A 49902-nucleotide genomic window follows, 5' to 3' on the forward strand; every position below is an offset into this window, starting at 1 on the left:
CCCAATCCCCAATCCCCAATCCCTACCTTTCCCAAAACTTAAAATTAATACTTCCAGGAGTGCGACGATAACGACGGGTAGGTTTTCTTTGCTGTTTCGTAGTTCTCTGGTTAATTGGTTTAATTTCGCCATCTTCTGATTCTTCAATTTGCAGCTGAGTTCTAGTTTCTTCCTTACTTCCCCACCAAGCAGTAATCCAGCCGCTACCTAAAGCACCTAAAGCACCTAGAAAAATACTCATGGGTGCAGGATAGCCCAAAAATACAAAGCCCAGCATGAAGAATAACCAGTATTTTAGTCCGGTATCGACACCATCAGAGGAGGCTATGGATGGCGGCTGACGGCTATTTTTGCTGGCATTGGTGATCCAGCCTAAGGTGAAACCCCCCATAATACCTAGAAAGATGCTCAGGGCTGGTGAAGACCTTGTCATCAACAATATAAATGTTAAAAATGCCCCAAATAACAGTTGAGAAAAGAAGTCTGGAGAAATATTGAGAAAGTCGTTCTTTTTATCTGCCATAAGTAAAAAGATTATTGGGGAATAACTTCTTTTAATTGTGCCTGTTGTGGTTGAGTTGTATCCAAAATCTTCACGTATGGTTGTTCTTGTTCAGTAAAAGGTTCAGCTTGCTTGAGTTGTGAGGCTAATAAATCGGCGGTAGCATCAGCGATATCACCAGTGCGGTTGTTGAGGCGCTCTTGCAAAACTTCTAGGGGTGCTGTGCAGTTGATAATCTGAAGAGGAAGTTGGTACTTATTGGCTTGCGCGATCGCCTCTTGTCGCAACTGCTGACGGTCATACTTAGCATCCAAAATTACTGCGAAGCCTTGATTAGCCAGCATAATTCCCAGTTCCAACAGCCGCCCATAAGTTTTCTGGGTCATCTCAGGTGTATACAAATCATCGCCACCTCTTTCCCATAAGGGAATTCCCCCCAAATGTTTCCGTACTGCATCCGAACGCAAGTGAATCGCTCCCAGTTGACGGGCTAAATATCGTGCTGTGGTACTTTTACCAGAACCTGATAACCCCGACATTAAAATCAGTTGTCCTTTTTGGGGTTTAGTATACTCCCAAGCTTGTTTGTAATAGTCAGCTGCGGTTTTTGTTGCCTCTTCTTTTACCGTCACAGGTATACTGCGATCGTCCAGCAAAAACGAAGTTACCTTTGCTCGCACATAAGCTTGACGGCTTAAATACAAAGGCAGCACCTGCAAGCCTTCCCAGTCTCCAGTTTGCTCGATATAGGAATTTAAAAACGCATTACCCAAGTCTTGCCGCTGTCGCGCTTCCAAATCCATCACCGTGAACGCCACATCGTACATCACATCGACAAAGCGAAACGGCTCATTAAACTCAATGCAATCAAACAGGGTAATTTTATCGTGCCACAGAGCAATATTTCTCAGGTGTAAATCCCCGTGACATTCACGGATGTAGTTATTTTGAATTCTGCTGACAAATAATTCTGGACGTTCCGCAAAAAAGTTATCTGTATACTGCTTTGTTTGTGTAAACTGTGCCTGGATCTGGGGGCCACCAATATACTTCTCAGTTTGTTGATAATTTTCATCAATTCCAGCCCGGACTTGTGGCACTTCACCAAAACTGCGAATGTAATCATTCGTCTGCGCTTGGACGTGGTATTGAGCCACCACCTGTCCCAACTCTTCTAAGTGTGTTTCGTTTAACTTACCTTGTTCAAAAAGTGTACTAAACAGTGACTCTTGAGGAAACTGGCGCATCTTCAGCACATATTCTACGGGTTTCTCTGTTCCCCCTAAATGGTATTGCTCTGCTTCTATAGTTACAGGTAAAACTTCCAAATACAGTTCGGCTGCACCCCGCTGATTCAAGCGCAATTCTTCATGACAAAAATGCTGCCGCTTCTGTAAAGTGGAAAAGTCCAAAAAGCCAAAATTCACAGGCTTCTTCAGCTTATAGGCGTAATCACCAGTTAGCAGCACATAAGAAATATGAGTTTGAATTAGTTGAATGGGTTCAGTTACCGTATGAGGATAAAATCCAGGCTGCAACATTTGCTGAATTAAAGCTGGAAGGGCTGATTCTGTCATCGCTATCCTCTGCGGTTCAAATATAATAAAAAACCAGGAGTTTCCCCCTGGTATCACAAAAATCATTACATACTTTACGTAGCTTAAGAAACTACTGTTTCAGTTACTGTATCATCGTTGATTTGTGGCGGCAAAACGCTGGCAACAAGTCGCTCTGGATCAACTAAAGCTGTCACACCCTCAGGAAAGACTATCTGATGGATATGTAAACTGTCTCCAATTTGCATGTTAGAGACATCAATTTCAATGACATCTGGGATATTCTCAGGCGCACAACTCACCTGCAATTCGGTGATTACGGTGTCTAACACACCACCGTCTTGTTTAACACCAACAGCATTTCCTACAAAACGTAGCCGTACTTCTACGGTGGTATCACCGTGACCGGCAACCGCAAAAAAGCTGAGGTGGTAGGGTGTACCTTTTGCCGGATGTATTTGAAGTTCCCGCAGCAAGGTTTTGCCACGCCAGGGTATGTCAGTAATGTTTAAATCAATCAAGGTGTTGTTGACTGAAGCCTTTTTGAGCAAGCGCTCAACAGTTTTGGCATTAATAGTCAAGGAAATTGACTCTGTACCTTTATGACCGTATAAATTTGCGGGGATTTCTCCAGAACGGCGCAAAGCTCTGGGCTTGCTACCTTCTGGCCGCTTTTGACATTCGACTGTAATAGCCATAGAAGTTGTTAGTTGTTAGTTGTTAATTGTTATTAGTCATTAGTCATTAGTCATTAGTCAAGGGTCAAGGGTCAATACTTTATAACTAGGACTTACGCAACTGGCACACAAGGCTTCTGGCATAAGAGTCAAGGGTCAAGAATCAACGCGAGCCACTGCGCCCTTGCGGCTCTGCCGACTTAAAGCAAGTGGCGTTCAAGAATCAAGGTTTTTTGGACTTTTGACCTTTGACTCTGGACAACCTCTGGCGTTAAAATATGACACTTGCGTAAGTCCTGATAACTTTTGACTCTGGACTTTGTAACTAATAACTCAGAACTCAGCACTGATTACGCACTTAGCAAGTTAGCAGGTGTACCGTCAGCCTGCAATAAAGCGCGTTTGGGCCCGTGGATCGGGTCTTCTACAATTATGGTTTGATCGCGGCTTGCTCCTAGGGAGACGATCGCAATCGGGACTTCCATCAATTCTGCCAGAAATTTTAGATAGTCCAGTGCTTGCTGTGGCAACTCTTCTAGGGTACGGCAGTGACTTGTTGACACTTGCCATCCTGGTAAGGTTTTGTAAATGGGGCGACATCGGGCAAACCGACGGGCACTTGTGGGGAAGTGATCGCAGCGTTCGCCATCTATTTCATAAGCGATACAAACTTGAATTTCCTCTAGTTCATCAAGGACATCCAATTTAGTGAGGGCGATACAATCCATGCCATTAATGCGAACGGCATAGCGACCAATTACAGCATCAAACCAGCCACAACGCCGTTTACGTCCGGTGGTTGTGCCAAATTCGGCTCCGCGATCGCACAACAATTCTCCCAGTTTCCCATCCAGTTCGGTAGGAAATGGCCCCTCTCCCACTCTTGTCGTGTACGCTTTCGATACGCCAATTACCCGGTCAATCATTGTCGGCCCTAACCCTGTACCAACGCAAGCCCCTCCGGCAACCGGGTTAGAGGAGGTAACATAGGGATAAGTTCCGTGATCTAGATCGAGAAGTGTGCCTTGTGCGCCTTCAAACAAAATATTGCGCCGTCGCAAAATCGCATCGTATATTTTCAACGATGTATCAACGACGTAAGGACGCAAACGTTCTGCATACCCCAGATACTGCTCAATTACTTCTTTTGCATCTAGGGGCGGCAAGTTGTAAAGTTTTTCTAAAATGACGTTTTTATAATTAATCGTCCACTCTAACTGCTCACGTAGCCCATCAGGATCCATCAAGTCTAAAATCCTGATGCCTGTACGTTCAGATTTATCAGCATAAGTCGGACCAATACCCCGACCGGTTGTGCCTATCTTATGGCTTCCCCGTCGTTCTTCCGATGCCTGGTCAATCAACCGATGATAAGGCATTGTTACGTGGGCTGTCTCAGATATCAGCAGGTGGTCAGTGGAAATATTTAGTTCTTTTAATTGGTCGATCTCTGCTATCAAAATCTGTGGATCGATGACTGTTCCGCAACCGATCATGCACTCAGTTTCAGGGTACAAAATACCAGAGGGAATTAAGTGCAGTTTAAAGGTCTGATCCTTCACTACAATAGTGTGTCCAGCATTGACACCCCCTTGGTAACGAACCACAACATCTGCGGAACGGCTGAGTAAGTCAGTTATTTTACCTTTTCCTTCATCGCCCCACTGGGCACCTATGACAATGACGTTAGCCAAGCGTTTATATTATGAGGTAAAGTTTCCACAAACTCTAATTATCAACATGTTTTGTGAATTATGTCAATTAGAATCAACAATATTAAATGCCATAGTAAGCTAGCTTACTATGGCAACTCCTGGCAATGACTTGCTAGAAAGTTTTAAACTGTGGCAGAGAAATCATAATTTGGGTTGTTGTAGCCTGGATTTGACATAGCAGATGTTACAAGGTCAGGACTGCTGAGTAAACTGATGACATCAGTAGCGATCGCTTCGCTGGGCGTAGTGCTACCTAGCGATATCAGTTCGCCCTTAACAGAGAAATTCCAGCCTTCATTACCAACGAGTGTTTTGCCATCACCACTGGCTTCAATCCGGTTTCCAAGAAGATTACTGTTACTTACATTAGCCGTGTTACCACTACCAAAAATGTTATTTTCACTACCAGTCTGTGTATTGGCATTACCAAAGATATCGTTGTTATTGCCTAAGTTCCAGTTACCATTACCGTCGGTTTTGTTATTGCTACCAAAGCCCCAGTTGCCATTACCTTCAGTTTTGCCGCCATCACCGTAGTTCCAGTTACCATTACCGTTGGTTGTGTTGCCACTACCAAAATTCCAGTTACCATTACCATCGGTTTTGTTGTTACTACCATATAACCAGTTACCGTTACCTTGACCACTGTTGCTGGTAGCATTTGCACCATCTAAGTTTTGAATATCAGATATCCAGTTGTCACTTTTATAAGGTACAGGTAGACCATTGCCAGTTTCAGGTAGGTTGCTACCACTCTCCTTTGAAGGGGGAGTACTGCCAAATGGTAAGTTACCAGGCATATTGTTAGCACCAGATGGGCTACCACCGCTAACCACTCCGATCAGTTGATTGAATGGATTATTAGTATCAGTTAAAGCCCGCTTGTCGAGTGGTCGCTCGTAATTGTAGGCGTGCTGTCCATCTTTATTAGTTGTGGATGAGTTACCACCACCGCTGAAGGAAGCGAAGGTATTACTACCATTACCAGCGCCACTATTTAAAGTACTGCCATCGGTAGACTGCCATTTGCCATCAGTGAAAGAAAAATTGCCATTACCAGTTGAACTTTTGCTAGTACCTTGTGACTCACCAATTTGATTGCTATTCTCAGAATTTGCCATCAGAATTAAACTCCTATTGTTCAAACTGAAATTCCCCAAAAAAGAGGAAGATCAACGATATGAATGAAAGATGTTTTTGACTTTCATCTTAAATAAGAAAATATTGTTTTATAACTGCATATCTACTATTTATAGCTATTCAAAAATTGGTTTTAATTTAATTGAGTATAAGTTTAAATATTTGGAAACAGTCAAAAATTTACTAGTCATAATTAAGTAATAAACAGTGAACACCACACTGAACAAAAGTATACAAGATAAAAATTATATTTAAAATGAACAAAACTTAGATTTTATTGTTAATTCTTTTGATTTGTTTAGTTAGAATATTGTGCGGGATAATAATTCATATCTCTATGTAACTTTTTTAGCAGTACTTTCAAGATTTTTCTGCTCTTGAAAGCGTAAAATTCAATAAAAAGTTAAAAAATCCTAATACCATGCAGAACTATTTCATTCTACACAGCAGTATTTATAGCTAACCTGGTGCCTAAATTCCTGAAAATTAGCTTTAAAAATAAGGTTATTTTGAGTAAATTTCCAATTTCCGAGGCTAAAAACAAAACCTATTAGCTCAATATTATGGATAGTGATAATAATTTAGATCTATTTGAATGTTAATCTTGTTTGGAATAAATGCTAACGATATCTTAACCTTTTCGACTACTGTATAATTCATCCAAATATGTTTATGCAGAATTTGTCTACAAGTCCTTAGAACGAGTCAGACAATCTAATTTATTTTTTCTTTATTACTATTGTCCAAAGCTAAAAATGGGGAAATGTCTTACGTAAATGGGAATGTATAAGACAATATTTAGAGCATTTTGATCCAAACTATGCACAGCAAAATATTTATTACAGGCGCTCACTTTTAGGACTTACGCCAAATATCTCTCAAACTCTCATTTCTCTGTGTCGCGCCAGTTGCTACAACGGGGGGAACCCCCGAAGTTTTGAGCGTCGGCTTTCGGTGATAGGGTTGCTGACAGAATTTAGATCGTATTGATTGCTCGATAGCACTCCCAGGAATTGTCCATCAGCACCCCACAACTGAGCGAGGCCATTAACAGCAATGAAGAAATCTACGAATTGACATTGGTTTTGCAATAGATGAGTTCTTCGCTAGTTTCAGCGGGTGAATCAGGGAACTGCCTCAGTGACAATGGCAAATTTCTGTAAAGATGAAGCGATCGCAGCTATCAAAAATAAAAATAAACCGTAATTTTACACAATCCTTCTTTAGACATAAATTTATTCTATCTATATTTTTGTTACAATTATTGATATTTTTCCCTAAAAATAACACTATGGCTTTATACGCTGAATTACATAGACACCTGGGCGGTTCCGTTGTACCCCGTGTTTTATGGCGATATTTTGAGCGACATTCTTCTGAGTTGATTTCCCGCTTTGCTGAGTATTCAGAATTTGAAGATTTTTACACGCGGCCACGCAACACTCTAGATGAGTATTTGGAATTGCACACCCTAGTAGAAAGTGTGCAAACTGTAGAGACTTTGCCTTACTTTATTTACCACTTGGTGCGGGGTGCTTACATCTTTGAAAATTTGGCTTATCTAGAACTACGTTACACTCCCTATTTACGGACACCTGAGCATCTGAGTCAATCTGAAAGAATTGACAAGATGGCAGAAATTGTGGAAGTAGTCGGAAAAGCTAGTCATCCACTAGAATATCCGATTGTCACTAGCCAAATTCTCTGTATGCACTCGCGCCTACCTTATGAGGTGAATAAAGCAATTGTTGATTTAGCAGTGCAAAATAGGCAGTATGTTTGTGCAATAGATGTAGCGGGTGGTGATAGTTATTATGCCGATCGCCTAGAAGAATGGATTAGTCTATATAATTATGCGCGATCGCAAGGCGTTAACACCACCGGACACCTCTATGAAACCACCGCTGGTTGTTACCCACAACTATTGCCTTATCTAATGCGGATTGGTCACGGTATCCAAATTCCCCTACTATATCCAGAGTTACTCAAAGACGTAGCTAGACGCGGACAGTGTTTAGAAGTTTGCCCCACAACTTACATTAAAACTGGCACTTTACAGGATATACGCCAACTCAAATTAGTTTTTGACCGTTGTCTTGATGCTGGGGTAGATATTGCTATTTGTACCGATAATGCTGGATTGCATAATGTACGTCTACCTTTTGAGTATGAAAATCTTTTGACTTACGACATTATTAACTTTGAACAGCTGCAATCTTGTCAAGATGCTGCTTTCCGTCATGCTTTTGCTTGGCCCTACACTCAACGTCCCGCATCCCTATTGAATGGGTTATTGAAACCCGAATCTCCTAAAGTTTTAGTGATGGGAGATATTAATTAACGATTACTATCTGAGTACTTAGTTTAGTCAAAAAGTGTAAGATGACTAATTGTTAATTAATGTTGCATTCATTGATTTTTGTTTGATGTCTAAGAATAAACTGTACTGCACACTGTGCAGTACAAAAAAACAGTAGTAATCCAATAAATAGACTTGGATTAATATATCTGAGTTTAGTTTATGCGCCAACACCTTCTGTAGCACCACCAACTGCCTTCCAGGCGGGAAGACCGCCTTGAATTTCAGCTACTTCAATAAACCCAGATGCTCGCAATACTTGTGCAGCTTGGGCTGCTTGTTCATCATTTTCGCCATAAATATAGATATGGCGTTTTGCATGTAGAGAAGATGTGGCTTTAGATGCCAAGTCATTTAATGGGATGGGAATTGCCCCTGTAATATGACCGTGATTGTAAGTGTGGCGATCGCGCACATCAACAATTGTAAAACCTGGTTGACCCCATTCCAAACGGGTCTTGAGATCATGAACATCAGCTACTAAATTATTACTCATAAGCTTTTCCCGCTTATAACCTCACAAGCAATTTATCAAACATCGCCTTTGAATCGAGTTTTCTTTACAATTAATAAAAATTTCAGATAACATTTTTTATCCTATTCAGTAGTTAAAAAGAATAAAGACACAGAGCACACAGGGAATGAAGAATCCCAAAATTCCCCCACTCCTCCTGCTCCCAGAAGCTATAAACTATTATTTATGGCATCTACTATTCAGGCTTTACCAACAGAAGTCGTATATCTCATAACAGCTGGAGAGGTAATCGACTCTTTCGCTTCTGTGGTGAGGGAATTGGTAGAAAATTCCCTTGATGCAGGTGCAACGCGCATTGTGGTTTCTCTATGGCCACAGCAGTGGCGAATCCACGTCGCAGATAATGGTTGTGCAATGAACATAGATGATTTGCAACAAGCAGCCACAGCCCACAGCACCAGCAAAATTCGCTCTAGTGCAGATTTGTGGAAAATTAACAGTTTGGGGTTTCGGGGTGAGGCGTTGCATAGTTTGACAACGCTAGCAGATTTAGAGATTTTGAGTCGTCCCCCAGGTGAAAACTTAGGATGGCGGGTTATCTATGGCGATAGCGGTAAAGTTATTCAAGTAGAAGCAACTGCGATCGCTCCTGGTACAGTTGTTATAGTTTCTAATCTCTTCGGTAATTGCTCATCTCGTCGTCAGGGATTGCCATCAGCCGCACAGCAAATAAAAGCTGTGCAATGGACAATTCAACAAATTGCTCTGTGTCATCCTCACGTTACTTGGCAAGTTTGTCAAAATGACCGTCAATGGTTCACTATTTGTCCCGCTGCTACAGCAGGAAAGCTATTGCCGCAAATTATACCCCAAGTTCGACCAGGTGATTTAGAGGAAGTGAGAGTAGAATTACCTTACCCTCCTAACTCAGAACTCAGCATTCAAAACTCCTGTACAGATGAGATTAATCGCGTTTCTAGTCCTAATTCAGCACTAAGCTTAGTGGTAGGATTACCAGACCGGTGTCATCGCCATCGTCCAGATTGGGTGCGTGTAGCAATCAACGGACGGATGGTTAAATCGCCGGAACTTGAGCAAACCATCTTATCAGCTTTTTACAAAACATTACCACGCGATCGCTATCCAATTTGTTTTCTACATCTTGCCATTTCTCCCGACCAAATTAACTGGAATCGCAATCCAACAAAAACCGAAATTTACCTCAACGAACTCAGTTATTGGCAAGAGCAAATTACCCAAGGAATTAACCAAGCACTCCGCATTAGTTCTGCCAATTTCAAAGAAGCTGTTCACACAACACGAGTTGGTAAATTACTTAAAGCCGCAGAAGCCAAAGGCGGTTACAATTTTAATCCTCAAAATTCTAATGAAAGCAATGACACTCAGCACTCCCTAAAAGCCATTGCTCAAGTTAGCAACACCTATATTGTGGCGGAACATTCTGGTGGGATGTGGTTAGTAGAACAACACATAGCCCATGAACGAGTTTTGTATGAGCAATTATGCAATAACTGGCAACTTGTTCCTATGGAACCGTCAGTTATTCTTTATCAATTGTCGCCAGCGCAAGTATCCCAACTGCAACGCATCGGTTTAGATATTGAACCCTTTGGCGAACAACTTTGGGCTGTCCGCACCTTACCTAAACTTTTGCAACAGCGAGAAGATTGTGCAGAAGCAATTTTAGAACTTAGTTGGGGAGGCGATTTACAAACAGCCCAAGTAGCTGTCGCCTGTCGCAGTGCTATTCGTAATGGTACACCCTTGAATCTGGAAGAAATGCAGACACTTTTAAATGAATGGCAACGCACTCGCAACCCTCGCACTTGTCCCCACGGACGCCCAATTTACTTGTCATTGGAAGAGTCAGCTTTAGCCCGGTTTTTCCGGCGTAATTGGGTCATTGGTAAAAGTCATGGGATTTGATACTACCTACCCCATAGGCGTATGGGTATTCTTAAGCAATCCAAAAACGGATTCTCAAAGGTGCTATCAACATGGTTTTCATAACCAAGTTTCGTAGGTTAGTTTTCACAGAAGCGATGCTTGCAGATATGGAGCCGATATTTGTGCTGGTGTTGGCTGCTAATCAATGTATTCATAAAGAACAAGCGATCGCTAATTCTGCATGTTGTAGTAATGTATTTTTATCCAAAGCATGGACTATATATTGCGGAGTTTCCGCTAGTAGTTTCTCAATTCTGTTTCTAGCAGCTTCCACTACAGATTCATCTAGGCTACCGTTACTCAAAGAATCAGCAAAATCTTCAGCAATATGATAAGTACGTTCTAGAGATGATGAATTGATATTGCGCGAAACAATAAACAAATCGCAGCCAGCACCAAATGCCCGTGCTATGGTACTCTTTTTCATAAACATATCTGATACAGCTTTCATATCCAGGTCGTCAGATATGACCACTCCTTCAAAGCCAAGTTCCTCCCGAAGTATGCTCTTGAGGATAGTTTGAGAGAGCGTTGCTGGCACATCAGCATCTATCTTAGGGAATAAGATGTGAGCTGTCATAATCAAAGGAACCTGCGCTTCGATGAGTGCTTTGAAGGGTATAAGTTCTCGAATTCGTAGGTCTTCTTTAGTCAAATTGAGTATCGGTAGCTCAATGTGAGAGTCTTTGCTCGTGTCTCCATGTCCGGGAAAGTGCTTAGCGCATCCTAAAATTCCTGACTCCTGAAGTCCGAGGAAGTAGTCACAAGCACCTTGAGCAGCAGTTTCGGGAGTATTACCAAAGGCGCGAGGGCCAATAACAGGGTTGTTGGGATGGGAAAAAATATCTGCTACAGGCGCAAAAGATAAGTTTACCCCTAGTGATTTTAGCTCAACACCTGTTGCTCTTGCTACTTCACGTGAGTGCGATCGCAACAGCAAGGCATAAGGAAATCGTGTAATTGGTAATGGTGTACGCACAACTCGACCTCCTTCATGGTCAAGAGTCATGAATATAGAGTCGCGTTCAGCATATTGTCTTATCTGGTCGTTCAAATTGTTGAAGCTTTCTAACCAAATTTCGTAAGGGGTAGCATCTAAAAAGTTCTTACCAAAAAAAATTACCCCAACTGGTTTCAATTCATTGAGTGCGCGTTTATCCTCATCACTTAACGTAGTACCGGAAATACCAAGAATCAGATGATGTCCAAAGCGCTGGAGCGTTTGCGATACTGCCATAATCTTTCCTTACCTGTAGCGAGTCCGCATTTGCTTTTAGCGTCTCGTAGAGAGCGTCATTACGAATTACGAATTATTTTAATAATGTCTATTTAATTTAGCATACAGCTTTATACAAACAATTATTAACCATGTATCTGCTGCATTGCTTAATAATCTCTGTAAATATCCTTAAATGTCCGCTTTTCAGAGTAACATAGTGAAATAGCACTGCTGATTTTTACTGCTTTACTTAGTAAATAATTGTGACATACATTTGGGAAAGATGAGTAAACTAATTCCAGCCATCAGAGTTAAAAACCTCAACTTTTATTACGACACGCAAAAAATATTTGAAGGCGTGTCAATGGATATTCACCAAAATCAAATTACGACAATTATTGGTTCTAGTGGTTGTGGCAAGTCTACTTTTATTAAAACCTTAAATCGCATGATTGAATTAGAAGGAGAAGTGAAAGTAGAAGGTAGGGTAGAATTTTTTGGACAGAATATTTATGAACGTCGCGTTAACTTAAATAGGTTACGCCGCCAAATTAGTATGGTTTTCCCCAGACCAAATCTTTTTCCCATGAGCGTTTATGATAATGTCGCTTATGGGGTGAAATTAGTGGGATGGCGTCCGAAAGTAGAATTAGATCAGATTGTCGAATCTGCCCTAAAAGCTGGCGATCTTTGGGATGAAATAAAAAATAAACTCCATAAATCTGCTTTAGAGCTTTCTGGAGGTCAACAACAACGACTGTGTATTGCTCGTGCTTTAGCAGTCAAACCGAAAGTTCTCTTGATGGATGAGCCTTGTTCGGGTCTTGATCCGATCGCTAGTATGAAAATTGAGAACTTAATTCATAATTTGCGCTCCGAGTTGACAATTGTGATTGTCACTCATAGTATGCAGCAAGTTACTCGTTTATCTGATTTCACAGCGTTCTTTTATACTAATGAAAATCGCGTTACTCAAATGCTTGAATTTGGCACTACAAATAAAATCTTTACCAGCGCTCTTGATTCTCGCACCCGCGACTATGTTTTAGCGCGTGTCAATTGAGGTTTTTGTTGTGATTATTTAGATTTGTTTTTACAAAATCTATTCTCAAGTGAATGTAATCAATCTTTACTTAGTAAATTTCATCTAAATTGGGTGAAATACAATACATTTCGGTTAAGGGTGAAAGGTTCAACGCAAAGGGTTTGAATTCACCCTTTCACCTTTTTCTAGTCCATAAGAAAGTTGTTAAGTTTGTCTGAAAAGTATTGGGTAGAAGGAGACTTTTTTCTTTATCTCCTTCTACCCTAAAACTACTTAATCAGTTTCTTGAAAAGGGAAAATTAACAAAAATCTGATCTCTAAGCAGACCGCCAGCGCTCTATTTTCCCTGAATACAAGCTTACATAGTAAATATTTCCATCGTCTCCAGTTCTAATATCCACAGGCGACACTAAACCGGAGGCGAACCGTCTAGTTGAGACAAATTCACCTTCACTGTTCAATGTCACAGCATCCACAGTTCCTTTACTCGCATCACCAATAAACAAGGTATTCTGATAAATTGAGGGGAAAGTATTACCTGTGTAAAAATCACCTACAACGATGGCATTCCCAGGAGTCCCAGTATTATAGTGTATGTAAGTGTAAGCAGGTGCTGTGACTGTTGAGCCACTATTATAGAGGGCTGTTGCTGATGGCGCTGTATCTGGGCTAGTGGCATAATTTGGTTGTTTTTGGTTGACTATATTGCCATTAGCATCAATACCACCTTCAAAGTAGGGCCAACCAAAGTTAGCTCCTTTTTTGCCGATGTTGACCTCTTCCCACTTCCTCCAACCTACATCACCGATGACGGGAGTGTTATTTTTTGGATCTACGGTGAAGCGGAAGGGGTTACGCAGCCCTGAGTTATAGACCTTGGAACGATTACTATTTGGATCATCATTGTAGAAGGGATTATCTGCTAAGCCTTCACCAGTAATTGGGTCAATCCGTAGGATTTTACCCGACAGATTATCGATATCTTGGATACGAAGTGCTCGCGGATCTACCTTGTTGTAGGAAGTACCATCGCCGATGCTAACAAATAGTGAACCATCAGTTCCAAAGCGTACACTACCAATTGAGTGAGATTCGCTATCGCTGGCTATATAATCCTGAACGTTAGTGATGTTGTCGAGATTGTTTAAATAATCTTGAGTATTGGCAAATAGCGTGCCAGTAGTTTTGTTGAGAATCCCTGATGGTGCAGGGTTATTTGTATTGTCAGGGCTGACACTTGTGCTATTTGCATCTGGACGACTGAGATATTGCCAAGTGCTGTTTTTGCCCAGCAAGACAACTTCGCTGTTAGCGATCGCAGTAGTATAGTTGGTGTTAGCGTCGGCTGTCACCCGAATTAGGCGTGCGTTACGATTACCAGCCTGGTCAGCATCGTCCAATTTGCTACTGGTAGTATTTGTATAGACTTCTGGAGCATCGTAGGTGAACAATAGGTAAACGTAGGGATTTTTAGAGAAATCCGGATGCACGGCAATGCCTAGCAAACCGCGATCGCGTGTATCATTCACCTGTCGAGAAATATCGATAAATGGCGTCGATAGTAACTTGCCATTGTCAAACACTTTCACTACCCCATTTTTCTGGGCAATGAACATGCGTTGACTGTCGGGTGTCCAATCAAAAGCTGTTGGACTACTCAGGCCGGAAACCACAGTCTCTTTAACAAAGCTACCAGGGTCATCATCAATGATTGAAATCACAGACGTGTCTTCGGTATTTAGTGTTACTCCAATTGCGTTACTGAATTTCAAAGAAAAGCTTTCATTCGTTTCACCAACGGTGTCATTAATTATGGGGATAGTAATAGTTGTACTGGTTTGTCCCACTGCAAAGTTTAGGGTTCCAGATACAGCCTCGTAATCAGATACAACTTTAGCAGTCCCGTCCACGGTTGTGTAATCTACACTAGCAGTTGCCGAATCATTACCCCGTGTAACGGTAATAGTAGCACTACCATCTTTCTCATTAATTAGTGGCTGAGAGATATTCACGTCAGAGCGATCATCATCTTGAATCGTAATTATAGTAGTTCTCTGAATTCCAAGGGTTCCATCTGTTGGTTGGTCGATCACGAAACTAAAAGTTTCATTCGGTTCTAAGAATGAATTGTTCAGGATCGGAATGATGATGTTTTTACTGGTTTCTCCAGCCGCAAAGGTAATTGTCCCAGCAGTTTTAGTGTAGTCACTCCCTGCTTTGGCGCTTTCATCTAGAGTTTCATACTTAACTGAAGATGTACCACTTAAATCATCACCACTTCGCAGCAAAGTGATACTCACATTACCAGCAGATTCACTCACACTTTCAGGAGATGGCCCCAATGTCATGATGGGTACAGAGACTGGTAAATAAAGTTGGGACTGGGGAATAATTTCTTTAGTTTGAGAAGAACTTGACCAATAGAGTTTGGAAATCGCTCCAAATTTATTTTCGTAGTACTCCATGCTAATGTCGTACTTCTGACCTGCAACTAGTGCGATCGTCCCGCTAGATTGTGTGGGGCTTTGGTCGACAAACTGATTGACAATTTGTTTACCGTTCACCGATAGTCGCACACCATCATCAGCCAAAGCGTAGAAGGTGTAGGTTTCGCTGTACCTGGCTTCTACCCGACCTGTCCATCGGACTGAAAAAGTATCTGCACCTATGGACGGAGCGGGAGAATTGCTAACCCAATCAAAGTTCACCGTCCCATCAGTACGAGTTAGCTTCAGGTCGGTGAAGTCTTTGTTGTCGTAATACTCTCCCTTGAGTCCTATACCTTTACCTATGGGAGTTGGATTTGTAGGAGTTGTGGGATCTGCACTATACAGTTGGGACTGGGGAATAATTTCTTTGGCTTGAGAAGAACTAGACCAGGAAAGCTTGGAAATTGCTTCAAATTTGTTTTCGTAGTACTCCATCGTAATGTCGTACTTCTGACCTGCAACTAGTGCGATCTTCCCGCTAGATTCTGTAGGGCGTTGGTCGATAAACCTATTGATAATTTGTTTACCGTTCACCGATAGTCGCACACCATCATCAGCCAAAGCGTAGAAGGTATAGGTTTCGCTGTACCTGGCTTCTACCTGACCTGTCCATCGCACTGAAAAAGTATCTGCACCTATAGACGGAGCAGGAGAATTGCTAACCCAATCAAAGTTCACCGTCCCATCAGTACGAGTTAGCTTGAAGTCGGTGAAGTCTTTGTTGTCGTAATAATCTCCCTTGAGTCCATTTCCCGCAGAGAGCTTACTATCACTAGCTCGAGCGGTTACGACTGAATTCTGTTGAGTTGTATCTAAAGGCGATTGATTAGCAATTACTGAACTCGTATTTGCATTAGGATCTAATGGATTGTTAGAGTTAGGACTAGCAAGATTATTCATTGAGATATATGCCTCACGACTAAGTTGAAACCAACACCCTAATAAATACTTGAGGGTGAATTTTATCTTGTAAGTTTTTAAATCAACGCAAATTTATAGTATGAAAATCATAAATTTGAGTTATGAAAATGATTTTTTAATCTAGACGACCAGCATAATAACGTAAGCTAATGCAAGCACGCCAAAAAAGGTAAAAGAGTATTTAAGGCATTAATTAGGGCTGTATGAAAATTTATCTCAGCCTATTATTTTAGGAATCTAAATTTTTGTATTAGTGCCCGCTTTTTGAGAAAATTACAATCTTTGATATGCAAATATTTTGTTTGATGAATTTAATTAAGTTGATTCATCAACTAATTATCCACATTAATTATTCCAAATATAACGTGATTCTATCAAAATAGACTTCTGGCTAAAAAAGAAGCTATTTTTACTCGGTTATTTTTGGGATAATACTAAATAATAGGCTTAAACACTACTTCTATAACTACTATTTTTGAAAACTTATAATTTAACTAACATGCAAGTAAATGCATGAAATTTTAGTAAATGTAGTGCTTAGCAAGGACAAATACGTACTTATAGATTTGGAATTTCAGATTTCGTCATTTATATGTAAATTAAGTAATTACCCTGGTTTAACTAGTTCATTACATATTTGACACTAGATACCAGTACTATGTCTATTTTTTTTAGGAGGATTGTTTAAATATTTACATAGATATCTAGTTTTTAAAGCTATATCAAAGTTTTTCTAAGCCTTGAGTGAAAATCACCAAAATACGGGATAATCACTTGTTTTCTGGATTACAAATACAATAAATATATGAAAATTTTATGAAGAAAACCGTTGATATTTAAAGATTAAAAATAATAGTATCATTATTCAGTTGCTTGATCATCGTGCCATTTCAAAAGCTAAAACAAGTTTTATATTTATATATTGTACAAGTTTATTCAGTGTATTTCAGTAAATGGGTATTAATAAACATAACTTGAAAAATAACCCAATATCCTTAAAAAGTTAATAATAAAGAAGTTTTTGACTATCTACTTTATAATGATGTTTAATTTTACCTATGTATTTATTTTTTTTGTGGTTTTTAACACAAAAATTACATATATCTCAGCTTGAATATAAATAGCTCACCCATTTGCTCCGCTATCAGGTGAGGCTTGCCCCAACTTCTCTTTGCAGCATCGCAGTTTTTCTCGGGAGTTCCCTCCTACAAACTGCTCTTGCTTTAAAGCTAAGTGTCTATGCTCTAGATGGAATGGCACTAAGAAAAGCCCAAAGGCTTGTGTCGCCACCTAGAAGCCCTATCCTGAGTGCTAGTCCATGTCTATGCCACAAAGACCAATAAAAATAGCTCGTTAACCTAAAGTAGGAAAAATCACAAGTTTGACGTTTCACATTCCCACTTTCCCCTAGACTAAGGGCAGCAACTTTGTTCCAACTGGCTGAGGAAAGTAAACTTTGACTGAGACAAACAATTTAACTTTGTCCCTCCAGAATGTCTCACGCAGGGAATTGCGAGATTTAGTGCGAACTCAGCTGCAAATGCTGCTGGAAGTGGAGGATTTGCAGGGAGCAAAAGCCATTCTGGTACCTGTTCAACCTGCGGATATTGCTGAGGCGATTGAGGGTTTACCTGAAGCAATGCACGCTTTGGCTTTTCGCTTGCTTTCTAAGGATGAAGCAATTGAGGTTTATGAACATCTCGACTACAGTGTTCAAGAACGGTTAATCGAAGAACTGAGAAGTCAAGATGTACGTGACATTGTAGATAAAATGTCGCCTGATGACCGAGCTAGGTTATTTGATGAATTACCAGCCAAAGTCGTCAATCGCTTGCTAGAACAACTTAGCCCAGCAGAACGACAAGCTACAGCTCAGTTACTGGGTTATGAAGCTGATACAGCTGGGCGAATCATGACGCCAGAGTTGATCTCACTGAAAGAAAATTTTACGGTATCTCAAGCATTAGAGCGAATTCGCAACTTAGCTAATGCCAGTGAGATGATTTATTACCTTTATATTTCTGATGGGGAAAGGCGTTTGACAGGGATTTTATCACTGCGTGAGTTGGTGACGGCTCAACCGGAGCAAATTATTGGCGAAATTATGACCCGTGATGTGGTGTTCATCCACACTGATACAGATCAGGAAGAAGTTGCAAGATTAATCCAGAGATACGACTTTTTGGCTGTGCCTGTGGTGGATCGAGAACATCGTTTAGTAGGTATTGTCACTGTAGATGATGTCATTGATATTTTGCAACAAGAAACCACCGAGGATATTTATGCCTTGGGTGGAGGTGTGCAGTCGGGCGGTGACAACTATTTTCAGATGAATTTACTGGAAATTGCTCGTAAGCGAGTTGTATGGTTGTTAGTTTTATTGATAACTAATACTATTACAGGCACAATTATTAAGTCACAAGAAGATATTTTGGCAAAAGTGGTAGCGCTAACTGCATTTATCCCCTTGCTGACTGGTACTGGCGGTAACGTAGGTGCTCAATCCTCTACAGTAGTGATTCGCGGGATGAACACCGATGAAATCAGATCGCTTGGAGCATTACAGGTAATTGGGCGGGAAGCGATCGCTGGTGCTCTGCTGGGAGTAATGCTAGGTACGATCGCCACTGTCTGGGCTTACTTTTTGCAAGGACAATTAGAGGTGGCGATCGCTGTAGGTAGCAGTCTGGTAGCTATTTCTCTTTTAGCTTCTATCTCTGGCTCTGCACTGCCGTTTTTATTTCGCTACCTCCGCTTAGATCCTGCATTAATGTCAGCACCGTTTATTACCACAGCAGTTGATGTAGTAGGCGTTTTAATTTACTTCAATTTAGCGCGGGTAATTTTGAAATTATGATTGGTCAAGAGTCAAAACTAATGACTTTGGACTTTTGACTATGGACTTTGCACAACGATTTATAATTCTGATGCAGTATCTGGAGCAACGATTTCGCCAGTACCCAATTGTAGTATCAAGTCTTGGTCAGTAATCAGTTCGTTGAGTTCCTTTACTTGTAAATTCATTTCTTCACAAGCTTGTCTGAGTTGTCGTGCAAATTTATTGAGATCATCACCATAGCCACATTGATAGGCAGCTGTCTCAATTCCTTGCTTGGCATTTGCTCTAGCACAATCTACTAGTTCTGTGCCATGCAATGGTGTAGGAGATGCCATATACTTAGTTATTATTTATTATGTGTTTGCTGTGAAAAGCTTATCAGTTTTTTAGCATTCATTCATCTCTCCAATGGAGGACGATGAAGATAGAATTAGTATTCATAAGTGAGTAATTCAAAATGCAAATCTTATAACTTTTCACTTATGAATACTAACTTGTTTGCTTAACCGTTAATTACTTCGCCACCATTAGGATGTAATACCTGACCAGACATATAAGAAGCATCATCGGAGGCTAAAAATACATAACTTGGTGCTACTTCTTCTGGTTGTCCGGCTCTTTGCATTGGTACTTGTTTTCCGAAGTCTGCAACTTTATCTTCTGGGAAAGTTGCAGGAATTAAAGGTGTCCAAATAGGGCCAGGAGCTACAGCATTGACGCGAATACTCTTTTCAATTAAATTCTGAGATAGGGAACGAGTAAAAGCAACGATCGCACCTTTTGTGGAAGAATAATCAAGTAGTTGTGGATTGCCTTTATAAGCTGTTACCGATGTGGTGTTGATGATAGAACTGCCTTCTTGCAGATGCTTGAGTGCAGCTTTGGTCAAGAAAAACATGGAGAAAATATTAGTACGGAAAGTTCTCTCTAACTGCTTTTCGCTGATATCCTCAATACTTTCTTGCGGATGCTGTTCAGCAGCGTTATTGATGAGAATATCGAGTTTGCCAAACTCATCCACTGTTTGTTGTACAGCTTGCTGACAAAAGTTTTCATCACCAATGTCACCTGCGATGAGTACTGCACGACGTCCTTGTTTTTCTACCAGTTGCTTTGTTTCTTTGGCGTCATCGTGTTCATTTAGGTAAAGAATCGCTACATCTGCACCTTCTTTGGCAAATGCGATCGCTACAGCACGACCTATACCGCTATCGCCACCCGTAATCAATGCTACTTTGCCTTTTAACTTATCACTTCCTTTGTACTGTGAATCATCTGCTTTAGGTTTTGGCGTCATTTCTGATTCAACGCCTGGTAATTCTTGACTTTGTGGTGGTTGTAATTTTTGTTCTGCCATAAAACTGTTCCAGTAGTAAAAGAACTGACGACTAACACATTCCCAAAAGTAAACCTTGGATTGAACAATCGCTCCAAGGTTTACTTTTTGCTTTGGCTCCCACTTGCCATTTGCAACTTTGGATGTTTCCACCCTAGATGTTTAGCAAACGTACTCATTAATGCAAATCGTACGTGGTTGAGCTTATTTATCCTCACTCCAGACACCCACTTCCACTATGACCACGAAAACAAGTACAGAACTTTCTGGCGATGAAGGATTTATCCTTGACATCTACTTTTAAGTTAGCTGGAGATCCTGCTGAAATTTATCATTCCCTAGAGGGAATCCTAACTCCAATTTGCTCGACCTGAAGATGTAAAATAAATTAATAGAAATTATGTCATTTGAAGTAGTAAGGATGTTTTTTGTCTTTTATGCTTATGGTCTTTGTCAGCCTGCTTTGAGGTGATGAGCAATATAGACTTCAATCTTCCAATTTGTGGGTTCAAAATTAGCTGAATTTTGCTATTCTCGTTAAGATTAATTCAGGTGTAGATATTCTGAGAAACTTCTAGCAGTTTCCCGCCAAGATTCTCTAGAACGTATACATTAAATAGTTTAGTTTTAAGCTAAAGTGTATTTAATTAGTAAAATTACATACTAGTATTTTGGAATTAACGGTAATTTTCATAATTTGATATTCAACGTTTGGGAATATTTAAGCGATCGCCAAATTTAATGTATAGTTTTGTTTTTTTGCTTAAAAGCAAAGACAACGCTTTACAAAAAGATACAATTCCAGAGTTGAATATTAGTACCTCTAATCTAAATTGTGGCTGGGGATATACCAAAGTAGTAAAACAGTGTTGGGATCAAGATGAGAAAAGGGTTATGACAACAACTAATATTTCAGAATTAGAGCAGTTTGATAAGTTCCGCCATCTGCAATCAACTCTGCGCGAACGTTGGAAAACTATTGAGTTGTTTGACAATAGTGAAGCAGATATTTTAGTTGTTCCCTCCTTGAGTATCGATCAGCGTGAACTCCAAAAAATTGAAGGCTGTGAACATTATGAGGAACGGTTGCTATTTTCCTTGATGCGCTTGCGGAATCCGCGAACTAGGCTGATATATGTCACATCAGTACCATTGCATCCCAGTATTATTGAATACTATTTACAACTTTTGCCAGGAATTCCCTTTTCTCATGCTCGCAATCGCTTACTGTTACTTTCTGCTTACGATTCCTCTCTCAAGCCTTTAAGTCAAAAGATTTTAGAACGCCCCCGCTTATTAGAGCGGATTCGTAAAGCTTTGAGGCAGGAAAAATCATTTATGATCTGCTACAACTCCGCGTTATGGGAAGGCGAATTGTCTGTAAAATTGGATGTACCACTTTACGCTGCCGCACCAGATTTGCAGATTTGGGGTAGTAAAAGTGGCAGTAGGCAAATTTTTGCCGAAAGTGGAGTACCACATCCAGATGGCAGTCAAAAAGTTTGGAATTCCGCAGATTTAGCAGAAGGTGCTGCCCAGTTGTGGGAACGCCAACCGACATTACAACGGATAGTAGTAAAACTCAACGAAGGCATTTCTGGAGAAGGGAATGCGCTGCTGGATCTTAGACCAATTGCGAATTTATCATCACAAGGTTCTCATGCCGAAAGAGTAGCAGCAATTAGCGATCGCTTCTCAAATCTGCGTTTTCAAGCCAAACAAGAGACTTGGGATAATTTTTCCGGGCGGATTCCTGAGTTAGGCGCAATTGTTGAAGCATTTGTAGAAGGAGAAACTAAGCGATCGCCCAGTGTCCAAGGACGAATCACACCCACTGGCGAAGTAGAAATCCTCTCAACCCACGACCAAATTCTCGGAGGCCCAGACGGTCAGATTTATCTTGGTTGTCGATTCCCGGCTGATGAAAGCTATCGATTGCGATTACAGCAATTGGGGTTAAAAGTTGGCAGAAAACTAGCAGAGAAAGGCGCTTTAGAGCGTTTTGGAGTAGATTTCATCACTGTCGATCAGGGTAATGGAGAGTGGGAGATTCAGGCGATCGAAATTAACCTCCGTAAAGGCGGTACTACTCATCCTTTCATGACCCTGAAATTACTAACTAACGGTCGTTATGACCTCTCTACGGGGTTATTTTATAGTCAGCAAGGTCGTCCCAAATACTACATTGCTACCGATAACCTGCAAAAAGACCGCTATCGGGGATTATTACCCAATGATTTGATGGATATCATCGCCCACCACAGACTGCACTTTGACAGCGGTACTGAGACAGGAACAGTGTTTCATCTGATGGGTTGTCTTTCCCAGTTTGGCAAGGTGGGATTAACTAGTATTGGTGATTCCCCACAACAAGCAGAAGAAATTTATAACAGAGTCGTCAAAGTTTTGGATGAAGAAACTCGTAGTAACAATAGGGATTTGCCCTCGTTCTCCGATTACGCTTTTCCCGTTAGTTGGGATGGATATGAATAAAAAATTCCACCCTCTTGTGGGTGGAGTTTTTGGGAATGGGGGAGTTACTGCAAAGACGGTGACTCCCCCAAAGTCCCGAATGTCACGAAGATAAGCTGTTATTGAACTAGGGAAGTTGGGAGAGTAACAAGTAATTATTTAGGACTAGCCCTTTCAAGGTGATTCGTAAAATAAGATTGTTTTTTCTCAGCGCTCTGTGTCTTGAAAAGTTCAGAGCGCCGGAAACCGGCGCTCTGACTTTTCGCTGTGTCTGTGCGGTTCAAAGTAATTTATCTAACCGCAGAGGCGCAGAGAACACAGAGGCAAGAAATAAAAAGGGGATTTTTGGAGCCATATTTTTACCCACCTGGAAAGGGCTTGTCCAATTATTAATGAATTCTTACTACTCTAATCACCTTAGATACACCTATTTATTTATCTCCCCTAGTACCCCTACTCAAGAACAGCTTGCCTCAATAAATAATTAAACAAAACAAATGATGTGAATTTATTTATTTTACATTCTTTAACAAATAATTCCAGGAAGTTAAAATATCAAAATCCTTGAAACAAAGGTACTTAGTTTAGCATCTGTAATTCAATTTAAGGAGTGTTCTAAATATGCCTCTTGTCAAACGTTGTTTAGCCGAATTGGTCGGCACTTTCTGGCTTGTTCTGGGTGGCTGTGGCAGTGCTGTTTTAGCTGCCGCCTATACGGCAGATGCTGCCAAAATCAGCGAGAATACTTCTTTTCCATTGGGTATTGGATTAGTGGGCGTATCTCTAGCATTTGGACTTACTGTCCTTACAGGGGCTTATGCACTTGGCCATATTTCTGGTGGTCATTTCAACCCAGCTGTTTCTTTTGGATTGTGGGCTGGAAAGCGCTTTTCAGGGTCAGATCTACTACCTTATATTGTCTCTCAAGTGCTTGGTGCATGTGTTGGTGCAGGCGTTATCTACCTAATTGCTAGCGGTAAAACAGGATTTGTCCTTAGTGGCTCTAATCCACTTGCGACTAACGGCTATGGTGCTCATTCTCCAGGTGGTTATACACTGTTTGCTTGCCTGCTCACCGAAGTGGTGATGACTTTTATGTTTCTGCTAATTATTTTAGGTGTGACTGATCGCCGTGCTCCTCAAGGACTTGCGCCACTTGCAATTGGTTTTGGACTAACCTTGATTCACCTAATTAGTATTCCTGTAACCAATACCTCGGTAAATCCTGCCCGCAGTACTGGAGTTGCTCTGTTTGCAGGCGTAGAACTTTTTTCCCAAGTATGGCTGTTCTGGATAGCTCCTATCTTGGGAGCCATTTTAGCAGGATGGTTTTACTTAGCTGTATTTAGTGAATCAAATGTGGAAGAATCGCAGCAACTCAAGGAGTTAGTCTAGTTGCAATGAAAAATTACAGTACAGATGATCGTAAGGACACAACATTGTTCTGCCCCCACCCGTGTAATTCATTTACCTGAAAAACGTTGTATCTTCTGATGAGACTGCGATCGCTCATGCTCCTGTAACATCTAAGGAAATTCGAGCATCCTGCTAGAAACTCAGTTTGAGGTATACCGAATTTTAGCAATTATTGAGCGTCAAATAATTTGACGCTCAAGATAAAATTTTTAAAAGCAGAGAAACGCTAAAATCAAGTCAGCCTTTGTATTATAGCGGTTGTGTCCCACATCACTCAGAGTGCGGTTCACTGCATAAATCCTGATTGTCAACGTCCTTATCCTCAGCCTTGGGGAAACAAATTTTGTAATAGCTGTGGCGCACCGCTACAGCTGCTAGACCGCTATATCCCATTTCAGCCTCTAGGTTCAGGAGGATTTGCTCAAATTTATGCAGTTTGGGATGAAAAAACTCAAACAGAGAAAGTGCTGAAAGTGTTGGTGGAAGATTCACTAAAAGCACAAGAATTGTTTACCCAAGAAGCAGCGGTTTTAAGTAGCTTGAGGCATCCAGGTGTCCCTACAGTCGATGCTGATGGGTATTTTCAAATAAATTTGTTTAGTCCAAAACAGCGCCGACTAGCTTGTCTGGTGATGGAAAAAATCAATGGGCAAACTCTAGAGGAGATGTTAAAAAAATATCCTCAAGGGTGTCCTGAAGATTTGGTATTAAACTGGTTTGCTCAGACTGTAAAAATTTTACAGGTACTACACAAGCGCCAGATTATTCACCGCGACATCAAACCTTCTAATTTGATGCTGGGTACTCCCTCAGCAAATGTACCCCAACAGGGGGTGACGGGTGGGGAGCGGCTGGTACTAATTGATTTTGGTGGAGCAAAACAATTTAGCACGGCGATGCTGCGTCGATCTAGTTCCACTAGGCTATTTTCTTCTGGCTACAGTCCTCCTGAACAAGTGACTGGGGGGAATGTGGGGCCAAGTGCTGATTTTTATGCCCTCGGTCGAACGATGATTGAATTACTAACGGGCAAGTATCCGCCGCAGTTAGAAGATCCGCAAACTGGGGAGTTACGCTGGCGTGTTGGGGTGAATGTCAAACCGCAACTGGCAGATTTGCTAGATGAGATGGTACGAGATGATGTGCGATCGCGTCCAGCAAATGCAGCTATTATTCAAAAACGTTTAGCGAAAATTTCCAAAGCGTCACCACAGCAGGGGTTGTTTTCCCAACTGCGAGACACTGTTCAGCAAACCTCAACGCAAGCATCCCAAAAATTTGCACTGTTAATACACGCTGTTGAGCAAGCTTTCGCCGACTTGAATCGAGCTATCGGCAAAATTACTCATTTCATAGTTCAGATGATTTTTAAAGTTTTACAAGCCTGTGCAGCAACGATTTGGGCGATGATGCTGACTTGTATCGGCGCTTGTTCAGGTGCGATCGCTGGTTTTATTTTGGCGTATCGCACAAACTTGGGCAATCAAGTTGTGGAATTGATGCTACATCAGTTAAATCAATTAGTTCCCAATACTCAACCTGTGTTGGGGGCAGATATTCTGGTTTTCCTGGCTGCGGGTGTGGGAACCGCTTGGGGATTAACAATGTCGGGGTGTTTTGGGCAACGACGGCGGTTCTTGGTGGCGTCGTTGATGGCTATGATTAGCTATGGCTTTGGATGGTTGGTTTTGCAATTAATCACACCCAAAGATAGCGGCGAGGGCTTGGTGGCATTTATTTTAGTAGCAGTTTGCCTGCTCACTTTGAGTTTAGGCCTTCGCAGTCATCACATAGTTTATGCTGTAATCGCTTCCTTTGGCACTGCGATCGCCTTTGCAATTTTGATTCTTTTAAAGTTGACACCGCCTATCTGGCATTTTTCTAGTCAGCCTGGTTGGTCGGAGTTATGGTTGCCTCTAGCTTTTTTTGGTTTTGTAGGCGTCTTTATGAGCTTCTGGTTGGGAGCAAGCTACTACTTTATTGTGCCTGGGTTGCGTCTTTTGGGATGGCGTTAATTATATATCCAAAAACAAGATCCCCCTAGTCGTTTTTCATTGAGCTAGGGGGATCACATACGTGGTAGTCTATAAAGAGTTCGGTATAATCGGCTATGCTCTGATTCTAAATCCTAACATTTTGTTTTGAGTAGCTTTATCATCATAATTTATACTATTTTCATACCTTCTTAATCAATGCTTCATCCCTACTGTTTGTTAGAAAACTCGTATATGTAAGGATGACAGTAGGCAAAATGCATAACTAGTCATCCTTGTGGACATCTGTAAAAACTATGAAACTTAAGACTTTGGCTACCGCCGCCCTATTAGCTTGTTTCAGCTTTGCAGAGCAAGCTTTTGCGTTGAACCAACAAGACTTGGATCAGTTGAAAGCAGCAAATGCCTGTCCTAGATGCGATTTGAGCAGTGCTGACCTAACTCAACTGAATCTAACTGGAGCGAATTTGCGCGGGGCTAACTTGAGCGGTGCAACATTATCTCAGGTTAATCTCACTAATGCCGATCTGACTGGTGCCAATTTAGAAGCTGCGGTTTTGACTTCGGCGAATCTCAGTGGCGCTTCCTTAACAGGTGCAAATTTAAAATCAGCATCCCTGGAAAATGCTGATTTGTCCTACGCTGGCTTCATTAGTGCCAATTTGGAAGCAGCCAACCTAAAGGGTGCGAAATTGCAGTTCACTAATTTTCGGGCGGCAAACTTCCGGCTAACAACGCTAGCTAATGGTGTCGTCACTTCTGACAAACCCTATTGGTGGTCGTTAGAGCGTGCAATTCCTAGAGAGTGTAATAAATTCAAAGCTGAAAATATCCGAGGCACAACCTGCTACACAAGATAAATAGCTTTGAGTCAGTGTTTAAGCTAATGAGCAAACAAAATTGTGTAGCAAGTAGGAGGCAGGAGTACAGACGCAATTAATCGCGTCTGTACAAGAGTTCAGTTGTTCTCCACATCTTTCCCTCTCTTCAGCTAGGTAATGCCAATCCTTGTGTGGTTAAAAGCATTTTGTTTATTAACAATTCTTTATCATAGGAAAAAAGTCTGTAGATTAATTAATCGATGCTTACCCGTATTCAAGACTTAGCAGCAAAATTAGCGCCCCGTTTAATTGAAATTCGCCGCCATATTCACTCTCATCCAGAACTCAGCGGTCAAGAGTATCAAACAGCAGCCTTCGTAGCTGGTGTATTATCTTCCAGTGGTCTGCATGTGCAAGAGGGGGTTGGTAAAACAGGTGTTATCGCAGAACTGCAAGGTACTAGCCAAGATAACCGTTTATTGGCAATTCGCACTGATATGGATGCGTTGCCAATTCAAGAACGCACCTGTTTAGAATACGCCTCTCGTGCAGAAGGAATTATGCACGCCTGTGGTCACGATGTCCATACTACAGTGGGTTTGGGAACAGCAATGGTACTGTCCCAAGTAGCAGATGAATTGGGTGGTAAAGTGCGGTTTTTATTTCAGCCGGCAGAGGAAATTGCCCAAGGGGCAAGCTGGATGGTGAAAGATGGGGCGATGGAAAATGTCTCAGCTGTATTAGGGGTTCACGTTTTCCCTTCTATACCCGCAGGGTCTATTGGCGTGCGTTACGGGGCATTGACGGCTGCTGCTGATGATTTAGAGATTATCATAATTGGTGAATCTGGGCACGGGGCGCGTCCCCATGAGGCGATTGATGCAATTTGGATTGCTTCGCAAGTAATTACCACACTGCAACAAGCTATTAGCAGGACGCAGAATCCGTTACGTCCTGTAGTATTGAGCATTGGGAAGATTAGTGGTGGTAGAGCGCCGAATGTAATTGCTGATAAAGTGCAGATGTTGGGAACTGTGCGATCGCTCCATCCCGAAACCCGTGCTCATCTTCCCAACTGGATTGAAAACGTTGTGGCTAATGTCTGCCATACTTATGGGGCAAGTTATCAAGTTAATTATGGCCAAGGCGTGCCCAGCGTGCAAAATGATTATGCCCTAACGCAACTTTTGCAATCATCTGCCGAAGAAGCTTGGAGTAGCGATCGCGTCCAAGTTTTACCTGAACCTTCCCTAGGTGCTGAAGATTTTTCTATTTATTTGGAACATGCCCCCGGTTCTATGTTTCGCTTAGGTGTAGGCTACAAGGATAGAATTATTAATTACCCATTACACCATCCCGAATTTGAAGTTGATGAATCTGCGATTCTCATCGGGGTTGTAACTATGGCTTATGCTGCTTACAAATACTGGCAACAAGATTAAATACGAAATCTATAAGGTTTTGAGACAACTTAACCAGCTTTTTGAGTAGCAAATGAGTAGCACACCACTCAAAAATCTGGGCATCCGAATTAACGACGTTTGGGTGGCAGTAGTGCCTTAAAACGGTTTCCACCTCGTCACCAATCCAGAGCGCAACCTTATCCGGGCTGATGCCGCTGCTGATTGCCCAAGTTGTAAAAGTATGCCGCGTGCTGTAGGGCTTGAGGTAGTAGGGTATTTTGCCTTGCTGTACTAGTTCCTTGACCACCCCACCGGGCGATCGCCCGGTAACTGCTCAATATAGTGGTCTTTTCTAGTTGAGCTGATTGAAAGTTGGTAAATTTCTCCCAAAGTTCTTGTAAGTCATACCTGTACTTAGCTTCAGGCTTTTTTTAGCTCATCAGGTAATCTGATTTCTTTAGATCCCCTAAACTGGTAGCCCTCCAAGGATGGATCGAATCGCTGCAAAGCGATATCATTGGCGATCGCCGACTGTACCGTTCAAGTCACCGCACTATTGTCCGACAACCGTACTATGTCCTTGAAGAAAACTAAGAGCTTGTTCAATAAATTGGAGAGCATTTATACCGCCAAAAACATTTTCAATCTCAGAACTTGGCAAGCTCTGAATCTCCATTCCGTTTTCGGGATAGCTAAGGTCTGAAATTACAATTTTAGGCATTTTAGTTTGCTTGCTATTAAAATTTTGATGCTAATTAATACAGAAGTATTATTTATAGTGTTGTTATTAACAACATAAATGCTTGTACGATACTTTTAAATATGCCTTTAGATAGATTCTAAAAAACTGCATTATGGGATATGTAGATATATGAAATACAATGTAGATCAATAGTAATAATTGCCACTCACTTCTAGGGTTTATACTGCTACTAAATTATTTGTGATTGTTATCATGACGGTATGCAGATGTAAAAGGAAATATCAGTCATGTTTGCACTCGTTTCTCCAGACAAGACTCAATTACCCCCTGGTGCTGTAGTGCGCTTAATCGCTAGTTGGCAAGAGTATCAGCATTTATGTGACCAACGGGGAGATGGGTCAATTCCGCGGATCAAATATCGCAATGGAGAAGTATTGCTGATGTCGCCCTTACCAGTACACGGTCGAGATGCTAACCTACTGGCTGACGTTGTTAAAGTACTATTGGATCATGATGGACGAGAATATGACGCATTTACACCCCTTACTATGAGCTTACCCCAAGAAAGCGGCGTTGAGCCAGATTATTGCTTTTATATCGATAACTGGCAAGCAGTGTCTGGGAAAAAACGCATCGACTGGCAACAAGATCCACCACCCGATTTAGTAATTGAAATTGATGTTACCAGTTATTCTAATCTACAGGATTATCTTCCCTATCGTGTTCCTGAAGTTTGGTTATTCAAAAATCAACAGTTATTAATTCACCACTTACAAGGTGATGATTACCAACTGCAAACCAACAGCTGTTATTTTCCCAACTTTGATTTGTTAAGTGCCATCGCCCGTTGTGTACAAATTGCTTATGAACGCAACACTAGCGTTGCCATCCGCGATCTCAAACAAGGCTTAAAATAATCCTATAGTTTCCTAGTGATCGTAGCGCAACTAACGCACACACCGGACTGCATCAAGCTATCCATGAACTGCGTCATGGATCAAACGACGCACGTTTGAGGATTATTGCTGGCCATCGCTTTGGGCATAGCCGTCAAAAGTCTAACTACTTGATTGCAGCTGATGTCTACGAGATTTGGACAACAATTTGTTGTGCAAATTTGCCACCTGAAGATTTGACAACTTGTAAAGTGAGTGCTGTAGTCAACCTCTACATATTTGATACAGCATTTGGCTATGCGTAGGTGCAGTTGGCATGAGTTGACCAGCTCCTTCTCTACGAGAGGCTGCGCCAACGGGGCGGGAACAGGGAATAGAGAACAGGGAGAAGAACTAGCCCCGAATATTGGATACAAGCCCCTTAATTGATTAATGGAAAAAATCAAATACTTGAAACCAGATGGCGCAAGCCACGAAGTTTCAATGCGTCCTTATATACAGCACCTAATTGGAATTATGGGGATTCCCCTGTTGCCTACAAAGGCTCAGGCGACCACCACCAGATAGTATTAAGTTTAGGCTGCATAATTATGAATAAGGTTTCCGCAGAGTAAAGAGTGATAGCGAAGTGCAGCAACCTCTTGACGACCAGACATCAGGAGATTGCTGAGTTTTTACGGACACGCTACACGTAGTTTACTTCCCCGTTGCGTTAGCTTCCCGCAGGGTAGGGGTACGCAATAACAGATAAATTTTTAGTCATCATAATATAATACAGATGTATTTCTTATTCCTCAGTTAATTATGGTACAAACAATCCCAGCGCGGGATATCAGCCTTTATGAACTAGAAGAAAAATTTGGTTTGCAATTGGTTACAAATGCTGATTTTTTCACGGAATGGACAAATGATTTACCATCGTTGAATGATGCAGAAAATTTATCGCTCGAACGAGTTAAAAGTAACTATTTAAATTTAACTCAACGTCGTCCAATGTCAGAAGAAGCGGTGAAGATGGTAGTGCTATCTCCACTGCTAGATTTAGCAGGTTTTTATCAGCCACCTTTTGAAATTGAAACGGAAAAATCTACTGATATCTCTGCTGTAGATGAAAGCATAATAGTCAAAGGTAATATTGATGTTTTAGTAATTCAAAAACGTCTAGTGGTACTAGTTATTGAATCTAAAAGCACTAAATTTGATGTCTTAACCGCATTACCCCAAGCACTTGCTTATATGCTTGATACTCCCAATATTGAACAACCAACTTTTGGGTTACTTGTCAACGGTAGAGAGTTTGTTTTTGTCAAACAAGTTCAGCAAGAAAAGCCAAAATATGCTCGTTCTTATGCATTATCAATTGAACGGGATGCAGAATTTCAACAGGTACTAAGTATCTTAAAACGCATTGGTCAATTAATTTTGTTGTAGTCAGCACCTACACATAATATAGCTAAATACCAGAGCAGAACCTTGTAGACGTGTTGCGGTATGTTCAAAAGCTTGTAGAGCCAGACATATTCTAAAAAATAGAACATGACAGACGTAATTTTTACCAACGGTTATGCATTACTCATCGGCATAGGTGCAGATTTACCCATCACTGTTAAAGATGCAACTGCCATCCGAGATGTACTGATTAATCGTGAACGCGCCGCTTATCCACCAGCACAGGTCACACTACTCACCGAAACCTCGGCAACTCGGCAAAATATTCTTACAGCTTTTGACCAAATTATCACCAACGTCAATCAAGATCCTGATGCAACTGTCGTTATTTATTACTCTGGTCATGGTGGACACATCAAGCATACCAATGAATACTTCCTTGTACCATTCGGCTATGATCCTAGCAAGCACACAGACACGGCCATATCAGGTTTTGAGTTTACCCAAAAGATTGAGGCAATTACAGCGCGGAAGCTGGTAGTTTTATTAGATTGCTGTCATGCTAGTGGCGTTCCAGCTTTGAAGGAACCAGGAGAAACATTTGTTAAATCACCATTACCTCCTGAATTATTAAATGTACTAGCCACGGGAAGCGGTCGAGTTGTGGTTGCTTCTTCACGGGAAGATGAATATTCGTATACAGGTCAGCCTTATAGTGCTTTCACAGATTGCTTATTGGAAGCGTTGCAAGGCAAAGCAGCAGTGAATAAAGATGGCTATGCTCGTATTCTTGATGTTTTAATTTACTTATTTGACCAAGTTCCTAAAAGAGCGTCGGGGCCCCAACACCCGTTTGTTAATAAAGTGCTGGAATTGGGCGACAATTTTCCCCTTTGCTACTACGCAGGTGGGAGTAAATTTTTACCTGGCGAAACTATAACTATTGAAACTAGTCCAATTTTTACTAGCTTAACTGCTGGACAGAAACGACGTTTACAACAGCAATTAGATACACTTCAGGCAGAATGGAATATTCGCAGCCTAAAAATCAAGCTGATGCGGACAGATTTAGCTATTGAGGCTGGTACAGCAGTAAAGTTTCAATTAGAACAGCAGATGCTTGATGAAGAGGCAAAGCTAGCACATCTTAGCAATGAACTGGATCAGATTGAGTCTGCATTGCAAGGATAAATCAACACTTTGCAGTTTATACTATCTTTCAAGAGACTAACAGTAGAGTTGCTGGAGAGTGAATATAAACCAACGACAGCGATCGCAAAAACAGCGAGATACCCTTCAAGCCGAGTGGGATCTCAGAAATGAGAAGTTAAAGCAGTTGCGGTTGGCTTTAGCAATTGAGGCTGGGGCTGCTGTTAAGTTTCAGTTACAACAACAAATCCAAGCTGAGGAAACAGAACTGAAACGGTTAAATGATGAATTAGATACAATCGAGCAAACTCTTTACACAGTGAATTTGGTCAAGTCTCCTACAATTGAACCAGCTCCTGACACGCCCAATTTGGTCAAGTCTCCTCCAATCGAGCCACCTCCTTCGCCGCCAATTGTAGTCAAGTCTCCTATTGTTCCATTGAAGGCAGACTACCACCAACTCCGCGATTTATTGGAAAAAAAAGCATGGCAAGAGGCAGACCAAGAGACAGTTCGGATTATTCTGCAAGTTGCTAAGAGACAAAAAGAAGGCTCGTTAAAAGCTAAGGATCTCAAAAATTTTTCCTGCTCAGATATCTGCATGATTGATCAACTTTGGATAGAAGCTAGTCAATATCAATTCGGCTTCAGTGTACAAAGAAACATCTGGTTTAGCGTTGATGGACAACCAGGCAAGTTTGATCCTCCAATCTTTCGTAACTTCGGGGATAGTGTAGGTTGGCGAGTCAATGATGATTGGTTAAGACATTATACGAGCTTAAATTTTTCCCAAGCTGCTCCAAAAGGACATTTGCCATCTTTGAGATTCCCTCATGATGAAGACGGAATCAATTGGTTTGGGGCATGGCAAGATAATTTCAAAGGCTTCTTGACTCTTGTGGAAGATTGTTTGTCGCGCTCCTCTTGATTGTAAGGTGGCGCACAAATCTGATTCCAAAAGTCGCTTGCGATCGCATGGGGTGCGTAAAATAACTGAACTCAATTGTTAATAAACCCTGACTTTGCCGCTATTTTTACGAAATTTTACGTAAAAAGTGGGAACAGCGGTGATTTTACTATATGTCATTATCCAGAGAACTGAAATCTAGTAATTAAGCTTCAAAATTGGTCGGAAGTAGTGCTCCTCTATCCAAAATTATTATGCAGCTTCAAAAACTACCTTCGTATCTAGTTACGCTAGCGGGCGTGGTAATACTAGGTGTTGTCAGCTTTTCAGTCAACCAACCAACTCAGGCATTCACCCCAAAGTCAACTCTACAAATACCGCTTAAAAAAAGTTTAGCTACTCAAGATAGGCACTTAGCGATCGCGCCTTTAAGCAACTCATCTATTTTAATAGCACAAATTTCACCTGTTGGCGGCATCGCAATCATCCTTGTGGTGTGTGGAATCGTGATTGGAGTAATTTTCCTACCAGGGATTGTCCAAATTGGGCAGAATGAAATTGGAATTGAACGCAAAAAGTTTGGTCGCCCAACTAGCCACTTAATTGCCTTCGATGAAAAAGAGGCAGGTTGGCAAGCTCAGACACTTAATCCTGGGTTGTATTGGCGCTTGCCTTGGCTGTATGAGATCCATAAAGAGGAAGCTATCTGTATTGCTCCAGATAAAATTGGCATAGTGGAGGCAAAAGATGGTGCCTCCCTATCACCTGGTCAAAACTTTGGCAAGGTATTTGAGTGCAATAATTTCCAGGATGCACAGGCGTTCTTTAAAAATCACGGACAGAGAGGGAAGCAGCAAGCGATTTTAAATACTGGTATATATCGAATTAATACCAAGCTGTTTGCCGTTGAAATCAGAGATGTTATTCATATTCATGCAGACCAAGTTGGCATAGTTGAAGCAAAAGATGGCGCTCCAACACCACCTGGTCAAAACTTTGGCAAGGTAGTTGAGTGCAATGACTTCCAAGACGCGCAGGCATTTTTTGAAAAGGGGGGACAGAGAGGAAAACAACTAGCCATTCTCAAAGCTGCAACTTACCAAATTAATACCGAACTCTTTAAAATTCAGCGAGATTCACTCATCCGCATTCAGGCAGGTGAAGTTGGCATAGTTGAAGCCAGGGATGGCGCTCTTCTACCACCTGGTCAAAACTTTGGCAAAGTTGTTGAGTGCAATGACTTCCAGGACGCGCAGGCATTTTTTGATCAAGGAGGGCAGAAAGGGAAACAACTAGCCATTCTCAAATCAGGAACTTACCAAATTAACACTGCATTGTTCAAGCTTCACAAAGCACCCGTTGTCAAAGTCCTGCCAGGAGAAATTGCCCTAGTGGTTGCTCAAGGGGGTACGCCGTTATCACCAGAAAGAATCCTTGGAAGGGCTGTTGAATGCAATAACTTTGAGGATGCACAAGCATTTATTACCAATGGGGGGCAGAGAGGTAAGCAGTTAGCTATTCTCAGGGCTGGTGAATATCAAATTAATACTGATTTGTTTACTATCGTGACCACGGTGAATGCTATCGAATATGGCATGAAGCCTGAAGACCTCAAGATTTGCACAATAGGGGCAGATAAAATTGGAATCGTTACGACTCTTGATGGATTACCCACCCCAGAAGGTGAAGTTGCTGGTTCGTTCATTGAGAGACATGACAAATTTCAGAATGGACAAAAATTTATTGATGCCGGTGGTTTCCGAGGTTTGCAGGAGGAATTTCTACAAGAAGGTTCTTGGAGCCTGAATCCTTGGTTTGTTCAGGTTGAACAAGTGCCGCTGACAGAAATTTCCGCAGATAAAGTCGGGGTAATTACTTCCTATATTGGCAAGAATGTTGATAGTACCTCTACAAAAGAGTCTCGATTAGTGGATGAAGGATATAAAGGAGTACAGAAAATACCCCTTAGACCTGGAAAATATGCTGTTAACACAAGAGTAAAAACTGTAGAAATTGTCCCGACTAACGAAATTATTCTAAATTGGTCAGATGAACCAAAGCCAGAGGACAACTACGACACCAATCTGAAAGCGTTGAAGCTTCGTTCTAAGGATGGATTTACTTTTGATATTAGGGTTACTCAGGTGATTAGCATTGGTGAAGAAGATGCACCCAGAATGATCTTACGTGTTGGTGCTAAAGTAACTGATAATTCTGATCAAACACACAAAAATACTGCCATTAAGAATCTTGTGTCCAGAGTTCTGGGTCCGATGATTGACAGTTTCTTCCGAAATTCAGCCCAAGGGTATGAAGCTCTAGATTTTCAAGACAATCGTGTTGAAATTCAGAGAGGAGCAGAAGAGCATATTAAGGCAGCCCTGAATGCTTATGGTGTCCAAGCAATCAGTACACTGATTAATGAAATTGATCCCCCTGATGAATTAGAAGAACTCGTAAAGCAGAGCAGAGTTTTTGAAGAGCAGCGCAAGACTATTAAGGCAGAGATATTGACTGAAGAACAACTCCAAGATCTTATTCAGGCACAAGAAAGGACAAAAGCTCAAGTTGAACTGGTTAAAGCCCAACAAAATTTAGAAATTGCAGGACTCAATGCTCAAGCGACAATCAAGGGAGCAAAAGCAGATGCAGAAACTAAACGTCTGATGGATGATGTTGATTTAGAGACGAAGCAAAAACAGCTTGATATGGACGCAGAATATCAGAAGCAGCTTAGGGATATTGAAATTAACGAGCTGCAAAAGAGAATTCTAGCTCTAAGTCCTGAACTTTACACAAAGATTGAATCAGAGAAAGCATGGAGTCATGCATTAGCTGAACTCAAAATAGATATGCCGGAAATATTTATTGGAGGAAGTAGTGGTAGTTCTCCAGGAGTAGACGCTCTCCAAGCAGGTACTATGCAGTTCGCGTGGATGGACATGTTGAGAGACATGTTAAAACAACGGGAGCCTATTAAGCAAATCGATATGTCACCACAAGTCGGAGTACTAAATCCTGCTGATAACGATTAGAAATGGTTAATACTGAAATCCCAAAATTGGGCTATTGCAGTGATAAGCTAAAACACATTTAGATTGCACAATCATTCATGAGGGCTGTTCTTTGTCCTTTGTCATTTGTCTTAGTCGAAAGTATTTACAAAGGACGCATGACAAATGATTAATGACGGTCTTAGACGCACATTAGCTTAGAAATTTGCTCAATTAAGTAGCGATGTAATATTTTTAATTAACTTTCCATCAAACTGAAAAACTAATCAAAAATCTTACATCCCAGAGTCTCATAAATTTACGCTTCCAACTAATAAGGGACTTAATATGTCGAAAAAAGCGACGCTCAATCCTGTAGAGAGATTTTTAATCTGGTCTGCTGGGGCAAATCACGAAGTCTTGGCACAAGAAAGTTGCTTAACAGAACGATATAAATATGAATCAATTGGCACAACTGTTTTATTAACATCAGTGATGGCTTTCTTCTCAGGAGGGTATGCACTCTTCACCGTTTTTGGTTCTATCTCAATTTCCTGCGCTGTGGGTGCTGCTTGGAGTTGTGTAATTTTTAATTTAGATCGTTTCTTTATCTTAAGTACAAATCGAGGAAAATCTACTTCAAAATGGCAATTTTTTGCAGCATCTAGTCTGCGGCTAAGTATAGCAGTTTTATTAAGCTTGGTAATTGCTAAACCTCTTGAATTAAGGCTATTTGAGCCAGAAATTAATCAAGAATTACAACAAGAAAAAATTGAAAAGCCAAGAGAAGAGAGAAGAAAGCAACAAGCAGAATGGGAGAGTAGTCAGGAATCAAAGAGGCTAAATGAGATAGAAGTAGATATCCAAAAATTAACAGATGAAAGAAAGCAACGCACCGATGACCGTAACACATTAACATCAAAAGCCTTCGAGGAGCTAGACGGTACAGGTGGAACAGGTCAAGCTGGACAAGGAAGTGCCTTTAAAGCTAAGAAAGAGTTTACGGATAAATTAGACCAAACCATCAATAATATTAATCAGCAAATACAAGAACTACAGAATGAAAAAAATAACCTTATAAAACGTCGGGATTTGATCTTAGCACCAGCTGCATTTAATACTAAACAGCAACTAGATAAGGAAACTGACAGTCTCTTGGCTCGGCTTACTGCTTTAGAGAGACTATCTCAGAAAGATTCTACTGTTGCTACAAGTAATTTACTTGTAACTCTCCTATTTATCATAATTGAAATTTCTCCTCTCTTAGTTAAGATGCTATCTAAAGAGGGACTTTATGAGTCACTTATTACAGAACAAGAAAAGTATGAAACTAATAAAGAATATCTCCGCCGAATTAAGGAGCAAGAAATACTGAAAATCGAAGAATTAAAGGATTTAGAGTTAAGAGTTCAAAACTTCATGGTGGAGTATCTTCGACACAAAGAGATAAGTAAAGAGAAGATAGCAAATATTGGAATTAAAGATACAATAAGCATTCATGACCAATATAGTCAAGAGACTATCAGATTTCGGAAGCTGTGTGAGGAGCGGATAAAGTATTATGAGTATCTAGTTAACCAATAATCCTTCACTCAAAATTTAATACCGATTAAATTAATGATTGCAACAAGAGACGTTGCAATGCAACGTCTCTACTGTCGTTTTCTTTGTTTCAAATTATTGAAACGTATTTTGGGCTATTTTTATCGGCTTTTTCTTAATATTCAAAACTTCCGATTGTTTACATAAATATATTATTATTGTCTGAGCAGAATCGGATCAGTTAAATAAAAAACGCCAAGAAATATCAAGCCTTAATGTTGTCTTAATTCTTGGCATAATTTATATCTTGGCAGTTCCAACTTTTACCAAAAAAGCACCTATTTTTTCGCCGTAGGCATACCCAAAATATCCTCAAGTCTCGGCATTTCTTCCAACGGAATCACGCGCCCTTCATCTTCAAAACCAACGATTTTATCAAAGTTCAAATACCGATACAAATCATCGGCAAAAGGATGAATTCTGTTCGCCACAATATCCATATATTCCTGTATTGTGGGAATGCGTCCCAACAGCGCACAAACTGCGGCTAATTCTGCTGAACCAAGGTACACTCGCGCATCTTTACCCATGCGATTATTGAAGTTGCGGGTAGAGGTAGAAAACACTGTTGTTCCATCAGCAACTCGTGCCTGATTACCCATACATAAACTGCACCCTGGCATTTCTGTCCGCGCTTTTGCCGCATCAAAAATACCATATACACCTTCTTCTTTGAGTTGGTGTTCATCCATGCGAGTTGGTGGACAAATCCACAAGCGGGTTTTGACTTCACCTGCACCTTCTAAAACTTTAGCTGTTGCCCGATAATGACCGATATTTGTCATACAAGAACCAACAAATACTTCTTGCACAGGATCATTAGCAACTTCCGATAATAATTTCACATTATCAGGATCATTAGGGGCAGCTACAATTGGTTCTTTGATTTCATTTAAATCAATTTCGATAATTTCGGCATATTCTGCATTGGCATCAGCTTCCATTAGCACGGGATTGGCTAACCATTCTTCCATTTTGGCGACGCGGCGTAGGATGGTACGTGCATCTTTATAACCCCTCGCTGCCATGTTTTTCAGCAGCACTACATTGGAACGCAGATATTCGGCAACTGTTTCTACACTCAGCTTAATTGTACAACCTGCACAGGAACGTTCAGCACTAGCATCGGTAAGTTCAAAAGCTTGTTCAACTTTCAAATTTGGCAAGCCTTCCATCTCTAGAATTTTTCCAGAGAAGACGTTTTTCTTATTTTGCTTCTCTACTGTGAGCAAACCTTTTTGAATTGCTACGTAGGGAATGGCATTCACGACATCTCGCAAGGTGATACCGGGTTGCAATTCACCTTTGAATTTTACCAATACCGACTCTGGCATATCTAAAGGCATTACCCCCAAAGCACCTGCAAAGGCTACTAACCCAGAACCAGCGGGGAAGGAAATACCCAAGGGAAAACGAGTGTGAGAGTCTCCGCCTGTGCCGACGGTATCGGGTAGCAGCATTCGGTTGAGCCAAGAGTGAATGATACCATCGCCGGGACGTAAGGCGACACCGCCACGGGAGGCGAAGAAGTCTGGTAGTTCTTGCTGAGTTTGGATATCAACTGGTTTGGGATAAGCGGCTGTGTGACAGAAACTCTGCATTACCAAATCTGCACTGAAACCAAGACAGGCGAGTTCTTTTAATTCGTCGCGGGTCATTGGTCCCGTGGTATCTTGAGAACCAACGGTGGTCATCATAGGTTCACAAGATGTGCCAGGACGCACACCAGATAATCCGCAAGCTTTACCAACCATTTTTTGTGCTTGGGTATAACCTTTACCTGTATCGGCGGGTTGCTGGGGACGGATGAAAACGGTGCTGGGTTCTAAACCAACTGCTTGGCGGGTTTTATCGGTGAGGGTACGCCCAATAAGTAGGGGGATGCGTCCACCTGCACGGACTTCATCAAAAATGGTATCAGGTTTGAGGGTGAAGGTAGAAATGACTTCGCTAGACGTTCCATGTAACGTCTCTACATTAGTGGTGATTTCGCCTTTGTAGGGATGGATGGTAATTACCATACCAGTTTCTAGTTTGGTGACATCGCATTGGATAGGCAAAGCACCAGCATCTTCAGCAGTGTTAAAGAAAATAGGCGCGATCGCACCACCTAAAATATACCCCCCAGCGCGTTTATTCGGCACAAAAGGTATATCATTTCCCGTATGCCACAATACCGAGTTAATAGCAGATTTACGCGAGGAACCTGTACCAACTACATCACCCACGTAAGCCACGGGATGACCTTTTTTCTTTAACTCGGCAATTGTTGCCAAACTTCCCGGCTGTCGCGACTCTAGCATCACTAAGGCGTGTAAGGGAATATCTGGGCGTGTGGTGGCGCTTTGGGCGGGGGATAAATCGTCGGTGTTGGTTTCGCCAGGAACTTTGAAGACGGTGACGGTGATAGCTTCTGGTACTGTGGGACGCAGGGTGAACCATTCAGCTTCTGCCCAAGAGTTAATTACTCGCTTGGCGAAGGGATTGGTTTTGGATAATTCTAAGACATCATGGTAGGCATCGTATACCAACAAAATTTTGCTTAAAGCGTTGGCGGCATAAGCGGCGATGGGTTCTTTTCCTTGTCCTCCCATCACCAGCGGTGTTTCCGAAGAGTCGGAAACGGATACAGTAGGCAATTGCATCAAATCTATTAAAGATTGTACATTGTAGCCGCCTACCATCGTCCCCAACAATTCCACCGCTTGTATGGGTGAAATCAACGGGCTAGTAATTTCCTCTTTGGCAATGGCGGTGAGAAATCCAGCTTTGACGTAAGCTGCTGCATCAACACCAGGAGGAATGTGATCGCGTAATAAATGTAATAATGTTTCTGCTTCACCCTCTGGTGGATTTTTCAGTAATTCACATAACTCTGATGTTTGCTTTGCATCCATTGGTAAGGGGGGAATTCCCAGTGCTGCTCTTTCGGCAACATGTTTACGGTATGATTCCAACATTCTGAACTCCAAATATTCAGCTAAACATTTTTTAAGTGTTTCTAATCACTTCCTAAGTTTCAGGAGCATTCAACCTTACAAATCTTTACAGGGAGAATTCACAGAAAGTGAGCCTCCTTACTTTAAGTTTTTTGTCTAGGGAGGACTTATAATTATAACTGTATAGCTATTTTCGTCGATAAAGCTGTTTAGAAATAATTACCTTTTTGTTTTTTATAGCTTATTTGTGTGCTTATTTATCAGATAATATAATTCGTTTGTCCACCGAACTTATGATCTAAGGAAGCCTTAGCCGAAAGTTCTCATTACATCACACTTCTATTATATATGCCCAAAACTTACACCGTAGAAATTCGCCACCAAGGGAAAATTCATACTTTACAAGTTCTTGAAGATGAAACCATCTTATCAGTTGCTGACGCCGCTGGTTTAGATTTGCCTAGTTCATGTCATGCTGGGGTTTGCACAACCTGCGCTGGTCAAATAACTGAGGGAACCGTAGATCAAACTGATGGCATGGGCGTTAGTTCAGATTTACAAAAACAAGGTTATGCATTGCTTTGTGTTGCCAAACCCCTTTCTGATTTGAAAATCGACACAGAAAAAGAAGAAATAGTTTATCAGTTGCAATTTGGTAAAGACCAATAATCAGTGAACAATTATCATTATACGGTTTGATTGATAACTGATATTACCAAGACTGATAAACAAAATAAGTATTTATTAGCACTTGATAAGCTGCTATTCTAGATACTACAAATCAACAGGAATTAAGGCAATGACAACTCATTTTATTACCGCAGAAATTGACCTTCAAGAAACTCCGACAGAATTACAAAAAGTAATTGAAGCAGAGTTACAAAAACAAGGTACACCTCTGCGTTGGGCAATTACCTCTGTGGATGTTGCACAGCAAAAAGCTACTGTTGAAGCCGTTGTCACCAGAGCCAGTGCTGAGTAGAGACGCGATTATACTCAGCACTCGTTATGCAACGTCCATACACTGCTATGTTAATTGTACCAACTGGCGTTGGGGCTGCCATTGGCGGTTATGCTGGTGATGCTTTGCCTGTTGCCAGAGTCATAGCACAGGTTTGCGATCGCCTGATCACTCACCCCAATGTCCTCAATGGCGCTAGTTTGTACTGGAATCTCCCCAACGCTTTCTATGTTGAAGGTTATGGACTTGACAAATTCGCTGCTGGATGCTGGGGCTTACGCCCTGTACATACCAATAAAGTAGGTTTGCTTTTAGACCAAGGTATTGAGCCAGAATTACGGTTGCGACATCTGCAAGCAGCAGATGCCGCTAGAGCAACTCTAGGATTGACAATTACAGATTATGTAATCACCGATGCCCCGCTAAATGTACAATTACGAACGGCATCATCGGGAGCTAGTTGGGGAACAATTGGCAACCCAGATAGCTTGTTAAGGGCAGCTGAGATCCTAATTAACAAAGTAGGAGCAGAAGCGATCGCAGTTGTTGCCCGTTTCCCCGATGATATAGATGAAGAGGCAGTACAAAACTACCGCCAAGGTAAAGGCGTCGATCCCTTAGCGGGTGCAGAAGCCGTAATTAGCCATTTGCTAGTGCAAACCTTTCAAATACCTTGCGCCCATTCTCCTGCTCTTTTGAGCGTACCCCCAGATCCAGATTTATCTCCCCGTTCCGCTGCCGAAGAATTAGGCTATACTTTCCTACCGAGCGTCCTTGTCGGCTTGAGTCGCGCTCCACAATTTATAGTAGACAAAGAGTTAGTTGGATCTTTACAAGAAGATATCTGGGCAGATCATGTAGATGCTGCGATCGCACCTGCAACTGCTTGTGGTGGTAGTGCTTTACTCAGTTTAAGCCAGAAGCGATGCCAAATAATTACAGTGCAAGAAAATAAAACTCAAATACAAGTTCCTCCCCAGCCGTTAGGAATCAAATCCATACAGGTAAACTCATATTTAGAGGCAGTGGGTGTATTGGTTGCACACAAAGCAGGCATCAATCTATCCGCTCTCAGTTCAAGTCGCTTCTCTACCAGACGCTGCGCGAACGCTCCAATTCGTAATTCATGAGTCAAGAGTCAAAGATCAAGAGTCAAAAGTTATTTTCTTCCCCATTCCCCCCAAACACCCGTGGTTGAACAACAAAAGCAAGAGCCAGAAATTCCATACCTGACGCGCTTCCAAGTACTTGGGGCTATGGGAGCGACTGCAATCATTTTGTTGATAGTTGCCAAGCTATCTCTATACTTTGGCAATTTTTCCTTATTTTCCTGGAAATGGGATCAAACAGACTTGCTTTGGGGTGTAGGATTAGGGATCATCGTCACTGCGTTAAGTGGCTTAGCTTATCGCTTGTCTCCTCCCTACCGTAAAAGTGCAGATTATTACTTAGAACTGGTACTGAAACCCTTAGCTTTACCAGACTTAATTTGGTTAGGGTTGCTACCTGGTTTGAGTGAAGAATTATTATTTCGGGGTGTGATACTGCCAGCTTTAGGTTCAGATCATATAGCTGTCATTGTATCGAGTCTTTGCTTTGGCGTTTTACACCTTAGCGGTTCCCAACAATGGCCTTATGTGATTTGGGCAACAATTGTTGGGATAATACTAGGGTATAGTGCCTTGATTAGTGGCAACTTATTAGTCCCAATTGCTGCTCACATTATTACAAATTTGATTTCTAGCTATTTTTGGAAAATGTGGCAATTGTCGAAAATTAAAAGTTAGGTTCTCCTGAATTAACCTATCTGCATTCCTTGTCTATGCAATTAAAAGTGTAATTTGAAATGAAAAATTGATGCGATCGCCTAGTCTACTTAATAGTAAGTAGTAAGGCGATCGCTATTTTTTTGCCATTGCCGCAACCATAATCTTCACTTGTAAGCGCTTGAACTGTCTTAACCCGGATTTCTCACGAGGGAGAAAAAAACACGTGTTTCTATCGCCTTGACATCATATTCAATACGGTGATACCGACTGTTTTCTCTCGAATCTACGTCTTCTGGACAATGTTCGCCCTGGATTTAGGGTACTTTTTCTACCTATGTCATATCCTGTTGCTCCTTCAGTTACCGCTAGCCAAGCTCCCAGCGACATCAATCCCAATACTTTAAGGAGAAGCTGCTAGTGCGATCGCCTGTGGTAAAATTCGATGTTCCTGAACTTGAATCCTGGCGTGGAGGGTTTCTGGTGTATCATCTGGTAATACTGGCACTGCTGCTTGCATTAATATTGGGCCACTGTCTACTTCTAAACAAGCTATATGCGCTGTACAACCAGTGATTTTTACGCCAGATGCCAAAGCTTGTTCTACAGCATGAACTCCCTTGAAACTGGGTAGCAAGCTAGGATGAATATTAATTATTTTGTTGGGAAAGGCATCAATTAAGACTTTTGTCACTAGACGCATCCAGCCTGCCATAATCACCCATTCGACATCGTATTTCCGCAACGTCTGCACAATTTGCTCGTCCAACTCTTCCCGGTTTTTGTAGTTGCGGTGATTTAATAAAACAGCCTCTACACCTCTATTTACCGCCCTGACTGCTGCTTTAGCGGAAGGATTATTATAAATCAAAACTTGAATTTGGGCGTTTAACTGCCCGTCTTGGATAGCTTGGGCGACTACCTCGAAATTACTGCCATTCCCAGAAGCCATGATTCCCAGTTTCAAGGGAGTGCTTTGTGTAAATTGGTTACTAGAGATGTTGGGAGAAATTAAACAAACAGCATCAGCACTTACTGGGAAATTATTACTCATAAAAATTATATCTTACTAATAAATGTGATCCTGCTAAAAGTTCCCCAGTCCCTAATCCCGATCATTGCCATGAAAACAACCCGACGATCGCGTATACAACTACTGGATAATGACACAGTGGCTGCCTGGATTTTTCTCACACCAGCACTGATTTTACTAGGCATCTTTATTATTTGGCCGATCGCTTATTTGTTTTACCTGAGTTTTACTGCTGGTAGTTTTACCTCAGCAGGTACTTATTGGGTAGGCTTAAAAAATTACTGGCGTTTGCTACTCAACCCCGATTTCTGGCAAGTTTTGGGTAACACTCTTTATTTTACCGTTGCCACCGTCATTCCGAGTTTAGTTATTCCTTTAGCATTGGCAGTGTTATTAAATCGCTCCATAGCCTTGCGGGGAATATTGCGAAGTGCCTATTTTTTACCTTCAATTATCTCGCTTGTGGCGGCTGGATTAGGATTTCGCTGGCTGTTTCAAACATCAGGCCCAGTTAACGGACTTTTAAGTTTTTTTGGCATTCCTGCAATCCCTTGGCTAGGAGATACATTTTGGGCAATGCCAGTACTGATTGTACTAAGTATTTGGAAACAATTAGGTTTCAATATGGTGGTATTTTTAGCGGGTTTGCAAGCAATTCCCCCCAGTCGTTACGAAGCAGCAGATTTAGATGGAGCAAATGCTTGGCAACAATTCTGGCATATTACCCTGCCCGGATTGCGATCTACTGTCATATTTGCAATTGTCACCACTGCGATTTTTACCTTGCGGAGTTTTGAGCAAGTTTATGTAATTACTGGCGGCGGCCCCTTGAATTCAACTAATTTGCTGGTTTACTATATTTACCAAGAAGCTTTTGGTCAGTTTGATTTTGGCTATGCAGCAGCAGGGGCGACAGTGCTGTTAGCGGTAACGATGATACTAGTGTATTTGCAGTTGCGAACTTGGAGTGAGGAGTGAGGGTTTTTGTTCGGATAAAATCCTAATTTTAATAAAACCGACGCTTATTCTTACTAAATTTCAGTTGATTTAAATTGTCCTGCAATTTGCGATCGCTTGATTAAACTTTGCTGTAAAGATTTAGCTCATGACTAGTCCAATTAATATAGGTGATATTCTAAAACTTGGTATGAAGCAAACAACACAGAGATTAAAGCCGCATAGGATTTGATTGCAGCACTAGGTGAGTTAAATGGCAAAGGTAGGGTTGCTGATTGGGGTGAGTGAGTATGAGCCAGGGCTGAATCCTTTGCCCAGTGCAGTTAGAGATGTGGAAGCAGTGTGCGAGGTACTGCTGCATACCGAAATGGGCGGATTTGCTGCGTCAGATATTACCCTGCTAAAAAATCCTGAACGACAAGCTGTAGAAATGGCGATTGAAACGCTGTTCTCCGCACGGCACAAGGATGATTTGTTGCTGCTGTACTTTTCAGGACACGGCATCAAAGATGATCGCGGTAGGCTGTATCTAGCGACTCGCAACACCAGTAAGACGCAGCAGGGCGAATTGATTCGCTCAACGTCGGTATCTGCCAATTTTATTCACGATCGCATGAGCGAAAGCCGCTCCCGGCGGCAAGTTGTGATCCTGGATAGCTGCTTTAGTGGCGCGTTTGCTGAGGGGATGTCTGCCAAAGATGACGGCACGATTGACATCCGGGAGCAATTAGGCGGTGAAGGACGAGCCATATTAACTTCTTCTACTTCGACTCAATATTCCTTTGAGGAGGAAGGGCAAGATTTATCGATTTACACTCGTTTCTTGATTGAAGGTATCAAGTCAGGAGAAGCTGATCGCGATCAGGATGAGTTTATCTCGATTGATGAACTGCATGAATACGCCAGTCAGAAGGTGCGAGAGCTTCAGCCTGCGATGAAGCCGGAAATCTATGCAATTCGAGAAGGCTTTAAAATTCGACTGACAAAGGTGGCTCCGGGTGATCCCAGACAGCGATACCGTAAAGAGGTAGCGCGATTTATTCATCGAGGCGAAATTTCCTTTGTTGGCCGTCGAACACTGGATGTACTGAGGACTCGCTTAGGATTGGAGGCAACTGAAGCAAAGGCGATCGAAGATGAGGTATTGGAACCGTACCGTAACGAATTCCGCGAAAAACTCCAACAGTATCAGCAGGTGTTTACTGAACTACTGGAGCGAGACGAAACGATTACAGATAGCGATCGCCACGATCTGCAAAATCTCCAGCAAATTTTGGGGCTGCGGAATGAGGACACAATGCCGATTGAGGCACTAGTGACTGCACGCTTTAAGACGCATCAGCAAAACCTGCAAACATATAAGCAAGCCTTTGCAACGGCACTGCGGCAGGAATTTCCTCTGAGTGCAGCAAGCCGCGATCGCTTACGGCAAATCCAGCAGCAATTAGAACTGGCGAATGGTGATATTGCGGCGATAGAATCTCAGATTACGGCTGAGGTAGAGGCATATCATCAGAAACTCCAGGATTACGAACGGCTGTTTTTTACTGCCACCCAACAGGAATATCCTCTCAGCGAGGCAACCCGGAATGAGTTACGCCAACAGCAGCAGCGTTTGGGACTGACGGATGTAGATGTTGCACCAATCGAAGCGCAAATCACAACACAGATTGAAAGCTATCATCAAAAACTCCAGCAGTACGAGCAGGCGTTTGTGAAGGCGACGCAGCGCCAGCATTATCCAGATGAAGTGATGCGGAAGCAGTTGCAGCAAACTTGGCAGACGTTGGGGTTGAGTGAAGGGGATGTGAGTGCGATCAAGAGGCGGATTAATGCGGAGATTGAAACGCATCAAGCAAACTTGCGGCAATATGAGCAGGAGTTTACAGAGGCGATTCAGCAAGAATATCCGCTCAGTGCTTTCAAACGCTCTCAACTAACGCAACGTCATCAAGCGTTGAATCTGACTGCTGAGGATGTGACTGCAATTGAAAATCCAATTATTGCTGCGATCGAGGAACATCAGCAAAAGCTGCAACAGTATGAACAGGTGTTTAGAGAGTCGATGCAGTTTGAATATCCTCTTAGCGATGTTACTCGTGAAGAACTTAAACGTTTTCAACGAATTTTAGAATTAAATGATGCGGAAACATCTGCACTTGAAGCAATTATTATTCAATCATCTTCAGAAGTAGAATATGGGAAAGAGCAAGAGAGAATTAAACAGCAGCAAGAAGAAACAGTACGACTAAAGCAGCAGGAGGCAGAGAAACAACGACAGCGAGAGGAAGCAGAATATCGTCAAGAATTGATTAAATCTCCGATTCAACAGTCAAGCTCTGCTCAACCCACTCAATCGACTCAAGAGCGAATAACCCGACAAAAGTTTTTATGGGTAGGACTAGGAGGAGCAGGCTTAGTGATAGCAGTGCTAGCGGGTGCAATTTTTAATAGTAACAGTCCACAGTCTACTCCCTTGTCCAGCCCAGAGGTTATTTCTTCACAAGCACCTACTGTTCAAACAACAGAAGCTTCTCAAAAAAATGCACAAAGTGAAGCCCGTAGAAGACAACTCAATGAAGATATTCGCGCTAGCGAACAACGTAATAATGCTACTGGTGGCGATATACAGAGAGGCGGACACCTAGCAAGTGAAGTTCGCTCCAAATTAGAAGCTAATATACCTAATGGTCAACTAACAGTTGATGCAGCAGAAGATGGGACTGTTACTGTAAGCGGAACCGTAAACAATCAAGATCAACTTGCTAAAATTGAACTTTTGTCGAAGCAAATTAAAGGTGTCAAATATGTAGTTGTGAAAGCTGTTGTTGCTCCATCAACAAATCAATAAAGCGATTAATCAATCGCTGTCAAGATTTAACACTCAAAGCAATCAACCCGACTGATTTTATTTTGGAGATAGAAGATGACAATTAAAGTTATTAATGAACAGTAAAATTTACAAGAAGTAATGCAGATTCTTCTCACACATTTAGAGCCATCCAAGGTAATGAAATTTTTGGCAGCTTGTAAATTAGGCGAAGGTGATTATTTACAACTAAAAGAAAAACTGTTTGCTGAAGATAACGTTGATAGTTTGTATGAAAAAATTCACGCCTATCAAAACATAGAATGAAACTTGAAGAATTCATAAGTCAGAAGCATTTTTTGCCGCAGGTAAACCCAGTTTAACTGTTGCCTTGGCAAACAGTTCTGGTGTCATTTCCGGGCAATCTGATAAATCAATGTCTTCATCGCTCATAGCATCAAGCCATTGCCAATCAGTCTGAGAATTGCTCGAAATAGATTCGTTGCTCATATTTGGTTGCCTTTCTTGCAGAAATAATCCGCGTTAAATCATCACGATCTGTATGGAGAATAGCAACGACTCGCCCTTGCAACAAGCCAAAGGTGACGAAACGCTGCTCTCCGTAGCTGTGGCGCTCCATGACAGAAATACAGCTACGCTTGCCTGATTGTAATGACAAATTGTAGTTACAGCCACTTAGTCAAACGGATCTGCTGGGCTTTGAGATTAAGCTAGAATATTAGTACGAATTATTTTTGCTACTAATTGGTAGGAAGATGAATGTAGAAAAACTCTCTATTTCCTTGCCACCGTCTTTAGTGGAGTTTGTCGAAAATTACAAGCGGAATAAAGGATGTAAATCTCGTTCTCAAGTAATTGAAGAAGCATTAGAATTGCTGCGAAACCGAGAATTAGAGGCAGCTTACCGAGAAGCGTCTGCTGAAGTTGATAACGATTGGGATGTGACAGTGGCAGATGGTTTAACAGATGAAACGTGGTGATATTTATTACGCAAATCTTAGTCCGGTGATGGGTTCAGAAATGGGTAAACGTCGTCCAGTGCTGATTGTTAGTAATGATATAAGTAATATTGCTGCTACCACTGTGACAATTTTACCGCTTACTTCTAATGTGAACCGTGTTTATCCCTTTGAAGTTTTGCTTAATCCAGAGGTTAGTAGTTTAACGAAGCCTTCTAAAGTACAGGCACAGCAAGTGCGAACAATTTCTAAGCAACGAATTACTGGTGAAGTATTAGGTAGTTTAAACGAAGATATGATAGTACTAATTGATGCGGCGTTGAAATTGCATTTGGGATTGGTTTCAATACGGTTCAGTTAAGGCTAAAAATCATGTAAATTAAGCATTGTTCCCAAGCATGGAAGTTGAGTGTGGTGCATCTCAAGGATTTCTCGTTGGTGTCTCCTGATATACAAACTGAGGAACTGCTG

41 protein-coding genes and 1 pseudogene are annotated in these 49902 nt (G+C 41.5%); 26 read left to right on the plus strand and 16 right to left on the minus strand.

Annotated elements, in window-relative coordinates; translation table 11 throughout:
* Nucleotides 1–22 precede the first annotated feature (22 nt).
* The 5 genes from IQ246_RS10290 to IQ246_RS10310 form a co-directional block, all read right to left on the minus strand.
* The gene (locus IQ246_RS10290; RefSeq protein ID WP_194002625.1) at nucleotides 23–523 is read right to left on the minus strand and encodes a hypothetical protein; all 501 of its coding nucleotides are present in this window, start codon (nucleotides 521–523) and stop codon (nucleotides 23–25) included.
* An 11-nt stretch (nucleotides 524–534) separates the two neighbouring features.
* Nucleotides 535–2079 carry an AAA family ATPase gene (locus IQ246_RS10295; RefSeq protein WP_194002627.1) on the minus strand — a complete coding sequence of 515 codons (1545 nt, stop codon included), beginning with the start codon at nucleotides 2077–2079 and terminating at the stop codon, nucleotides 535–537.
* An 83-nt stretch (nucleotides 2080–2162) separates the two neighbouring features.
* Nucleotides 2163–2756 carry a 50S ribosomal protein L25/general stress protein Ctc gene (locus IQ246_RS10300; protein WP_194002629.1) on the minus strand — a complete coding sequence of 198 codons (594 nt, stop codon included), beginning with the start codon at nucleotides 2754–2756 and terminating at the stop codon, nucleotides 2163–2165.
* 329 nt (nucleotides 2757–3085) lie between these two features.
* Nucleotides 3086–4429, minus strand: coding sequence for an adenylosuccinate synthase (locus tag IQ246_RS10305; RefSeq protein WP_194002631.1), 1344 nt, complete (start codon nucleotides 4427–4429; stop codon nucleotides 3086–3088).
* 143 nt (nucleotides 4430–4572) lie between these two features.
* Nucleotides 4573–5571: a hypothetical protein gene (locus tag IQ246_RS10310; RefSeq protein ID WP_208492108.1), complete on the minus strand. Its 999-nt coding sequence runs from the start codon at nucleotides 5569–5571 to the stop codon at nucleotides 4573–4575.
* A gap of 1310 nt (nucleotides 5572–6881) precedes the next feature.
* Between IQ246_RS10310 and IQ246_RS10315 the strand changes: the two genes are divergently transcribed.
* Complete coding sequence (locus tag IQ246_RS10315; RefSeq protein WP_194002633.1) at nucleotides 6882–7931, plus strand: adenosine deaminase; 1050 nt, start codon at nucleotides 6882–6884, stop codon at nucleotides 7929–7931.
* Between the two features lie 178 nt (nucleotides 7932–8109).
* Here the strand turns inward: IQ246_RS10315 and IQ246_RS10320 are convergent, their stop codons facing one another.
* Entirely contained in the window at nucleotides 8110–8445 is a 336-nt protein-coding gene (locus IQ246_RS10320) for a rhodanese-like domain-containing protein (RefSeq protein ID WP_194002635.1), read from the minus strand.
* Nucleotides 8446–8649: 204 nt separating this feature from the next.
* On the opposite strand from IQ246_RS10320, the gene mutL reads away from it, so the two are divergent.
* Nucleotides 8650–10371, plus strand: a complete 1722-nt coding sequence (gene mutL, locus IQ246_RS10325) for a DNA mismatch repair endonuclease MutL (RefSeq protein WP_194002637.1) — start codon at nucleotides 8650–8652, stop codon at nucleotides 10369–10371.
* Between the two features lie 172 nt (nucleotides 10372–10543).
* On the opposite strand, the gene nagZ is transcribed toward mutL, so the two are convergent.
* Nucleotides 10544–11629 (minus strand): beta-N-acetylhexosaminidase, encoded by a 1086-nt coding sequence (gene nagZ / locus IQ246_RS10330; protein ID WP_194002639.1) that lies wholly within the window; start codon nucleotides 11627–11629, stop codon nucleotides 10544–10546.
* 265 nt (nucleotides 11630–11894) lie between these two features.
* On the opposite strand from nagZ, the gene IQ246_RS10335 reads away from it, so the two are divergent.
* Nucleotides 11895–12674: a phosphate ABC transporter ATP-binding protein gene (locus tag IQ246_RS10335; protein ID WP_194002641.1), complete on the plus strand. Its 780-nt coding sequence runs from the start codon at nucleotides 11895–11897 to the stop codon at nucleotides 12672–12674.
* Nucleotides 12675–12973: 299 nt separating this feature from the next.
* On the opposite strand, the gene IQ246_RS10340 is transcribed toward IQ246_RS10335, so the two are convergent.
* A complete protein-coding gene (locus IQ246_RS10340; protein WP_194002643.1) occupies nucleotides 12974–16045 on the minus strand; it encodes a PA14 domain-containing protein in 3072 nt (1023 codons plus the stop codon).
* A 1477-nt stretch (nucleotides 16046–17522) separates the two neighbouring features.
* On the opposite strand from IQ246_RS10340, the gene mgtE reads away from it, so the two are divergent.
* Entirely contained in the window at nucleotides 17523–18923 is a 1401-nt protein-coding gene (gene mgtE / locus IQ246_RS10345; protein ID WP_194002645.1) for a magnesium transporter, read from the plus strand.
* Between the two features lie 59 nt (nucleotides 18924–18982).
* On the opposite strand, the gene IQ246_RS10350 is transcribed toward mgtE, so the two are convergent.
* Complete coding sequence (locus IQ246_RS10350; RefSeq protein ID WP_194002647.1) at nucleotides 18983–19240, minus strand: hypothetical protein; 258 nt, start codon at nucleotides 19238–19240, stop codon at nucleotides 18983–18985.
* 167 nt (nucleotides 19241–19407) lie between these two features.
* Nucleotides 19408–20262 carry an SDR family oxidoreductase gene (locus IQ246_RS10355; protein WP_194002699.1) on the minus strand — a complete coding sequence of 285 codons (855 nt, stop codon included), beginning with the start codon at nucleotides 20260–20262 and terminating at the stop codon, nucleotides 19408–19410.
* Between the two features lie 873 nt (nucleotides 20263–21135).
* On the opposite strand from IQ246_RS10355, the gene IQ246_RS10360 reads away from it, so the two are divergent.
* The 5 genes from IQ246_RS10360 to IQ246_RS10380 all read left to right on the plus strand — a co-directional run bounded on the left by IQ246_RS10360 (nucleotide 21136) and on the right by IQ246_RS10380 (nucleotide 28386).
* Nucleotides 21136–22734, plus strand: a complete 1599-nt coding sequence (locus IQ246_RS10360) for a peptide ligase PGM1-related protein (RefSeq protein ID WP_194002649.1) — start codon at nucleotides 21136–21138, stop codon at nucleotides 22732–22734.
* Nucleotides 22735–23334: 600 nt separating this feature from the next.
* Nucleotides 23335–24108 (plus strand): aquaporin Z, encoded by a 774-nt coding sequence (aqpZ, locus tag IQ246_RS10365; RefSeq protein WP_194002651.1) that lies wholly within the window; start codon nucleotides 23335–23337, stop codon nucleotides 24106–24108.
* 281 nt (nucleotides 24109–24389) lie between these two features.
* Entirely contained in the window at nucleotides 24390–26144 is a 1755-nt protein-coding gene (locus tag IQ246_RS10370; protein ID WP_194002653.1) for a serine/threonine-protein kinase, read from the plus strand.
* Between the two features lie 275 nt (nucleotides 26145–26419).
* Nucleotides 26420–26983, plus strand: a complete 564-nt coding sequence (locus IQ246_RS10375) for a pentapeptide repeat-containing protein (RefSeq protein WP_194002655.1) — start codon at nucleotides 26420–26422, stop codon at nucleotides 26981–26983.
* 221 nt (nucleotides 26984–27204) lie between these two features.
* Nucleotides 27205–28386, plus strand: a complete 1182-nt coding sequence (locus tag IQ246_RS10380; RefSeq protein ID WP_194002657.1) for a M20 family metallopeptidase — start codon at nucleotides 27205–27207, stop codon at nucleotides 28384–28386.
* 158 nt (nucleotides 28387–28544) lie between these two features.
* Here IQ246_RS10380 and IQ246_RS10385 read toward each other — a convergent pair whose 3' ends face one another.
* Both IQ246_RS10385 and IQ246_RS10390 read right to left on the minus strand, forming a co-directional pair.
* Complete coding sequence (locus tag IQ246_RS10385) at nucleotides 28545–28685, minus strand: hypothetical protein (RefSeq protein ID WP_194002659.1); 141 nt, start codon at nucleotides 28683–28685, stop codon at nucleotides 28545–28547.
* A 215-nt stretch (nucleotides 28686–28900) separates the two neighbouring features.
* A complete protein-coding gene (locus IQ246_RS10390) occupies nucleotides 28901–29068 on the minus strand; it encodes a hypothetical protein (RefSeq protein WP_194002661.1) in 168 nt (55 codons plus the stop codon).
* 269 nt (nucleotides 29069–29337) lie between these two features.
* Between IQ246_RS10390 and IQ246_RS10395 the strand changes: the two genes are divergently transcribed.
* The 7 genes from IQ246_RS10395 (at nucleotide 29338) to IQ246_RS10425 (ending at nucleotide 37968) form a co-directional block, all read left to right on the plus strand.
* The gene (locus IQ246_RS10395; protein ID WP_194002663.1) at nucleotides 29338–29967 is read left to right on the plus strand and encodes a Uma2 family endonuclease; all 630 of its coding nucleotides are present in this window, start codon (nucleotides 29338–29340) and stop codon (nucleotides 29965–29967) included.
* A gap of 95 nt (nucleotides 29968–30062) precedes the next feature.
* Nucleotides 30063–30251: a hypothetical protein gene (locus IQ246_RS10400; RefSeq protein ID WP_194002665.1), complete on the plus strand. Its 189-nt coding sequence runs from the start codon at nucleotides 30063–30065 to the stop codon at nucleotides 30249–30251.
* Nucleotides 30252–30750: 499 nt separating this feature from the next.
* Nucleotides 30751–31377, plus strand: a complete 627-nt coding sequence (locus IQ246_RS10405; protein WP_194002667.1) for a type I restriction endonuclease subunit R — start codon at nucleotides 30751–30753, stop codon at nucleotides 31375–31377.
* Between the two features lie 105 nt (nucleotides 31378–31482).
* Complete coding sequence (locus IQ246_RS10410) at nucleotides 31483–32526, plus strand: caspase family protein (RefSeq protein WP_194002669.1); 1044 nt, start codon at nucleotides 31483–31485, stop codon at nucleotides 32524–32526.
* A 58-nt stretch (nucleotides 32527–32584) separates the two neighbouring features.
* Nucleotides 32585–33412, plus strand: coding sequence for a GUN4 domain-containing protein (locus IQ246_RS31250; protein WP_194002671.1), 828 nt, complete (start codon nucleotides 32585–32587; stop codon nucleotides 33410–33412).
* A gap of 233 nt (nucleotides 33413–33645) precedes the next feature.
* Nucleotides 33646–36426, plus strand: coding sequence for an SPFH domain-containing protein (locus tag IQ246_RS10420; protein WP_194002673.1), 2781 nt, complete (start codon nucleotides 33646–33648; stop codon nucleotides 36424–36426).
* Between the two features lie 378 nt (nucleotides 36427–36804).
* On the plus strand, nucleotides 36805–37968 hold the full coding sequence (locus IQ246_RS10425) for a DUF4407 domain-containing protein (RefSeq protein ID WP_194002675.1): 1164 nt from the start codon (nucleotides 36805–36807) through the stop codon (nucleotides 37966–37968).
* A gap of 296 nt (nucleotides 37969–38264) precedes the next feature.
* Here the strand turns inward: IQ246_RS10425 and acnB are convergent, their stop codons facing one another.
* Complete coding sequence (gene acnB, locus IQ246_RS10430; RefSeq protein WP_194002677.1) at nucleotides 38265–40946, minus strand: bifunctional aconitate hydratase 2/2-methylisocitrate dehydratase; 2682 nt, start codon at nucleotides 40944–40946, stop codon at nucleotides 38265–38267.
* A gap of 327 nt (nucleotides 40947–41273) precedes the next feature.
* Here acnB and IQ246_RS10435 point away from each other — a divergent pair, with 327 nt between their 5' ends.
* From IQ246_RS10435 to IQ246_RS10450, 4 genes are all read left to right on the plus strand, one after another.
* The gene (locus tag IQ246_RS10435; RefSeq protein ID WP_194002679.1) at nucleotides 41274–41594 is read left to right on the plus strand and encodes a 2Fe-2S iron-sulfur cluster-binding protein; all 321 of its coding nucleotides are present in this window, start codon (nucleotides 41274–41276) and stop codon (nucleotides 41592–41594) included.
* Between the two features lie 130 nt (nucleotides 41595–41724).
* Nucleotides 41725–41907: a hypothetical protein gene (locus tag IQ246_RS10440; RefSeq protein WP_194002681.1), complete on the plus strand. Its 183-nt coding sequence runs from the start codon at nucleotides 41725–41727 to the stop codon at nucleotides 41905–41907.
* A gap of 26 nt (nucleotides 41908–41933) precedes the next feature.
* Nucleotides 41934–43016, plus strand: coding sequence for a DUF3326 domain-containing protein (locus tag IQ246_RS10445; RefSeq protein WP_194002683.1), 1083 nt, complete (start codon nucleotides 41934–41936; stop codon nucleotides 43014–43016).
* A gap of 60 nt (nucleotides 43017–43076) precedes the next feature.
* Complete coding sequence (locus tag IQ246_RS10450) at nucleotides 43077–43673, plus strand: CPBP family intramembrane glutamic endopeptidase (RefSeq protein ID WP_194002685.1); 597 nt, start codon at nucleotides 43077–43079, stop codon at nucleotides 43671–43673.
* Nucleotides 43674–44055: 382 nt separating this feature from the next.
* Here IQ246_RS10450 and purN read toward each other — a convergent pair whose 3' ends face one another.
* Nucleotides 44056–44706: a phosphoribosylglycinamide formyltransferase gene (gene purN, locus IQ246_RS10455; RefSeq protein ID WP_194002687.1), complete on the minus strand. Its 651-nt coding sequence runs from the start codon at nucleotides 44704–44706 to the stop codon at nucleotides 44056–44058.
* 69 nt (nucleotides 44707–44775) lie between these two features.
* On the opposite strand from purN, the gene IQ246_RS10460 reads away from it, so the two are divergent.
* From IQ246_RS10460 to IQ246_RS10475, 4 genes and pseudogenes are all read left to right on the plus strand, one after another.
* Nucleotides 44776–45663 carry a carbohydrate ABC transporter permease gene (locus tag IQ246_RS10460; RefSeq protein WP_194002689.1) on the plus strand — a complete coding sequence of 296 codons (888 nt, stop codon included), beginning with the start codon at nucleotides 44776–44778 and terminating at the stop codon, nucleotides 45661–45663.
* 232 nt (nucleotides 45664–45895) lie between these two features.
* Nucleotides 45896–46576: pseudogene (locus tag IQ246_RS30265) on the plus strand (caspase domain-containing protein); the annotation flags it as partial.
* Nucleotides 46577–48085: 1509 nt separating this feature from the next.
* Complete coding sequence (locus tag IQ246_RS30270; RefSeq protein WP_339379237.1) at nucleotides 48086–48493, plus strand: BON domain-containing protein; 408 nt, start codon at nucleotides 48086–48088, stop codon at nucleotides 48491–48493.
* Between the two features lie 120 nt (nucleotides 48494–48613).
* Nucleotides 48614–48778 carry a hypothetical protein gene (locus IQ246_RS10475; protein ID WP_194002691.1) on the plus strand — a complete coding sequence of 55 codons (165 nt, stop codon included), beginning with the start codon at nucleotides 48614–48616 and terminating at the stop codon, nucleotides 48776–48778.
* A 12-nt stretch (nucleotides 48779–48790) separates the two neighbouring features.
* On the opposite strand, the gene IQ246_RS10480 is transcribed toward IQ246_RS10475, so the two are convergent.
* Nucleotides 48791–48961 carry a hypothetical protein gene (locus tag IQ246_RS10480; RefSeq protein ID WP_194002703.1) on the minus strand — a complete coding sequence of 57 codons (171 nt, stop codon included), beginning with the start codon at nucleotides 48959–48961 and terminating at the stop codon, nucleotides 48791–48793.
* The gene (locus tag IQ246_RS10485) at nucleotides 48924–49046 is read right to left on the minus strand and encodes a BrnT family toxin (RefSeq protein WP_244141981.1); all 123 of its coding nucleotides are present in this window, start codon (nucleotides 49044–49046) and stop codon (nucleotides 48924–48926) included. Before IQ246_RS10485 ends, IQ246_RS10480 begins: the two co-directional genes overlap by 38 nt.
* A 181-nt stretch (nucleotides 49047–49227) precedes the next feature.
* Between IQ246_RS10485 and IQ246_RS10490 the strand changes: the two genes are divergently transcribed.
* Both IQ246_RS10490 and IQ246_RS10495 read left to right on the plus strand, forming a co-directional pair.
* Nucleotides 49228–49452 carry a ribbon-helix-helix domain-containing protein gene (locus tag IQ246_RS10490; RefSeq protein WP_096541670.1) on the plus strand — a complete coding sequence of 75 codons (225 nt, stop codon included), beginning with the start codon at nucleotides 49228–49230 and terminating at the stop codon, nucleotides 49450–49452.
* Nucleotides 49439–49792 (plus strand): type II toxin-antitoxin system PemK/MazF family toxin, encoded by a 354-nt coding sequence (locus tag IQ246_RS10495; RefSeq protein ID WP_194002695.1) that lies wholly within the window; start codon nucleotides 49439–49441, stop codon nucleotides 49790–49792. The genes IQ246_RS10490 and IQ246_RS10495 overlap by 14 nt, the downstream gene beginning before the upstream one ends.
* Nucleotides 49793–49902: the final 110 nt, after the last annotated feature.

Source organism: aff. Roholtiella sp. LEGE 12411 (assembly GCF_015206995.1).
Classification (GTDB): Bacteria; Cyanobacteriota; Cyanobacteriia; order Cyanobacteriales; family Nostocaceae; genus Komarekiella.

What these genes read in the sequence shown, in the direction of transcription:
- IQ246_RS10290 (WP_194002625.1), bottom strand. Translation starts at nt 523, where the DNA reads ATGGCAGATAAAAAGAACGACTTTCTCAATATTTCTCCAGACTTCTTT.
- IQ246_RS10295 (WP_194002627.1), bottom strand. Translation starts at nt 2,079, where the DNA reads ATGACAGAATCAGCCCTTCCAGCTTTAATTCAGCAAATGTTGCAGCCT.
- IQ246_RS10300 (WP_194002629.1), bottom strand. Translation starts at nt 2,756, where the DNA reads ATGGCTATTACAGTCGAATGTCAAAAGCGGCCAGAAGGTAGCAAGCCC.
- IQ246_RS10310 (WP_208492108.1), bottom strand. Translation starts at nt 5,571, where the DNA reads ATGGCAAATTCTGAGAATAGCAATCAAATTGGTGAGTCACAAGGTACT.
- IQ246_RS10315 (WP_194002633.1), top strand. Translation starts at nt 6,882, where the DNA reads ATGGCTTTATACGCTGAATTACATAGACACCTGGGCGGTTCCGTTGTA.
- IQ246_RS10320 (WP_194002635.1), bottom strand. Translation starts at nt 8,445, where the DNA reads ATGAGTAATAATTTAGTAGCTGATGTTCATGATCTCAAGACCCGTTTG.
- mutL (WP_194002637.1), top strand. Translation starts at nt 8,650, where the DNA reads ATGGCATCTACTATTCAGGCTTTACCAACAGAAGTCGTATATCTCATA.
- nagZ (WP_194002639.1), bottom strand. Translation starts at nt 11,629, where the DNA reads ATGGCAGTATCGCAAACGCTCCAGCGCTTTGGACATCATCTGATTCTT.
- IQ246_RS10335 (WP_194002641.1), top strand. Translation starts at nt 11,895, where the DNA reads ATGAGTAAACTAATTCCAGCCATCAGAGTTAAAAACCTCAACTTTTAT.
- IQ246_RS10340 (WP_194002643.1), bottom strand. Translation starts at nt 16,045, where the DNA reads ATGAATAATCTTGCTAGTCCTAACTCTAACAATCCATTAGATCCTAAT.
- IQ246_RS10350 (WP_194002647.1), bottom strand. Translation starts at nt 19,240, where the DNA reads ATGGCATCTCCTACACCATTGCATGGCACAGAACTAGTAGATTGTGCT.
- IQ246_RS10355 (WP_194002699.1), bottom strand. Translation starts at nt 20,262, where the DNA reads ATGGCAGAACAAAAATTACAACCACCACAAAGTCAAGAATTACCAGGC.
- IQ246_RS10360 (WP_194002649.1), top strand. Translation starts at nt 21,136, where the DNA reads ATGACAACAACTAATATTTCAGAATTAGAGCAGTTTGATAAGTTCCGC.
- aqpZ (WP_194002651.1), top strand. Translation starts at nt 23,335, where the DNA reads ATGCCTCTTGTCAAACGTTGTTTAGCCGAATTGGTCGGCACTTTCTGG.
- IQ246_RS10375 (WP_194002655.1), top strand. Translation starts at nt 26,420, where the DNA reads ATGAAACTTAAGACTTTGGCTACCGCCGCCCTATTAGCTTGTTTCAGC.
- IQ246_RS10380 (WP_194002657.1), top strand. Translation starts at nt 27,205, where the DNA reads ATGCTTACCCGTATTCAAGACTTAGCAGCAAAATTAGCGCCCCGTTTA.
- IQ246_RS10390 (WP_194002661.1), bottom strand. Translation starts at nt 29,068, where the DNA reads ATGCCTAAAATTGTAATTTCAGACCTTAGCTATCCCGAAAACGGAATG.
- IQ246_RS10395 (WP_194002663.1), top strand. Translation starts at nt 29,338, where the DNA reads ATGTTTGCACTCGTTTCTCCAGACAAGACTCAATTACCCCCTGGTGCT.
- IQ246_RS10405 (WP_194002667.1), top strand. Translation starts at nt 30,751, where the DNA reads ATGGTACAAACAATCCCAGCGCGGGATATCAGCCTTTATGAACTAGAA.
- IQ246_RS10410 (WP_194002669.1), top strand. Translation starts at nt 31,483, where the DNA reads ATGACAGACGTAATTTTTACCAACGGTTATGCATTACTCATCGGCATA.
- IQ246_RS10420 (WP_194002673.1), top strand. Translation starts at nt 33,646, where the DNA reads ATGCAGCTTCAAAAACTACCTTCGTATCTAGTTACGCTAGCGGGCGTG.
- acnB (WP_194002677.1), bottom strand. Translation starts at nt 40,946, where the DNA reads ATGTTGGAATCATACCGTAAACATGTTGCCGAAAGAGCAGCACTGGGA.
- IQ246_RS10435 (WP_194002679.1), top strand. Translation starts at nt 41,274, where the DNA reads ATGCCCAAAACTTACACCGTAGAAATTCGCCACCAAGGGAAAATTCAT.
- IQ246_RS10440 (WP_194002681.1), top strand. Translation starts at nt 41,725, where the DNA reads ATGACAACTCATTTTATTACCGCAGAAATTGACCTTCAAGAAACTCCG.
- IQ246_RS10445 (WP_194002683.1), top strand. Translation starts at nt 41,934, where the DNA reads ATGCAACGTCCATACACTGCTATGTTAATTGTACCAACTGGCGTTGGG.
- purN (WP_194002687.1), bottom strand. Translation starts at nt 44,706, where the DNA reads ATGAGTAATAATTTCCCAGTAAGTGCTGATGCTGTTTGTTTAATTTCT.
- IQ246_RS10460 (WP_194002689.1), top strand. Translation starts at nt 44,776, where the DNA reads ATGAAAACAACCCGACGATCGCGTATACAACTACTGGATAATGACACA.
- IQ246_RS10475 (WP_194002691.1), top strand. Translation starts at nt 48,614, where the DNA reads ATGCAGATTCTTCTCACACATTTAGAGCCATCCAAGGTAATGAAATTT.
- IQ246_RS10480 (WP_194002703.1), bottom strand. Translation starts at nt 48,961, where the DNA reads ATGAGCAACGAATCTATTTCGAGCAATTCTCAGACTGATTGGCAATGG.
- IQ246_RS10490 (WP_096541670.1), top strand. Translation starts at nt 49,228, where the DNA reads ATGAATGTAGAAAAACTCTCTATTTCCTTGCCACCGTCTTTAGTGGAG.
- IQ246_RS10495 (WP_194002695.1), top strand. Translation starts at nt 49,439, where the DNA reads ATGAAACGTGGTGATATTTATTACGCAAATCTTAGTCCGGTGATGGGT.